The organism is uncultured Photobacterium sp., from assembly GCF_947039875.1.
In the GTDB taxonomy this organism is placed as follows: domain Bacteria; phylum Pseudomonadota; class Gammaproteobacteria; order Enterobacterales; family Vibrionaceae; genus Photobacterium.
This window is the reverse complement of sequence record NZ_CAMRAN010000031.1, coordinates 1-50,137: the sequence shown is the minus strand read 5'-3', so window position 1 is coordinate 50,137 and position 50,137 is coordinate 1. Positions and strand designations below refer to the sequence as shown.

Sequence of the window (50,137 nt, the reverse complement as noted above, 5' to 3'; positions counted from 1 at the left end):
AAATCTTTCGACTTAACTATTCAGTGAGTGCCCACACAGATTGCATGGTCAAATTATTAAAGAACGTTAGCACAATACATCGTATTGGCTGAGGCTGCGTATACTACTCCGCGCCAGTTTAAAGTCAATAAGTTTTTTAAATTAGATTTAACCAACCCTTTATTGACCTGTCCTGTGTTGAAAGTAAATTATATTTCCAACCATTCAAACAACATTTGAATCAAGACTGCAGTTTTCATAGCTTAATGTAAGACAAGAACCGTCAATTACCGCAATGATTTTTATAAACCGCTTATTGACAAGTTACACACAGGTTGTAAATAACTTACTAACCGCACGTATTCCGTGTCGTTGGGGTGCATTATAGAGATAACAGGAAGGATGGCAATTGTTTATTTGCTTTTTTAATACGAATGCTAGTAATACCAACCAAAAACCACAAAAGAGTCAATATTCATACAATAACGCTATTAAACAATAGTCGCTATTTAAAAATAGTGTTGAGTATTTAATCAATCCGTGACATTTAGTTGGTTGTATATAGTTAAGAGACAACAAAATAAGGATTTAATAGCGACTCTCGATCATAACGAAGGGGGAAACCATCCAGATCATTCACTGTAGCGCCTGCACTTTCAGCGATACATTGACCAGCAGCGGTATCCCACATCATAGTTGGTCCTAAACGCGGGTAATATTGAGCACGTCCTTCCGCCACTAAGCAAAACTTTAATGATGATCCCACCGCTATCCATTTATGTTCACCTAATCGTTGAAGATAAGCCTCCAACCCAACCGATGGATGTGAGCGGCTACCTACCACCGTCGGTATAGTAGAAGGTAGAAGACGAATCACTTCTTTACCTGCTTTAGTCACAAGCCAAGCTGTTTTTCCATCACCCAACCACGCTTTATTTAATGCTGGCGCATAGACCACCGCTAAAATAGGTTTCCCGTTTTCAATAAGTGCGATATTAACGGTGAACTCGCCATTCTTATTGATAAATTCTTTGGTGCCGTCAAGTGGGTCCACCAGCCAAAAAGATTGCCAATATTGACGCTGTTGCCAATCAGTATGTGGTGACTCTTCAGATAAAATAGGGATATCAGGCGTTAACTGTTGTAACTGACTAATGATAATTTCATTCGCGGTAAGATCCGCAATGGTCACGGGGCTATTATCGGCTTTATTTTTAATAATAATATTACTGTGATAATGCGTCATTATTGATTTACCCGCATCCAATGCGATGTTGTATATAGCATCAAGTAATGTTGTCACTTACGGTACTCCTGTTACCAGTTATCAAGCAATAATACCTCGACTCCGTAAAACGTTAATACATTGCTCAACTAACTCATTAATATTATGACTATCGGCTGCAAGATGAATTTCAGGCTGTAAGGGCGATTGGTACTCTGCATCAATACCTGTAAATTGCTTTATTTCTCCCGCACGTGCTTTTTTATATAATCCTTTAGGATCGCGCTTTTCGCATTCAGCTAAAGGGGTATCAACAAACACTTCAATAAACTCACCTTGTGGCAGTAAATCTCGAACAGATTGTCTTTCTTCGCGATGAGGAGAAATAAATGCACTTAATACTATTAATCCAGAATCTGCCATTAACACAGCGACTTCACCAATTCGACGGATATTTTCTCGTCGATCTTGAGCAGAGAAACCAAGATCTTTACACAAACCATGGCGAACATTATCACCATCTAATAAATAGGTATGATAACCTAATGCCAAGAGTCTATGTTCAAGAGCGCCAGCAACAGTCGACTTACCAGCACCACTTAATCCAGTAAACCATAACACACAAGGCTGCTGCTGCTTTTGCTGTCCTCGCTGATCTTTAGTCACACTATAACTATGCCAGACAATATTATTGTTATCGTCATGGGGCTTCGTTGTCGTATTCATAACATATTCCATTGTTAATTTAGTTAAAAGGGAAGACGACTGGGATCAAGATCAACACTACAGTGGAATACACAATTGAAAGCGGTAACCCCAGTTTTAAATAATCTCGAATTTTATAATTACCGACGCTGTAAACGAGTAAATTCGTTTGGTAACCATACGGCGAAATAAAACTCGCACTAGCGCCAAACAGTACCGCCATAATAAAGGGCATAGGATCGACACCATAGCCCAGCGCCAAGCTATAACTTATTGGGAACGCTAATGCAGCGGCAGCGTTATTGGTGATCAACTCAGTTAGTATTAATGTAAGTAAGTAAACTGCAATTAATCCGCCATACACTCCCCAACCATTAAATGCGGTAATAAGTGCTTGGCCCATTTGCTGTGATAAGCCACTGGTAATCATTAATTGTGCCAATGTTAATGCTGATCCAACAATCACTACAATATCAATCGGAAATCGACGTCGAAGCTCACCAAAGGAAATAATCCCCAATCCCACTAGCAGTAGCAAATAAACAGCTAATCCTTTAATCAATGACAGCCAATCAGCTAAAGCCAATACAATCACACTTAAAAAACCGACTAATACTATTGTGCTACGGTAATGGTCTAAACGTGCGCTTGAATCAAGACCATTCACTAGCACAAACTCACGTTCCAGCATGGCTTGTTTTTGGTTAAACAATTTCCCCGGTACAATAACTAACGTATCACCCGCGCGTAATTCAATATTACCCAAGCCACCAGCTAACCGTTCATGACCGCGACGGATGGCGACCACTACCGCATCAAAGTTTTCACGAAATTGAGTGCTCTTTAAGGTACGACCACAAATAGCAGCAGAATGACTGACCACAACCTCCATCATCGATTGACCATTAAGATGATGCTGACCAAATAAATGCAGTCCTTCTATTTCTTGTAAGGTAGTAACACTTTCAATATCACCACAAAACAATAATCGATCGCCTGCTTGTAATTTAGTCTCAGGGCAAACAGGGGCTATAGTCTTACCCTCACGGATAAGCTCAGCTAAAAATAAACGTCGTAATGCACGCAGTCCATTTTCAGTGACGCTCTTTCCTATTAACGGTGAATGACTTTTTACTCGCGCCTCTAAGAAATAAGGCAGCTGTTCTTCACTATCATCGTCGTTATTTGGTAAAAAATAACTCAGTGGAATTAAAATCATTAACCCAATAACTAACACCGCTAAGCCAATCATGGTGGGTGCAAAAAAGCCAAGGCTAGGTAAACCAATATCTTCTACAAAACTATTAATAATAAGGTTAGTTGATGTACCGATTAGCGTTAATGTGCCACCTAAAATAGCGGTATAAGATAACGGCAGTAATAATTTAGAGGGGGCATGGCGTTGATTACGCTTTATTGCCCCTATTAATGACACCACCACCGCAGTGTTATTGGTAAAGGAGGACAATAATGCGGTCGATAAGCCCAGCTTAGCCACAACAAAGCTATGACCACCTTGTGAAATTTGCCGCCCAACCCAACTAATTAAGCGGGTTTTTTCAAGAGCAATGGAGACCAATATTAATAACACTAAGGTTAATAATGATGAATTGGTAAAATTTGCGGCAATGACAGGTAATTCAATTAAGTTTGCTTGAAAACCAATAAACGCACTGCCGGCAAATAAATACGCAGGTTTAATCTTCGTAGTGAGCAAGCAGAGAATAATCACTACTAGCATTGCCAGCACAGTAGCTTGTTCCCAGCTCATTCACATTACTCCAGTAATTGACCGATATCTTTTGCATCCCAATGCGGGAAATGCTTACGGACCAGTGCATTAAATTCAACTTCAAACGCTGAATAACTACGACGGTTATCGATGGCTAATGATTCACGAATTAAGCCTGCACCAACAGTGACATTGGTTAATCGATCAATAATGATAAAGCCGCCAGTATCTTTACAGGTTTGATAGCTATCAACGGCAATCGCATCGTGTAGGTTGAACTCACATAAACCAATGCCATTAAGGGGTAACGTCTCGGTTGCAAAGGTATCAAGACTATTAATATCAACTTGATGACGTATCGCACTCACACTGCCTAGCGTTTTTTTACCTGCCACTTTAATATCATACTGACGTCCAGCCGTTAATGCGGTTTCCCCCATCCAGACAATATCTGCCAATACATTGTTACTTAGCGGCACTTCGTCTTCGGCTGCAATTAACGTATCACCACGACTAATGTCAATTTCATCCGCTAAGGTAACCGTAATGGCTTGACCTTTAGTTGCAAATGCTAAATCACCATCAAAAGTTACGATTCGCTCTACGGTTGATGTTTTTCCTGATGGTAATGCTGTTACTCGTTGCCCTACCTTTAGTTCGCCTGAAGCTAATGTGCCAGCAAAGCCACGAAAGTCGAGATTAGGACGGTTTACATATTGAACCGGAAAACGTAACACTGGTGAGTCATCATCAGTGAATAAATCAACTTGCTCTAATAATGTTAACAATGATTCGCCTTGATACCACGCCATCTTGGCACTTTGACTAACAACGTTATCGCCTTCTAAGGCTGATAATGGCAATAATTGAATATTGATATTAGGATTGAGCTTTTTTGAAAACTGAAGGTATTGCTGCTGAATTTCTTCAAACCGTGTTTGGTCAAAATCAACCAAATCCATTTTATTGACTGCCACTATAAATTGGCGAATACCAAGTAAACTAGCGATATAAGAATGACGACGGGTTTGATCTAATACCCCTTTACGAGCATCGATTAAAATAACCGCCACATCACAGGTTGAAGCACCAGTTGCCATATTACGGGTGTACTGCTCATGCCCTGGGGTATCAGCAATAATAAACTTACGCGCTTTGGTCGAGAAATAACGGTAAGCAACATCAATGGTGATCCCTTGTTCACGCTCAGCTTGCAAACCATCGACTAATAACGCTAAGTCTGGCTTATCGCCCGTAGTACCGACTTTTTGGCTGTCGGTATGAATTGCCGCTAATTGATCTTCATAAATTTGGTGAGAATCATGCAGCAAACGACCAATGAGGGTACTTTTACCGTCATCAACGGAGCCACAGGTTAAAAATCGTAGCAGTGACTTATTATGATGTTGATCGAGATAAGCTTCGATTCCAAGCTCTGCGACCTGTTGTTCTATCACACTATTCATTTATCTCTCCTTAGAAGTAACCTTGGCGTTTTTTCAATTCCATTGAGCCAGATTGATCGTGGTCGATAGCCCGCCCTTGACGTTCACTGGATGTCGCCACCAGCATTTCTTCAATGATCCCCGGTAACGTATCAGCCGTTGATTCCACCGCTCCCGTTAATGGATAACACCCTAAGGTTCTAAAACGGACACTTTTTTGTTGAATCGTTTCACCCGGCAATAATTCGAGTCGCTCATCATCAACCATGATTAACATTCCATCCCGTTCAACAACCGGTCGTACTTGGGATAAATACAGTGGCACAATTTCAATTTGCTCTAAGAATATATATTGCCAAATATCAAGTTCAGTCCAATTGGAGAGTGGAAACACGCGAATGCTTTCACCTTTATTAATTTGACCGTTATAGGTTTTCCATAATTCAGGACGTTGGTTTTTTGGATCCCAACTATGGTTTTTATCGCGGAATGAATATACTCGCTCTTTCGCACGTGATTTCTCTTCATCACGCCGAGCGCCACCAAACGCAGCATCAAACCCATATTTATCGAGAGCTTGTTTTAAGCCTTGGGTTTTCATAATGTCGGTATGCTTTGATGAACCATGAGTAAAAGGTCCAACACCCATCGCCACCCCTTCTGGGTTCTGATGGACTAATAAATCAAAACCGTATTTTTCAGCGGCACGGTCTCGAAATTCAATCATTTCACGAAATTTCCATGTGGTATCGACATGCAATAGTGGAAATGGAATTTTACCCGGATAAAAAGCCTTACGGGCTAAATGCAACATTACGGATGAATCTTTACCTATGGAATACATCATGACTGGGTTATCAAACTCAGCCGCAACTTCACGCAAAATATGAATACTTTCGGCTTCAAGCTGCTTGAGGTGGGTTAAACGTTTAGGGTCCATCACTCTCTCCATGTTATGCCAGTTTCACTGCCGCTTCAGGTTGCGGCTGTAACTGTTCCTTTGTTGTGAACCAAGCTAATTTATGTGATAGCTTTACTACTTCACCGACCACAATTAATGATGGTGATGCAGCATGTTGTGCTAGATCAGCAAGTTCATGTAATTGTCCGGTTAATACTTTTTGAGTGGCTTGTGTACCACGTTCAATAATCGCGATTGGGGTATTAGGGGCGCGGCCGTGTTGTAATAACTGCTGTTGAATATGACTAGATTTCATTAGCCCCATGTAGATAACTAAGGTTTGATTACCACGCGCTAATGTTAACCAATCAAGTTGTTTACCATCAGGCTTTAAGTGCCCAGTAATAAACATTGCTGTTTGAGCATAATCACGGTGGGTTAATGGAATACCTGCATAAGCGGTGGCACCGGCGGCAGCTGTAATGCCGGGAACAACTTGAAAATCAATCCCCGCCTCCACCAGCACTTCTAATTCTTCTGCACCACGACCAAATACAAACGGATCACCACCTTTAAGTCGCACCACACGTTTGCCTTGTTGGGCATATTCAACAATCAATTGGTTGGTTTGCTCTTGCGGCACACTGTGAAAACCGGCTTTTTTACCAACACAAACACGTTCTGCATCACGACGTACCAACGCCATCACTTCATCGGAAACAAGGTAGTCATACAACACCACATCCGCTTGCTGCATTAATTGCAAACCACGTAAAGTTAGTAACCCCGCATCACCAGGGCCGGCACCAATTAACGCAACTTGCCCAACAGGTGACGTGTGCTGTTGTAACTGTTGATGTAATGCTTGTTGGGCTTCACTATGACGACCGACAGCAACCAAATCTGCAAAGCGACCATTAAATGCTTGCTCCCAAAAGGCGCGACGGCTAGAAAAGATAGAAATCTTGGTGGCAAGATAGTCACGAAAACCGCCTGCAATAGTCGCCATTTTGCCTAAATGCTGTGGCAATGTTGCTTCTAGTTTTTGACGCAATAAACGCGCTAAAACGGGTGCTTTACCCGATGATGAAATAGCAACAATGATCGGTGAACGGTCAACAATAGAAGGCACAATAAAACTACAACGTTGAGTGTCATCAACAACATTCACTAACACTTGACGTTGATTGGCTGATTGGTAAACCAGAGCATTCAGCGCTTTATGTGGCGTTGCGGCAATGGCTAGAAAAATCCCATCAAGATTCGCGGGAGAAAATGTGTCACCAACAAAGCGGATCTGGTTAGCAGCAATCGCCGTGGTAAAATCAGCATTAAGCTTAGACGCGATAATTCCCACATCGGCACCCGCTTTTAATAACATTTGAGTTTTGCGCCATGCGCTATTACCACCACCGACAACCAAACAGGGTCGACGCTTTAAATCCGCAAATATTGGTAAATAATCCATTGTTAACTCTCCTTGGTGTTCTGTAACCACTATAGAGAGCTCGTGATATTACTTGAAATTCTAAAGTTTCATTTTTTATATCAAAAAGTTTGGTTATTAATTCAACAATCCTAATTTCATGATCGAATAGAATGATCAACCGCAAATAAATATAAAGCAGATATAAATAGCTAGCAGTAAGCAAAATGAAGAATATTCAAATATCACTTCGAACCTAAGTTATGCCTTTTCTTTCTTAATTTAATCAACACCATTTCGTTTTGAATCAAATATTACGATTCTTTCACCGCTTAATAATGGTTATGCATATAAAAAATGAGAGTTAAAGCACAATTATGTGACGGGTTCAGATAGTAACTGCATAAGATTTGTTATTTTAGGCACGCTTTCCTTACCTACCCTTTGGAGAAACACATGACACTATCTGTTAAGCCTTTATCAATCGCTGTTTTAGGCGGTTTGCTATTACTAGCAGGCCCCGCAAATGCAGAAACGATTAAATTACGTATTCTTGAAACAACAGATATTCATACAAATGTAATGGATTACGATTACTACAAAGATAAGCCGACAGATAAAACAGGGTTAGTCCGTACAGCGACCTTGGTTGAAAAAGCACGCGCTGAAGTCATTAATAGTGTGTTAGTCGATAACGGTGATTTGTTGCAAGGTAGCCCTATGGGTGACTACATGGCAGCAAAAGGTATTAAAAAAGGCGAAGTGCACCCTGTCTATAAAGTGATGAACCAACTCGGTTATGCGGTAGGTAATATTGGTAACCACGAATTTAACTATGGTCTTGATTTCCTAAACACCAGTATTGAAGGGGCAAATTTCCCTTATATCAATGCCAATGTTTATGATTTAAAAACCGGTAAAAATTTATTTACCCCTTACCTTATTCAGGATTACACCTTTAAAGATAACGATGGCAACAACCAAAAACTAAAAATTGGTTACATTGGCTTTGTTCCGCCACAAATTATGGTATGGGATAAAAACAATCTTGAAGGCAAAGTAGAAGCAAAAGACATTAAGCAAACTGCAGAGAAATTCATTCCTCAAATGAAAGCCGAAGGCGCTGATATTATTATCGCCATTCCACACTCTGGCGTTTCAGCAGACCCTTATAAAGTCGGCGCAGAAAACTCGGTCTACTTCCTAACCCAAGTAAAAGGGATTGATGCGATTGCATTTGGTCACTCGCATGCGGTATTCCCAAGTAAAGATTTTGCAAGCTTACCTGGCGCTGATATCAACAAAGGCACCATCAATGGTATTCCTGCGGTAATGCCCGGTCGTTGGGGTGATCATGTGGGTATTATGGATTTGGTGTTAGACAAAGAAGGTAATAGCTGGAAAGTGACCTCAGCCCAAACTGAAGCGCGTCCTATCTTTGATAAAGCCAACCAAAAATCATTAATCAAAGCCGATCCAAAATTAGTCGCGGCAGTAAAAATTGATCATAACGCTACCCGTGACTTTGTTAACCAGCCAATTGGTAAAGCCAGTGATGTAATGTACAGCTATTTAGCCTTGGTTCAAGACGACCCAACGGTACAAATTGTTAACTTAGCCCAAAAAGATTACGTTGAACACTTTATTCAAGGCGACCCCGACCTTGATGGTTTACCCGTATTATCAGCAGCTGCCCCATTTAAAGCTGGCGGTCGTGGTAATGACGCAGGCAACTACACCGAAGTAGAAGCAGGCCAACTAACATTCCGTAACGCGGCTGACTTATACTTGTACCCCAATACCCTTGTTGCGATGAAGGTAAAAGGTAAAGATGTTCAAGAATGGCTAGAATGCTCCGCGGCACAGTTTAATCAAATTGATGTTAACAGTGAGAAGCCACAAGGACTTATTAACTGGGATGGTTTCCGTACTTACAATTTTGATGTCATTGATGGCGTAAAATACAACATTGATATTTCACAACCAGCAAAATACGACGGTGAATGTAAACTGATTAATCCAACCGCGAATCGTATTAAAGATTTAAGCTTTAATGGCAAACCGATTGATTTAGAGCAAACGTTCTTAATCGCGACCAATAATTACCGCGCGTACAGTGGTAAGTTTGCTGGTACAGGTGAAGCGTTTGTTGCTTTTGCATCACCCGATGAAAACCGCACTGTATTATCAGATTACATCAGTCGCGTGAGCAAACAGAAAGGTCAAGTTGTTCCAAGTGCAGATAATAACTGGCACTTCACATCACTGAAAAGTGATAAGAAGTTAAAGATTCAATTTGAAACAGCGAACAGTGATAAAGCAGCGAAATTTATTAAAGATAAAGGCCAATACCCAATGCAACAAGTCAACACCACGCCGGGTGGGTTTGCTATTTATCAATTAGATCTTCAAACGCGTAAATAATTCCCCTCAATAAAATATCTATATACCGCAGCCTTGGTTGCGGTATTTTTTTGATACACTGCCACTATCATTCTTTTTATTCATTAACTCGCTTATGCCTTTCAATAACCATTCTGAATTAGCGGCTTTCTTAACTCAGCTAGGTGCAGATACCGCCACTATCAACGATGTCATTGCCGTTGCTGAACCACTAGATCTTCCGACTCGTCATATTTTATTACACCAAGGGCAAACCCCAACCCATTGCTACTTTTTATTAAACGGTTTGTGCCATGCGTGTTATTTAACCGAACAAGGTAAACAATTCAGTAAAGAGTTCTATTGGGATCAAGATGTTATTATTGGCTTTGAAAGCTTAATTAATGATGCGCCCTCAGCCTATTTATTAGAAACATTATCCGCCAGCCAATTAATCATGTTACCCATTACCCTATTTCAGCAATGGCGTCAGCAGCAGCACCCGTTGTATCAAACCTTATTAGAACGTCAATTACTGCATAAAGAGCACAAAGAACGCTTTATGCTCATGCATACTCCAGAACAACGATTACAACTGTTTAGTGATCATTTTCCCGAGTTAGTTGGGCGCATAACCGATTACCAATTAGCTTCTTATTTAGGTATTACTTCCATTAGTTTAAGTCGAATCAAAAAACGGCTCGCGAGCGGTGAAATTAATCCCAAAAATTAACCATTGTTAACTTCATTTTTGACGGAAATCGGTACACTAACGACATCATACCGAATTCAGGACGTTAACTATGACAACATGGCAGTGTTTACCCTTTGACGAATTAACAACCCACCAGCTTTATGACCTATTAAAACTACGTTCAGAGATATTTTGTGTGGAACAAAACTGTGTGTATCCCGATCTTGATGATCACGACCGCACTCCAAATGTGTTCCATCTGTTAGGTTACGTAAACAATGAACTCGTCGCATATTTACGTTTATTAGCCCCTGGCGTCACTTATGATAATGTCAGTATTGGGCGAGTAGTGGTAACACTAAGTCAGCGTAAACATGGTTTAGGTCATCAATTATTACGTCAAGGATTAGCCCATGCGGAAACAATTTGGCCACAACAGTTAATTGAAATTGGCGCTCAACAATATTTAGTAGCGTTCTATCAATCACATGGATTTACCCAAACTTCAGACATGTACCTTGAAGATGGCATTCCCCATGTTGATATGCAGTTATTACAAGATCCCACCTAATGCGCTGGTCTGCGGTTTCAATCGGTATTGCTATTTTAATTTGCGGTAATTTATCGTCGTCACTGTCTGATGTGGCGGTAAAATTATTAGATGGTAGCGTATCGGCATTTCAGTACATGTTTATTCGCCAATTATTGAGCGTGATCCTAATTGCGCCATTATGGTTACGATTAACCCCCGCTCAGCGTGATATTGGGCATTGGAAGGTGAATGCAATCCGTGCCCATCTTGTATTAGCGGGTAGTGGCATGCTGCTGATTGCCTTAACTTACCTTCCATTAGCCACCGCCAATGCCTTATTTTACGCCGCACCGTTACTCATGCTGCCATTATCAATGCTGGTATTAGGTGAGCGGCCAAATAAAGAAAAAGTATTAGCAACTGCAGTCGGGTTTATTGGCATCGTCATTGTGTTACGCCCCGATCAATTTCATTGGGCCGCATTTGCCGCATTAGGCACCGCCTCAACATTGGCGTTATACAATGTTTTAGTACGTAAGCTGCCCCCACAACAACCGATTATCAGTACCCTATTTTGGACAGGTATTTTATCGTTACCCATATCAAGCCTATTAGCCTATCAATATTGGCAGCCATTACAGCCCAAACAATGGTTATTGATTGCTGCCAGTGCGTTATTTACATTAGGTTATCAAGGCTGTTGTGTTGCGGCTTACCGTCAAAGTGAGACTTATAAGATTGGACTTGCGGAATATTCAGGGCTTATTTTTGTCGCGATATTTGGTTATTTATGGTTTGACGAGATTCCCGATCTGCTCACGGGGTTAGGTATTTTATTGATCATCATTCCAATGGCCCCATGGCCGAAAATCCGTCGCTCACCACAAAGCCTGAGCCATAACGCAGATTAAACATTTATCACTTAAAAATAATAAGCCACCTTATACTGGCGGCTTATTAATTTCATGTATCACCATTGCAAATTTATTGACGATAAAAACGGCCGCTAGCATTAACTGCATACGAAGCAGAAACACCATTACCTAGAACTTGTAAACCACTAATTTCACCACGGCTGTTTTGACGATAACGTAACGTCTGTCCAGCTTGAATACGGCTAATAGGTTTACCCGCCCCTTCAACTTTCGCAATCGCATAAAGATCCCCGAGTGGTAGTCCTTTATTACGGAAAACATTGGCTAAGGTATTTCCCGCTGGCACTTTATAGCTATACCATTGGTTTGCAACACCCGCTGGCTGCTGAGTCGCCTTTGGCGTTGATACTGGCGCTGTCTTTGCCGCAGCTTTTGCAGCGACCACGGGTTTATGAGTAGCGGTATCAATGGTGTAGACCTTACCACCATTAATCGGGTAGATTTTTGAGCTCATTGGTTTGCGCTCAGGAGCGGGGCCGCGATCTTCCATGCCCCCCGTCGCTTTCATGCCTGAGTCTTCTTTAATATCGGCGCTATCTAATACAACATCGGTACGTTTAACCGTACTGTGCTTACCATTGCTATCTGGATTATTTTCAGCTTGAACATTAGGCTCCGACGTTACCTGGCTTGCCACATCACTATTGCCTAAATTTAAGGCAATATCACGCCGCATCGGTACACCGCCAGATTGACCTTCTAATTCTTTGGTTGATGGCAACATTAGTGCACCAATAAATACTGGCACAACAACGGCTAACGCCCAACGATGAAAACGAGGAAAACGCTGCCATATCTGACATACACCAGATACACGCTCACTGCACTTTGCCTTTATCACGCCAATATTGAGTTTTACTGGCGGTTGCTGATTTCCGTTTTTTTTATTTGAACGGCGATTTACCTTTCCCATATACAGCACTCCAAAGCTTCATATGTCACGCAATTAGCGAATATTGGTTACAAACATTTACCCGATAGGGGCTAAACTGTTATCCTGCCTACTTTAATTCATTCTACATTAAGAGATGACAATAATGTCTGACGTTAAACTAGATACAATTGAGACTAAAGCAAGCTACGGTATTGGTCTACAAATGGGCCAACAACTAGCACAAAGCGGTCTTGAAGGCCTAAACGTAGCAGCAATTGCTCAAGGTATCGCAACTTCTCTAGCTGGCGAAATGCCAGAAATCGAAGTTGATGAAATCAACAATGCACTACGTGAACTTCACACAGCAGCAGACGCTGCACGTCAAGAGCAAGCTAAATTAGCTGCTGCTGATGGCGAAGCATTCCTAGCTGAAAATGCACAACGTCCAGAAGTTACAGTAACTGATTCTGGTCTTCAGTACGAAGTTCTTGTTGAAGGTAATGGCGAAATTCCAACTTCAGACAAACAAGTTCGTGTGCACTATCACGGTATGCTAACAGATGGCACTGTTTTTGACAGCTCTGTATCTCGTGGTCAACCTGCAGAATTCCCAGTAACTGGCGTTATCGCGGGTTGGGTTGAAGCTCTTCAAATGATGCCAGTAGGTTCTAAGTGGAAGCTGTCTATTCCACAAAACCTAGCTTACGGCGAGCGCGGCGCAGGTGCAGCAATCCCTCCGTATGCGGCACTAGTATTTGAAGTAGAGTTATTAGATATTCTATAAGATATCAAGCTTAAACAAATAAATAAACGGCGCCATGAGCGCCGCTTTTATACCTATACGCCATTCAAACAACAAAAAATGATTGCAACAAGATAAATCTTCACTAGGATTGACATACCCAAGTCAATTTCTGATTTAAAAGACTTCGGTATTAATCTTTACTAAGGAGTCTCCCAATGAAAAAACGTCGTATCGTCACAACGCTTGTAGCAGTTGCATTGTTATCATCAAGTACTATGAGTTACGCTTTTAGTCTATCTGATATTTTCGGTGGCGAAAGTGCTGATCAAGTGGTTAGCCAAGTAGCACAAAACCCACTAACAAAAACACTTATTTCTGAACTCGGTATTAAACCAGAGCAAGCAGCCGGTGGTGCAGGCGCATTACTGGGCATGGCCGCAAGTCAACTTTCAGGTCCTCAAGGTAGTGAACTAGCTAAATTAATCCCTGGTGCTGAAAAACTAACGGACTCATTACCAATGGGACTTGGTCAGCTACTTAGCAACCAAGCTAATATTGATAAAGTGTTCTCTGTTCTGGGTATGGATCCAGCGATGATTAATAAGTTTGTTCCGGTTATTACTCAATTCTTAGGCCAACAAGGTGCAAGTAACGCCCTTTTAGGCGCGCTAGATAAAGTATGGGCTCCAGCTGCGGCAACAAAATAATCTTATTCTCTGTCTGAATAACCCACAAGGCAGCGTCGATACGCTGCCTTGTTTTTTTATTGATAAACCCAACACAAAACGAAACTAAATCCCTGAACCTTGTGATTCAGTGTCATTGTCTTCATGCAAACCACATTCACGTTTCAAACCAAAAAAGCGCGTCTCTTGCTCTGTCATTCCAGGTTGCCATTTCACTGTAGTATGAACATCCCCGACAGATAAATAATCGTGTTGCTTTAACGGATGATAAGGTAACTGATGTTGCTGCAAATAGGCGTCAATATCGTCATTGGTCCAATCTATTACTGGTAAAAACTTAAACCTCCCATTTTGAATAGCCAATACAGGTAAAGTGGCGCGCGAATCAGCTTGCTCACGACGTAATCCAGAAAACCACGAGCTCACATTAAGCTCATTCAATGCTCGTTGCATCGGTTCTACTTTGTTTAACTGGTTATATAGCTTAATACCTTCAACACCTTGCTGCCATAACTGACCATAACGAGCTTCTTGCCATGCTGCGCTGTGTTGAGCGCGATAAATATATAAATTCAAATTAAGTTGTTTAGTTAAACTATCAATAAACTGATAAGTCTCTGCAAATAAATAGCCCGTATCAGTAAGCACCACCGCAATATCCGCTTTAGCTTCAGTGACTAAATGCAGCATCACTGCCGATTGAATCCCAAAGCTAGATGCTAATGCAAACTCGCCCTCAAGATTATCAAGCGCCCATTGCACTCGCTGTTGTGCGGTCATGGTTTCCAGCGTGGCATTAATTTCAGCCAGCTGAATAATTTGACTCACTTTTGGCAGTTCAAGTAACTCAGCCAGTTGAAATTTAGGCATAAAAATCCCTCATTGATATTTTTACTTCATCAATAATGCCAGCACGAATAGTGAAATCACCAAAGCCTTCATTTTCTTGACGCTCCGTCGACCACCGACCAACTAAGCTATCAATTTCATCCATGATCTGAGCGATGGTAATATTTTCACGGTACATTTTAGGTACTCGAGTACCATTTCGATTACCACCTAAATGAAGGTTATATCGCCCAGGCGCTTTACCCACTAAGCCTATTTCAGCCAACATCGCGCGCCCACAGCCATTAGGACACCCGGTTACCCGTAAAATAATATTCTCATCTTTGGCTAAATCATGTTTCGCTAATACCGCTTCAACATCAGTAACAAATTCAGGTAGGAAACGTTCGGCTTCCGCCATGGCTAACGGACAAGTTGGCAGAGACACACATGCCATTGAGTTCTTTCGCTGCTCACTGACACTGTCATCCATCAAACCATGATCACGCGCGATCTTCTCGATCTTAGCTTTGTCTTTTGCTAACACACCAGCAACAATCAGGTTTTGGTTGGCCGTCATTCTAAAATCACCACCATGGACCTTGGCTATTGCTGCCATACCGCTTTTAAGAGGTTTATTCGGTGTATCCAATAAACGGCCATTTTCAATAAATAACGCTAAATGGTGCTTACCATCAATGCCCGCAACCCAACCAATACGATCACCACGATCGGTAAACTCATACGGTCGACTGGCTTCAAAGGTAATCCCTGCTCGTGACTCAACTTCTGCTTTAAATACCTCTACGCCAACCCGATCAATAGTGTATTTAGTTTTGGCATTTTTACGGTTAGAGCGGTTTCCCCAATCACGTTGAGTAGTAACCACAGCAGTCGCGACATCAAGGGTTTTATCTAAAGGCACAAACCCGAAATCATCAGCACGGCGCGGATACGTGGCATGGTCACCATGGGTCATTGCTAAACCACCGCCAACTAACACATTAAAGCCCACCAACTGCCCATTATCTGCAATTGCAATAAAATTCAAATCATTAGCATGGACATCAACGTCATTTTGCGGCGGAATAACCACCGTCGTTTTAAACTTACGCGGTAAATAATTACTGCCTAAGATTGGTTCTTCATCGGTTGTTTCACACTTTTCACCGTCTAACCAAATTTCAGCATAAGCGCGAGTTTTCGGCAGTAGATGTTCACTGATCTTTTTTGCCCACTCATAGGCTTGTTGATGTAACTCAGATTCAACAGGGTTAGTGGTACACAATACGTTACGATTAACATCCCCTGCAGTTGCAATAGAATCAATACCAATACTATTTAATGTTTGGTGCATCAGTTTAATGTTAGGTTTTAACACCCCATGGAACTGAAATGTTTGACGGGTAGTTAAACGAATACTGCCGTAAGAAGTATGCTCATCAGCAAATTTATCAATTGCTAGCCATTGTTTAGGCCTGATCACGCCCCCCGGCATTCGTGCCCGTAACATCACATTCTGAAGCGGTTCTAATTTTTGTTTAGCACGCTCAGCGCGAATATCACGATCATCTTGCTGATACATGCCATGAAAGCGAATTAATTGAAAGTTATCAGCGCTAAATCCCCCGGTGATACGATCATCAAGATCTTGCTCTATGGTGCCACGAAGAAAATTGCTTTGACGTTTTAGACGTTCATTGTCTGATAATTTTTGCTCTGTCATTAGTACACATCCCTTTGATAGCGTTTATCTTTACGCAGCTCATTGAGATACTGCTCGGCTTGCTCGCGCGTTTTCTTTCCTTGTTGTTCAATAACGGTTAACAAGGCTTGATGAACATCTTTGGCCATGTCGGTTGCATCACCACAGACATAAACATGCGATCCTGCTTGTAACCACTGCCACACTTGTGGTGCTTGTTCTAAAATGCGCTGTTGAACATAGATTTTCTCGGCTTGATCTCGACTAAATGCGACATCTATTTGATCCACCACCCCGTCTTTTAGATATTTCTGCCATTCAACTTGGTAAAGAAAATCTTCAGTAAAAGTTCGATCACCAAAAAATAACCAGTTTTTACCTTGTGCTTCACGGTTATCACGCTCTTGCACAAAAGCACGGAACGGTGCAATACCCGTTCCCGGACCAATCATGATCACGGGCATATTATCATTAGTTGGTAACTTAAAATTATTATTAGTTTCAACAAACACCTTTACAGCATCGCCTTCTGCTAGACGTTGCGCTAAGAAACTTGATGCGCCACCTTGGCGTTGCTCATCGCCTTGGGAAAATTCAACCACACCGACCGTTAAATGCACTTCTTCGCCCACTTCTTGTTGGCTGGAAGCAATAGAATATAAACGGGGCGTTAAACGGCGTAATAAACCGATTAATTGCTCTGCAGTTAAAGCAGCTTTCTTCTCAGCGAGCACATCAATGATTTGAGTATTAGCAGAATACTTGCGCAGCTTTTCACGATCATCCACCAGCTTTTGTAATTTTTTACTGCCAGAGAGTTCAGCATATTGGGTCACAAACTGTGGATTTGATGCGGTAATTTCATAATGGCTAATCAACGCATCACGAATAGATAAGTTACTGCCATCAACATCCACCGAAGTTGCAGCATCTAAGTCAAGTTTCGCTAATATGGCATCAACCAATTGTGGATCATTGTCAAACCACACCCCCAGAGCATCCCCCGCTTGATAGCTTAAGCCTGAACCTTCTAAATCAATTTCAATATGGCGTACATCTTTATCTGAATGGCGACCAGTGATTTTCTGGCTTACTAATAAACTGGCGGTATAAGGATTTTGCTTAGTATAAGTCGCAACAGCTGTGGCCTTTTGTCCCACGGGTAACTGAACAACTTCTGCTTCACCGGTTGATAAGGTTTGTTTGGTTTTGGCTAATACTTGTGTACGCCACTCTGCGGCGGCCGCTTCATAGTCAACATCACAATCAAGGCGATCAAGCATCGGCTTCGCACCCATTTTTGCTAAGTAGCGATCAAAATCTTTGGCGGTTTGGCAGAAAAATTCATAACTAGAGTCGCCGAGCCCAATCACGCTGTAGTGTAAATTCGATAATTGGGGGGCTTTTTTTGACTGTAAAAACTGGTGCAGTTCGATCGCATCATCAGGGGCTTCACCTTCTCCATGTGTTGAAGCAATAATAATAACGTGAGTTTCTTTACTAAGATTTTTCCCCTTATAGTCCCCCGCAGACACAAGATTCACTGCAATATCTTGTGCGAGAGCTTGCTGTTGTAACGCTTGAGCGACACCTTTAGCATTGCCTGTTTGCGAGGCATAAATAATGGTTAGTTTACCCGCAGGTTTTGCAGCGGCCAGTACATTTGATGCAGGAACAGCTGCCGTTGTTGATGATTGAGATTGACTCAACCCCCAAAAATAGCCACTGATCCAAGCCAGTTGTTGTGGTGATGATTCTGCTGCGGCTAGCTTAAGCTGATCTATTTGTTGATCATTAAGTGGGCTAGCTAAAGCTGATAGTTGGTTGATTGACATAGCACGACGATCCCTATTCATTGCGTTATGTTAGAGTAGCCATTTAAACTAATAACAAGAAAGAATAGATAAGAATGTTTTATAACCATTTGTAAGGTTAATCGTACAAAAAAACCAAATCGCGATAACACTATTTGGTTTTAGAATGGGGAGATAAAGGCAGGATTTAGTATTCGTCAGCAATTCTAACTTGTTGAAAACCAACTTCAAATGCTTGCTGAGTGGCACTATCAACATCACCATAGCATTGTTCACTGCCACTAATATCCGTTAATGGTACAAAGCCACCACGACGATGGCGAAATTCAACAATATAACCACTATTAATTGAAGGCTCAATGAGTGCTTCAACAAGATCTTGGTCAGCGTATAGGTGTTTCAATTCAGTTAATGTCATCACTTACTTCTCCCTAATACTGATATTGTGCATCACACATATAATCAGCTTGCTTACCTTTAAAAATGGTACATAAACGGGATTAGCGCCAATAAAAAACCACGAAATCATCGTGGTTTTATAATTAGATCACAGAATGAAAGCTGAAGTTAATTAGAAATCAACTTCTACGCCAGCAAACCAACCATCTAGGTCAACATCACCAGATGTTGATTTTTTAAAGTCATAATCCATCATGCGGTAACCTGCACGAAGGTTAAGATCTGCTGCGATTAAATCAAATGTGAATTTCACACCCGCTTGGCCATCAAACAAACTTGTACCATCGTATTTCCCCGCATTCGCTTGAGCAAATACTGATAATGGTGTTGCTGGAATACCTAACTCAGCAGCAGCATAAACGGTTGGCTGCCAATCACTAAAGCTATTCTGGTGTTGAATTTGAACACCAGCAAACTTAGTCATTGTTAAACCTAAATCTAACGCAACTAAATCATTATCTAGAATTTCATAATAAGCCGTGAAATCACTTTGCTCAAAATTCACATTCCCAGTGTCAATATTATTGTAACGTACCATTACGTTTGGCACTAAAGGAATAAAGTGCTCAAAAGATGCATAGTAAGATGTTGATGTATCGTCACTTTTTTGACCAGCTACTTTTGCGTTTGTAAACCATGCATCCGCACCTACTTTAACACCTAGTAAAGTATCTGCTTGTGCTGGAAGGGTTGCTGCTAGCGTCATTGCTGCTGCAAGTGAAAGCACCACTTTTTTCATGCGAGTCTCCGCTCTTATTCATTTTATGTAATTAATCGCACAGAATTATATCAGAAGCAGTATGAAAACTCTGCAATCAATCGCAATCAATAGCGACGATAACGAGACATACGTTCTTGATGCTGCTTGTCAGCATTACGCTCACGGAAGAACCAAATACCTAATGCTATCAAAATGATCCACGGTAATAATTTAAAGACAAGCCCTAACATACCAACAACAGCCATTACCGCAAAACCTGCTGCAACCGCAATTAGAACACCAATTAAACTAACACCGGTAAATATCAATACCAGTGTAAAAGCAACCAAAAATAGGAACTCAAACATAGATTATCCTTTTTTATAACTGCGGTATCCACATGAAACCCCAGTGCTATATTCATTATTACTTAGCTATATTGCACAATTCACGCCAACTCTAAAGTAATTATTTTACTTTATTTTTCATGAAGATAAAAAAAGCCAACTCGGTAAAGAATTGGCGTTTACTATTTATTGGTTAATTTCACCTAATGCTAAGTAAAACTCACTACTAAAATAATTATCTCTGAACAAATAATTACACATCTAGCTCAGCAGGAATTTTTGCTAATGCCTGTTGTACCACTTCAATGCCAGCCCCTGGCTTGTGTGCATTTTCACTAATATAACGACGCCATTGACGCGCACCTGCCATATTTTGGAATAGACCTAGCATATGACGAGTAATATGACCTAAGTATGAACCGTTCGCTAATTGTTGCTCGATATATGGATACATGGCTTCAACCACTTCACGACGCTTCATTACTGGGCGATTACTACCAAATAAACGCTGATCCACTTCTGCCATCAAATAAGGACTTTGGTAAGCTTCACGACCCACCATTACACCATCCATATATTTTAGGTGTTGTTCCATTTCTTCAAAGGTTTTAATACCACCATTGATTGCCATGGTTAACTGTGGAAAGTCTTGCTTTAATTGGTAAACTCGTGGGTAATCCAGTTCTGGAATTTCACGGTTTTCTTTCGGGCTCAACCCTTTTAGCCATGCTTTACGGGCGTGAATGGTAAAATTATCACAACCGCCTTTTTCTGATACCGTTTGAATAAAATGAGTTAAGAACTCATACGAATCTTGATCATCAATACCAATACGGGTTTTAACGGTAACAGGAATATCAGCGACTTCACGCATTGCAGCAACACATTGTGCCACCAACTCAGCTTCACCCATCAAACAAGCACCAAACATGCCGTTTTGAACGCGATCAGACGGACAACCAACGTTTAAGTTGATTTCATCATAGCCACGCTCCGCTGCTAATTTGGCACAACGCGCAAGATCAACTGGATTTGAGCCACCCAGTTGTAATGCTAATGGATGCTCTTCTTCGTTATACGCCAAAAAATCACCTTTGCCGTGAATAATTGCGCCAGTCGTTACCATTTCGGTATACAACAGAGCTTCTTTACTCATTAAGCGATGGAAATAACGGCAATGACGATCAGTCCAATCCAGCATCGGGGCGACAGAAAAACGAGCAGATGGGTACATATTACAATATTCCTTACATATTAAGTGGTTATAGCAAATACCACTTGCGGGTATTGCAATATACTTCATCCGATGTCGACTTTTGTTAGCGATAAGGGACGGATGAGGGACAGTTTAGGAGGCATAAACTATCTCTAAAATATCTTTTGAGGCGCGGATTCTACCCTAAAATAACAACCTCCTCCATGATTACCTTATTAACTCAAATCATATCTACAACTCATAGCAAAACATTTAATCATAAAACTCATATAACAAAAAAGGCCTTGAACAATGTTCAAGGCCTTTTCTTAAATTCTTTTCACTGTCGGTCTATAGTTGACCTTAGTGCAAGTTGTTACTTATTCATATTACCGCTTTTGTACATTGTAGAGAATACAGGCGTGTAAAGAGCAACAATTTTAGTAATGATAACAGACATTTTTTCACCTTAAAGATTAAGCATTTTATGTATAACCATTGCCTAATCACGAATATTTAAGGCGTCGGTCACGTTTCGATGGGCGCCATTATAGATATTTTAAATCACTTGAGAAATGAAAAAAACGCAACCTTGGCATTAGTTTTTATAATGTATAGTCAACGTTGATGATCACGCCTTTGCAATGCATCCATTTTGTGACATTTTTTTTACTCTCCTTAATATAACGTGATCATTTACACGGAATCTTTGCTCTTATTACGGTTACTTGCTAAGTGTGAGTATGTTTTTAGACAGCTGTGATAAAATATAAACTCAATGACGTTTTTTTGAGGCTCTATGACGGTTCAAACTCAACTGCTAGCTAAAGCACAACACCTCTGTGAGCAACGAGGGGTAAGAATGACCCCGCAGCGATTAAAAGTACTGGCACTGATCATTAATCATCATAGTTCTATTAGTGCTTATGAGTTACTCGATTTACTCAAAGCATCAGAACCCCAAGCAAAACCACCGACGGTATATCGCGCCTTAGATTTTCTGCTAGCTCAAGGTTTTGTTCACAAAGTTGAATCAACCAATAGCTATATCGCTTGTTGTGTACTTGGCCATGCCGATCATTGTTCACAATTATTAATTTGCGATAAATGTGGGTTTGTTAAAGAAATCCATGATGATGAACTAGCAAAGCTTTTACGCCAAAAATCAGAACAATATAGCTTTATGATCAAGCATCACGTTGTTGAAAGCCATGGTGTTTGTCATAAATGTCAGCAAACTAAAAACGATTAATACATCTTTTGTGCTGTCACAGTTCGTGATGGCACCTTCTGATATTTTCTCACCCTCCTTTCAGCACCTTTCTCTTTAAAGTGAATTAACGTTAGCTAAGACATAAAAGCACAATAAAACACTACTCATTGTCATAAATTCGATCTAGACTGAATCAGTCATAAGCACCTAGTTACCTATAAGCTGTAACTACTACGATTAGTCTATAAGGGAAAGACGTACATGAGTAAACTGACTGGAACCGTAAAGTGGTTCAATGATGATAAAGGCTTTGGTTTTATTTCTGCTGCCGATGGTAAAGATGTGTTTGTTCACTTCAGTGCTATTCAAGCGCAAGGACGTAAAACATTACGTGAAGGCCAAAGTGTTGAATTTATCGTAACTGATGGTCAGAAAGGCCCGCAAGCTAGCGACGTTATCACGCTATAATTGAGCTAACGCCAAAAATAAAAAACGCCGCAATCATAACGACTGCGGCGTTTTATTTTATCGGTTAATTACATTAACCGATAATAAGCATTATGCACGCCATTGTTTAAAAGCATTAATTAAACCATTAGTTGAGCTATCGTGGCTTACAACACCTTCATTGCTGTTTAGCTCTGGTAAAATTTGGTTAGCCAATTGCTTACCAAGTTCTACACCCCATTGGTCAAAGCTGAAGATGTTCCAAATAACACCTTGGGTAAAGATTTTGTGCTCATACAATGCAATTAATGCACCTAATGTGTATGGCGTAATTTCTTTAAGCAGAATTGAGTTTGTTGGACGATTACCTTCAAACACTTTAAATTCAGCTAGCTCATCGATTTCTGCTTGTGATTTACCGGCAGCCATAAATTCAGCTTCGACTGTCTTACGGCTCTTACCAAATGCTAATGCTTCAGTTTGCGCGAAGAAGTTAGCCATTAGTTTTGGATGATGATCACCTAGTGGGTTGTGGCTAATAGCAGGTGCAATAAAGTCACATGGAATTAACTTCGTACCTTGGTGAATAAGTTGATAGAACGCATGTTGACCATTCGTTCCTGGCTCACCCCAAATGATAGGACCGGTTTGGTAATCCACAGGCTTGCCACCACGGTCGACATATTTACCGTTTGATTCCATGTTACCTTGTTGGAAGTAAGCAGGGAAACGGTGCATGTATTGATCATAAGGTAGAATTGCTTCAGTTTCTGCGCCGTGGAAGTTGTTATACCAAATACCAATTAACGCTAGAATTACAGGTAATTTTTGCTCTAGTGGTGCGGTTGCAAAATGATTATCCATTGCATGACCACCTTCTAATAACTTAACAAAGTTATCAAAACCTACCGCCAAGCTAATAGAAAGACCAATCGCTGACCATAATGAGTAACGACCACCAACCCAATCCCAGAACTCAAACATGTTATCAGTATCGATACCAAATTCAGCCACAGATTCTGCATTAGTAGAAAGCGCTGCAAAGTGTTTTGCAACGTGTGCTTTATCTTCTGCCATAGCTAAGAACCAATCACGCGCAGACAATGCATTAGTCATGGTTTCTTGGGTAGTAAAGGTTTTAGATGCAATTAAGAATAACGTTGTTTCAGGGTTTAAGTCTTTTAGCGTTTCAACAATGTGTGTTGCATCAACGTTAGAAACAAAATGCATGTTTAGGCGTGTTTTGTACGCAGCTAATGCTTCTGACACCATGTAAGGGCCAAGATCTGAACCACCAATACCGATATTAACAACATCGGTAATTTCTTTGCCGGTGTAACCTTTCCACTCACCACTTACAATGCGGTTAGTAAAACTTTCCATCTTTGCTAATACAGCATTAACGGCAGGCATAACATCTTCGCCATCAACAATAATTGGCGTATTGCTGCGGTTACGTAACGCAACATGGAGTACAGCACGATCTTCAGTACGGTTGATTTTCACACCGTTGAACATATCCGCAATGGCAGCATCAAGCTCAGTTTCTTTTGCTAATGCAAACAACTTAGTCAAAGTTTCTTCAGTGATCAGATTCTTAGAGTAATCTAATAAAATATCAGAACCAAACGAAGCAGAAAATTTGGCAAAACGCTCGCTATCATTAGCAAATAAATCGCTTAATTCAAAATCTTGAGCTTGTTCAAAATGGGCAGTCAGTGCTTGCCACGCTTTAGTTTGCGTTGGATTGATGTTGTTTAACATAGTAATGTTCCTGATTTTGTTATGTTCATCTGTCGAATCATACCGCCTTCGAAAGATCCTCGATCTATGCTATTGACCCTAAATAACAAGGTCTCTAATGATGCTATCTGTTACAACCAATTATGACGTTAACATCGTACGATCGTCATTGCGTCAGGTCACGAAAGTACGATGCATCATACCTGTATTTATCAGCAAGATGATAATGGTAATCGCTAATTAAATTAAAAGGTTTCACCAATAACTAAATAGTAAGGGGAGTATAAAAGACTTTATCAAAAGTTGGAGATTATCGAAATGGTACTGAACGATGACACATTATTATTGCTATTCAAGGTAAACAGTAACTTTAAACCAAAAAAAGCCGCAGGTTATACCCACGGCTAGTCTTTTTTATGAATAAGTCATCGCAACCCGAGGCGTCAACTTGGTCATTAACTCATAAGCAATTACACCAGTATATTGTGCCACCACTTCAGCGGGTAAGCCTTTACCCCATAAAATGGCTTCATCGCCCACTTTATCAGTTGCATCAGGCCCTAAATCTACCGTTAACATATCCATTGATACGCGCCCAGCAGTAGGTACGATACGGCCATTAACCACAACAGGCGTACCATTGGGTGCACAACGAGGATAACCATCCCCATAACCTATCGCAATAACACCCATTTTGGTATCGCGTTCACAGGTCCAAATGCCACCATAACCGACTTGTTCGCCTTTTTTAACATCACGCACAGCAATTAAGCTCGATGTTAACGTCATAACCGGTTGTAAGTTATAGTTTGATGCCGAACGTTCTAATTCATCAAATGGCGATACGCCATACATAATAATGCCAGGACGAATCCATTCAAAGTGACTATCAGGCCACGCTAAAATACCTGCCGATGCCGCTAACGAACGTTCACCTTGATAGGGCTTAATTAGCGCAGAAAAGCACGCAATTTGATTTACGGTAATATCGCTCTCTAGATTATCAGCATTACCAAAATGACTAATAAAGCGTAAGGGCTTGGCAACATTCTCGCAGTCATGTAAACGCTGCATAAAGTCTGGAACTTGTTCTGGACGTAATCCAAGACGATGCATGCCAGTATCTATTTTTACCCATACGCGTACGGGTGCATCTAACACCGCGTGTTCAAGTGCTTCCAGCTGTTCAATCGAATGCACCACAGTATGGATATTATTGGTCACCAATACAGGTAGATCTGTTGGCGCATAAAACCCTTCTAATAATAGAATCGGTTTTACCACACCACCAGCACGTAGCATTAACGCTTCCTCTATTCGTGCTACGCCATAAGCATCGACATCGGTAAGGCTTTTCGCCACATCTAACAACCCATGTCCGTATGCATTAGCTTTAACAACCGCTAAAATTTTACTGTTTGGTGCCTGCAGGCGGATTTGACTCAGATTATGTGCCAAAGCTTGGGTATCAATATGTGCAGTTGCAGCTTTCATCCAATATCCTAAATAATTTTTAAGGCTTACTCTTCATCAAAGGCAGGACCAGCATAGTTATCAAAGCGAGAGAACTGGCCTTGGAACGTTAAACGCACAGTACCAATTGGACCATTACGTTGTTTACCTAAGATGATTTCAGCGATCCCTTTAAGGGCACTGTCTTCGTGATAAACCTCATCACGGTATATAAACATGATTAAGTCAGCATCCTGCTCGATGGCGCCAGATTCACGCAAATCAGAGTTAACAGGACGCTTATCGGCCCGTTGCTCTAACGAACGGTTAAGCTGAGAGAGGGCAACAACGGGCACATTTAATTCTTTCGCTAATGCTTTAAGCGAGCGTGAAATTTCGGCAATCTCTAAAGTACGGTTTTCTTGTAGCCCTGGCACACGCATCAACTGAAGGTAGTCGATCATGATCATACTAAGGCCACCATTATCTCGCGCAATACGACGCGCGCGTGAACGTACTTCTGTCGGTGTTAAGCCAGAACTATCATCAATGAACATATTCTTTTTTTGCATCAGAATACCCATTGTTGATGATATACGCGCCCAATCTTCATCGTCCAATTGCCCGGTACGGATTTTAGTTTGGTCAACACGCGATAATGACGCCAACATACGCATCATGATCTGTTCTGCGGGCATCTCTAATGAGAAAATCAGCACTGGTTTTTCTTGATCCATAGCTGCATTTTCACATAAGTTCATCGCAAAGGTGGTTTTACCCATTGATGGACGCGCTGCAACAATAATTAAATCAGACCCCTGCAAACCTGCAGTTTTCTTATTTAAGTCAGTAAAGCCTGTTGATACACCCGTTACACCATCTTGTGGTGATTGATAAAGCAACTCGATACGTTCAAGCGTACGCTCTAAAATAGTATCGACGTTTTGTGGACCTTCTTTATCATTGGTACGTTGTTCGGCAATCGCAAAAACTTTACTTTCTGCCATATCCAGTAAGTCTTCACTAGTACGCCCTTGAGGATCATAACCCGCATCGGCTATTTCATTAGCCACACCAATCATGTCTCGAATCAAGGCCCGCTCACGAACAATATCAGCATACGCTAAAATATTCGCTGCAGAAGGGGTGTTTTTTGCCAGCTCAGCAAGGTAAGCAAAACCACCCACATCATCAAGTTTATCCGAGCGCTCAAGATGTTCAGACAAAGTGATCAAATCAAGGGGCTGTCCACCTTCCAATAAGGCTGCGGTTGCCTCAAAAATAATCCGATGAGGACGGCTATAAAAGTCTTTTGCAACCACTTTTTCAGCAACAGTATCCCAACGCTCATTATCCAACATCAAACCGCCAAGAACTGATTGCTCAGCTTCAAGCGAATGGGGTGGCATTTTAAGGGCGTCCATTTGATTATCTTTTAATTGTTTCGATTTACGATTATCTGTCATAACAACTGTGCATTTACCAAAACCAAGAACGGAGCTCGACAGTATAACCTATCCCCTGCTTCTGAGTAGCTATAAACCATTACGATTGATCACTTCCCATCTTAACAATTATCCTCCTTTTTAGTTTTACGAAAAGTATGGCGACGATTCCTAACCAAAAGCTGACAAATTTACGCTAGAATACGGCATCAATATTCCGATATTAAAATTACCCTGCCTGCGGAGGACTTTTGGCAAGATATATACTCACATTACTTTTGCTTGCCACTACCGCGGCTAATGCCAGTGAAAAATCAACGCCTGAAGCACCGAGTGAACCATCACCACTAACCAGTACTATCGGTTTAGGTTATCAATCACTATCTGGTAACTCTAATTCCCAAACATTAAATGGTAATATTGCACTAACTTACACCAAAGGCCGCTATCAAACTAACGGTGATGCTAAGTTCATTATGGCAAAAAAAGACGGTGAAGAAGATAAACGTAAGATGTCAGTGAGCTTAAAGTCAAAACGTATGATTCGTGATGGCTATTATTTTTATGGTAATGGAAGCTATATTGATGATCGTTATGGGCCTTATTATGCGGACTCAATTATTTCAACCGGTATCGGTTATCGATTATTTAGTTACGAAACATTTCAAACATTAATGGATATTGGCCCAGGTTTTCGCCACCAAGATCCTAATCTTGATGAGATAAAAAGTGGTAGCATTGTTAAGCAAGAAGTCGTCAATGAAATGGTATTACAAAGTACAATCGATATTCAATGGAAACCATTAAAAACCCTCACACTCAGCGCGAAATTTAATGTTATTTCGGGGCGTAGTAACACCACATTAGAAAGCACATTAAATGCTACCAATTCGATCACTGATAATATCGCCTTAAACTTAGGTTACACCCAAACGGCTTATTCTTGGGTACCTGACGGAATGAAGAACTCTGATAGCACAACTACAGTTTCGTTAATTTACACACTATAAAGCATTAAAAGCCAAATAACAGACATAAAAAAACCAGCCCGAAGGCTGGTTTTTTACTATTAAAGCTAAAAGCGATTACTCTGCAGCAACAACGTTTAGTTTAACAGTTGCGAATACGTCTGAGCTTAGCTGAACGCTAACTTCAAATTCGCCAGTCGTACGTAGTGCACCTTCAGGTAGACGTACTTCACTCTTAACAAGTGCAACGCCAGCTGCAGAAACTGCATCAGCGATGTCACGAGTACCGATTGAGCCGAATAGTTTACCTTCGTCACCAGCTTTAGATGCAATAACTACACCTTCAAGTACGTTAAGTGCTTCAGCACGTGCTACAGCTGCAGCATGTTGCTCAGCAACTTTAGCTTCTAGCTCTGCACGACGTGCGTCGAACATTTCAACGTTCGCTTTAGTCGCCATAACTGCCTTAGCTTGTGGGATAAGGAAGTTACGAGCATAGCCCGCTTTAACGTTAACCTGGTCGCCAAGGCCACCTAGGTTAGCGATTTTATCAAGTAGAATAACTTGCATTATCTTGTCCTCTATAAAGTTCTAAAAACGACTGCCGCTTACAGATGCTTATCTGTGTACGGTAGAAGTGCTAGGTAACGAGAACGCTTGATAGCGCGAGCTAGCTGACGCTGGTATTTAGCGCGAGTACCAGTGATACGGCTAGGTACAATCTTACCAGCTTCAGTGATGTAGTTTTTTAGAGTTGCTACGTCTTTGTAGTCAATCTCTTGTACGCCTTCTGCTGTAAAACGGCAGAATTTACGACGACGGAAGAAACGAGCCATGGGCTATCTCCTGATCTAAATTAAGTCAATGTGATCGGCATGCAAAACTAATTTCCCGATACCATTACGGCCGGTTTGGTAAGAGATAAATCCCTCCACCTTAATATTGCTTCCGACAACTAAATCTTGAGTGAGTACTTGTTGACCTTTACCACTGATTACCACGTTAATATAACAATATATTTGGCGTGGTAAATCAGCTTCCCGCTGCACAGAGCGATGCTCAAGCACAAAGTGACAATGAGGTATGCCTGCTGGGGATTGGCTTCGTTTGGGATGCTTAGCAATAGTGCCAGTCAACACCAGACGATTAGTCATTAAGACAAATTACTCAGCAGCTGCTTCGCCTTCAGATTGTGCTTCAGCACGATCTTCACGCTTAGTAAAACGCTCTTCTTTAGCCTTCATCATAGGAGATGGCTCAGTAACAGCGTGTTTAGTACGCATGATCATGTTACGGATCACTGCGTCGTTGAAGCGGAAGTTTGACTCAAGCTCGTCAACAACATCTTGCTTAGCTTCTACGTTCATAAGAACGTAATGTGCTTTGTGCAATTTGTTAATTGGGTAAGCCATTTGACGGCGACCCCAATCTTCTAGACGGTGAATTTGACCACCAGAATCTTTGATAGCAGCAGTGTAACGCTCGATCATGCCAGCAACTTGCTCGCTTTGATCAGGGTGCACCATGAATACGATTTCGTAATGACGCATAGGTTGCTCCTTACGGATTATTCAGCTTCCCTTGTCGGCTCGGTTATCCTGGGGAAGCAAGGAACTAAAAAAAAGAACCGAGAATTTGGATGACGGATAGTACAGAGAATGATCAATCTAGGCAAGCTTATTTTATCACCACTCGCCGTTTTTCAATGAAATGAACCCTAACCTCAGCAGATCACGTCTATTGCTTAGTAACAGCCTTGTTTAATGCTCATTTTTCATACCAACCCATAATAAAAAACCCATCCAGTAAGTGCTGGATGGGTTTAAATAATTATGCAGTTATTGGCGCTTAATCACGCATTATCCGCGTTGACGTACTGCTTCAAATAAACAGATACCTGTCGCTACAGATACGTTCAAACTCGATACTGATCCTGCCATTGGAATCTTAATCAAATCATCACAGGTTTCACGCGTTAAACGACGCATACCTTCACCTTCAGCACCCATCACAATCGCCAATGGCCCAGTAAGTTTACTGTGGTAAATATCATGAGTCGCTTCACCTGCTGTACCCACAATCCATACACCTTTATCTTGTAGCGCACGCATAGTACGAGCAAGGTTAGTGACACGTACTAACGGCATAATTTCAGCCGCACCACAAGCCACTTTACTTGCGGTCGCATTTAACTGTGCCGAGCGATCTTTGGGCACAATCACAGCCACAGCACCAGCAGCATCTGCGTTACGCAAACACGCACCAAGGTTATGCGGATCTGTCACACCATCTAAAATCAGCAGTAACGGATTTTCTTTGGTTGCTAATAAGTCTTCAAGGTTGTTTTCGTTATATTGCTTACCCGGACGTACACGCGCAATAATACCTTGATGAGAAGCACCATCAACTTTGTCGTCTAATGCTTTACGGCCAGCCTCTTGAATCGTAATACCTAAGTCTTGCAACTCAGTAATTAACGGCAGTAAACGATCATCTTCACGTCCTTTAAGTACGAATACTTCAATAAAACGTACCGGATCAGATGCAAGCACGGCTTTAACGGCATGGATGCCAAAAATCATATCATTACTCATGGATTAACTCTTCTTTGCTGCACGTTCAGATTTACCCGCACGTTGCTTTTTCTTCTTGCGAACTTTAGGTTTCTTTTTTGGATCAGTCAGCGGCTTTTCATCCGTTAACTTACGTGGTTTTTTATTTCTTGGCTTTTTCTTTTTAGCATCTTTAGCATCAGCAGCTGGAATCGCGCCTTCTTTTAACTTTTTGCGTACAGAAGAACGCTCACGTTTATTTTTAGAACGTGATTCATCGGCTACCGCTTCGCCATTTTCAACTTTAAATGCAGCCATTCCCTGACGTTTAAGGCCTTCAGCTTTGCGCATGCGTTGCTTTTTCTCACGCCCTTTGGCAGTTTTACCCGCACCACGTTGTTTACGCTCAGCGCCAACAATATCAAAATCTAATTGACGATCATTTAAGTTAATAGCCGCCACTTTGACCTGAACCGTATCACCTAAACGATAAATAACGCCTGAGCTATCGCCTACTAAACGTTGACCCACAGGATCAAACTGGTAGTAGTCGTTAGCTAGGTTTGAGATATGCACTAAGCCATCAATATTAAGTTCATTAAGACGGACAAAGAAACCAAACCCAGTAACATTAGCAATCACACCTTCAAACTCATCGCCAAGGTGATCTTGCATATACTCACACTTGAGCCAATCAGACACATCACGAGTAGCGTCATCAGCACGACGTTCAGTGGTAGAACACTGCTCACCAATCACATCAATTTCATCAAATGAATAATGATGACCACCGGTTGGCGTATCGTTGTTAGTATTGCCTGCTTGCTTAGCAATTAAGAATTTAATGGCACGGTGCAAGGTTAAGTCAGGATAACGACGAATCGGCGAAGTAAAGTGAGCATATTGGCTTAGGGCTAAACCAAAGTGACCAATATTATCTGCTTGATAGATCGCTTGTTTCATTGAACGTAATAGCATAGTTTGAATTAATTCACGATCATTACGATCTTGAATTAAATTCGCTAATGCTGCGTAATCTTTCGGGCTTGGCTCTAAACCACCGCCTAACTCTAGGCTTAGCTCGCCCAAGAAATCACGGAAACCTTGTAAACGTTCTTCACCTGGAGTGTCGTGAACACGGTATAGCGCAGGCTCTTTGGCACTTTCAACAAATTGTGCTGAAGCGATATTGGCTAAAATCATACATTCTTCGATGATTTTATGTGCTTCATTGCGCACTAGCGGTACGATGTTCTCGATCTTACGATCAGCATTGAAGACAAACTTAGTTTCAACGGTTTCAAATTCAATCGCACCACGCGCTTCACGCGCCACTTTCAGCGCTTTAAACATGCTGTAAAGTTCTTCAAGATACGGTACTAAAGGCGCGTAACGTTGACGTAATTCTTCGTCACCTTCCAGCATGTTACTTACTTTAGTGTAAGTTAAACGCGCATGTGAATTCATCACCGCTTCGTAGTGCTTATAGCCAGTAAGCTTACCGCCTTCAGAAACGGTCATCTCACACACCATACACAAGCGATCAACTTGCGGGTTAAGTGAACAGAGACCATTTGAGAGCACTTCTGGCAGCATTGGAATAACTTGAGCAGGGAAGTAAACCGAGTTACCACGTTTTAGGGCTTCGTTATCTAATGCTGATTTTGAACGCACGTAATAACTTACATCGGCAATAGCGACCCATAAACGCCAGCCACCGTCAGGATTACGCTGACAGTGCACCGCGTCATCAAAGTCACGTGCGTCTTCACCATCGATAGTTACCAAGGGTAATTGACGTAAATCGACACGACCAAGTTTCGCTTCTTCTGGCACTTCCTCAGTAAGATGCTTTATTTGGTTATCAACTTCTGATGGCCACACATGAGGAATATCATGAGTACGCAGGGCGATTTCGATCTCCATACCCGGTGCCATGTTCTCACCCAGTACTTCAACAATACGGCCGACCGCATTATGTTGACGAGTGGCACGCTGATTAATCTCAACCACCACCACATTACCCATACGGGCACCTTGGCGAACGTCTTGTGGAATAATGATATCTTGCGCAATACGAGAATCATCAGGTACGACATAGCCCATGCCATCTTCAAGGAAGAAACGGCCGACAATTTGGTTTGGTGATTCGGTTAATACTCGTACCACACGGCCTTCACGACGGCCACGTTTATCTTCACCTTCGGCTTGTGCCAAAATGTAATCACCGTGGATCACACTGCGCATTTGATGAGCAGGTAACAATAAATCAGTATCTTTACTGTAAGTACCTTCTGGACGTAAGAAGCCAAAACCATCACGGTGGCCAATAACGTACCCTTTAATTAAATCTAAACGTTCAGGCAATGCATAGCACTGACGACGCGTGAAAATTAATTGACCATCACGTTCCATCGCACGTAAGCGACGACGTAGGCCTTCATAGTGTTCATCACCTTCAAGTTTTAACGCAGTAAATAACTGGTCGCGACTAACGGGTGTACTAAAACCACGAATTACATCAAGTAGTAATTCACGGCTTGGAATAGGATTTTCGTAATTAGATGCTTCGCGTTCGCGAAAAGGATCAACCGGTAAATCGGTAGTACCTTTAGACATAAACAGTTCCTGTTGGCCAGCCATACTTTAAGTATACCCAGCTCTTAGGTGAACAGATGGGAACAGGCAATAAATACCTATTCCACTTAAATATATAGAGAGTAGTATGATGCTAGACCATTATCATTGGATGATCTTAGTGTTCTGTAGGCAATCCCAATAAGACACGCAATGGTGGATTATTATCTACCAAAGTCAATAATGTGTACTTATCTAGCTCATTTAAAAAAGCATTACGCGCATCAGCAAGGATCCCCTTTAGCTGACATGCCGGAGTAATATTACAAAAATCAGGTGCACAATTGACGATTTGTAACGGTTCAATCGCCCTTACTACATGCCCTAATACAATATTTCCCACAGGCATTCCTAACCGAATACCACCATTTTTTCCGCGTACGGTTTCTACATAACCTAATTGGCCCAATTTATTAATAATTTTGACCATATGGTTACGCGACACGCCATAAGTGTCGGTTACTTTTGTGATACTTGTTAACTCACCCTCAGGTAAGCTGGCAAGGTATATCAAGGCTCGTAGGCCATAATCGGTAAAACTGGTTAACTGCACATTCACTCCTCCTGTTGTTATTTTAATCTTGTTCTTGACTAAAAGATACAGATCAGATACAACTTATAACATATATTATAAATACAACTTACAAAAGAGAAAGTCATGCTCACTCAAAAAACCATTGATATCGTAAAATCGACCGCACCTGTGATTGCCGCTGCAGGTCCTGTTGTCACCCAACATTTTTATCAGCGTATGTTTCAACATAACCCTGAACTTAAAGATGTTTTTAATATGAGCCATCAACAAGGTCCAGATAAAAACACTCCATCAAGCCAACAGCAAGCATTATTTAACGCTATCTGTGCTTATGCTAATAATATTGATAACTTAGCAGTACTCTTACCTGCCGTCGAAAAAATCGCTCAAAAACATACCAGTTTTTTAATTACCGCCGATCAATATCAGATTGTAGGTCATCATCTATTAGCCACTATTGATGAATTATTAGCCCCCGGCCAAGAAGTATTAGACGCATGGGGAGAGGCTTACGGTGTATTAGCTAATGTATTTATTAACCGTGAACAAGAAATCTATCAAGAAAGCGATGATAAAGTTGGTGGCTGGCGTGGCACGCGTGAATTTGTAGTAACAAGTAAGCAACCTAACAGTAAGTTGATCACCAGCTTTACTTTTGCGCCCACAGATGGCGGTCAAGTCGCGACTTACAAGCCAGGACAATATCTTGGCATTTATATCAATGCACAAGAATTAGCAAACCAAGAAATTCGTCAATACAGCTTATCGTCAGCACCTAATAGCAATCATTACCGTATTTCAGTAAAACGCGAAGCACAAGGAACGGTTTCTAACTACCTTCACGATAAAATTAATGTTGGTGACAAAATTAACCTCGTGGCTCCCGCTGGTGATTTTTTCTTAAATGTTAATCCACAAACTCCCGTTAGTTTAATTTCTGCGGGTGTGGGCTTAACGCCAATGCTAGCCATGCTTGAAACACTGACCCAGCATCAAGCGGCGGTGAATTGGTTACATGCAACCGAAAATGGTCAACAACATGCTTATAAAGATCATGTAAAAGCGCTGGCTAATCAACATTCTCACATCGCGGCATTAACATGGTACAACGCGCCAACGAGTGACGATCGTCAAGCAGATGATTATGATTACCAAGGCTTGATCGAGCTTGATAAAATTGCTACTCAAATTTCAGATCCTGAAATGCATTTTTATTGCTGTGGCCCAGTTGGCTTTATGCAATTTATCGCTAAACAGTTAATTGAACTAGGTGTAACTAGCGATCGCATTCACTATGAATGTTTTGGGCCGCATAAAGTACTGTAATATTTTCAATTACCGTCCGCATAATTACAGCGCCTTAATTAAAAACAGCACCTAATAAGGTGCTGTTTTTATTGAAATCTATCCCCATGACTACCAGAAAGATGAACGTCGTTTAGCGCGCGCAATAATATTAGCGGGCATCTTTTGTTCTAGTTGGTGCCGTAATCGGCGTAATTGTTGATACTGGTATTTATCGGTGGTCACAGTTTGATATAACCATCGGTACGCATCTTCAAAATCTAACGGGCTGCCATTATCAGCAATCAATAATTGGGCTAATTGAATGCGGGCACGAATATTCCCAAGCGCAGCAGCTTCACGTAAATAAGGAATAGCGCGCTGTTTATCTTGTTGCAAAATAACACCTTGAGCGTAATAACGCCCTAATTGTTCTAACGCAACAGGCACGCCTTGTTGAGCAGCAGCACGCATATAATACACACCTTGTTCAACATCTTTTGGCACACACACGCCCCACGCTAACATATCGCCATAAAGAAATTGATAGGTCGGTGATTCCGTTTTTTCCGCACGGGCTTGAATGTCTTGCACTAACTGACAATCATCAGCCTTTACTTGGCGCAAATGCTGGTTGGTTGTAAACCATACGCTAAGTTGATCTTCAGTGTAAATCGGCACCGCATCACCCACGACAGCAAGGGCATAAGCCGGAGTTGCTAACCCAAGAGCAACCATCATCAGTAAGTGTTTCATTTCCATTCCTCACACGTCGAATAGTTCTCTATCGGCAAGGTAAAACGAAACTTTAATCATGACAGATAGCCACAGCCTCAGATTTTAGCGATAAAAAAACCAGCTCGAAGGCTGGTTTTTTTGCTTAAAGTCATCGCCAGTGATTATTCACCGTATGGATGTACTTTAACGATCGTTTCGTTACGATCAGGGCCAGTTGAAATAATATCAATTGGCACACCTGTTAGCTCTTCAATACGTGCGATGTAATCAAGTGCAGCTTGTGGAAGCGCATCCAGAGTCTTAGCACCAAATGTTGTTTCGCTCCAGCCAGGCATTGTTTCGTAGATTAGCTCTAGATCTTCGTACGCATCAGCCGCCATTGGAGAAACTTCTAGAAGTTCGCCAGACTTAGTTTTGTAACCAGTACAGATTTTCAGTTCTTCTAGACCATCTAGTACGTCTAATTTAGTTAGACAGAAACCAGAGATAGAGTTGATTTGTACCGCACGACGCATAGCGACAGCATCGAACCAACCAGTACGACGTAGGCGACCTGTTGTTGCACCAAACTCATGGCCAACAGTACCTAGGTGTTTACCGATAGGATCTTGCTTTTCTAGACCATCATATAGTTCAGTCGGGAAAGGACCTGCACCAACACGTGTACAGTATGCTTTCGCGATACCTAGGATGTAACCTAAGTGACGAGGACCAAAACCAGAACCTGCAGCAACACCACCAGCCGTTGTGTTAGAAGACGTTACGTATGGGTAAGTACCGTGATCGATATCAAGCAATGTACCTTGCGCACCTTCAAACATGATCTTGTCGCCACGTAGGCGCGCATCATCAAGTTCTTTAGTTACGTCGATAACCATTGATGTTAATAGATCAGCTTGAGAAAGTACTTTTTCTAAAACTTCTTCGTAACTTACAGGTTCAGCATGGTAGTAGTTCTCAAGCTGGAAGTTATGGTATGCCATTACTTCTTTTAGCTTTTCAGCAAAAGCCGCTTTATCGAATAAATCACCAACGCGAAGACCGCGACGAGCAACTTTATCTTCATAAGCAGGACCGATACCACGACCTGTTGTACCAATTGCTTTTTTTCCACGAGCCGCTTCGCGAGCTTGGTCAAGAGCAATATGATAAGGAAGAATTAGTGGACAAGCTTCTGACAGAAACAGACGCTCACGCACAGGAATACCACGTGCTTCTAGTGGGCCCATCTCATTCATTAGTGCATCAGGAGAAAGTACAACACCATTACCGATGATGCATTTAACATTGTCACGTAGGATACCTGATGGGATCAGGTGAAGAACAGTTTTCTCACCGTCAATAACTAGGGTGTGACCGGCATTATGTCCGCCTTGGTAGCGAACTACATATTTTGCATCTTCGGTCAGCAGGTCAACAATCTTACCTTTACCTTCGTCACCCCATTGGGTGCCAAGAACGACTACATTATTTGCCATCTTTCTTCATCTATCGTAGTTAAAAAAGGATTCTAGCACCTTAACCGCCCGCTTGCAGTCATTTTTGGCTTAATACATTTCATCTATGACGAGTTTTATCTCTTATTCATGGCTGTTTATCTACATTTTCAAATACATCATATAGGCAATAACACTACCAGCCACCACCAAACATCCACCTATGCGACGCAATGTATTATCGTCTTGTTGGCTTAATTGACTAACCATATTACGCCATCCTTGAGGAGCGAGTAATGGTCCTAACCCTTCAACAACTAACACTAAACCAATAGCTAACAGAACGGTATTCATCATATATTTCATCCAAAAAAAAAGACAAGGCGAAGGCCTTGTCTTTTATTATAACGATTGCGCTGTTATGAAAGCGAGCTTACTTTGCTGATAGCTCTGAATGGTTCATGTATTTAAAGAACTCATTATTCGGATCAACAACAAGAATGTCATTTTTCGAACTAAAGCTATTTTCATACGCCTTCAAAGAACGCCAGAAGCTGTAGAACTCAGGATCTTGATTATACGCTTTCGCATAAATCTCAGCTGCTTTTGCATCTGCGTCACCGCGTACAACTTGTGCTTTACGCTTTGCATCAGCCAAAACTGTTGCCACTTCAAGTTCTGAACGAGCACGAAGCTCTTCAGCACGTTGACGGCCTTGAGAACGGTAGCTACGTGCCACTGACTCACGCTCAGCACGCATACGGCGGTAGATAGACTCACTGATTTCATCAGGTAAGTTGATTTTCTTAATACGGAAATCAACTACTTCAATACCTAAGTCTTTCGCACTTTCACGCGTTTCTTCAAGTACATCAGCCATGATTTGATCACGTTGGCCTTCAACTTTCTTCACCGGAACCACACCTTCAATTACCGCTAGAGCAGCTTTCGCCGCTTTAGTTTGTGCAATATCAGACGGTATCGATGGTGTTGAAATGCTGTCTTCTCCAGACACGATTTGTTTGATCTCTTTCGCACCAATTTCGGCACGTAAGCTATCAACAACTTTACGCTTTAACAATGATTCCGCTGTTGATGTGTTACCACCGCCAGTTGCTAAGTAATATTTACCGTAATCTTTAATACGCCACTTTACGTAAGTATCAATGATAACGTCTTTTTTCTCAGCGGTTAGGAAACGATCGGCTTGGTCGTCCATGGTTTGAATACGTGCATCAAGATCATGCACACGGTCAAACACGGGTACTTTAAAGTGTAAACCTGGCTCGTAAATACGTGCAATTTCGGTATTGTTATCTTTTAGAATACGACCAAAACGCACCACGATACCACGCTCGCCCTCTTTCACAACAAACATAGACATCAATAATAGTGCAATAAAAATTACAACTACTGGGATGATTAACTTACGCATAATTAATATCTCCCTTGACGGCCAGTGTCAGCACGTGGTGCTGGGGCAACGGGCGTTGGTGTTTCCACTTTTTCCAATTCAATACCACTTAATCGGCCAGAATCTACTGGCTTTTTCGCTTGGTTACTTGATTGATCCATTAATTTCTCTAGCGGTAAATACATCACGTTATTACCACCAGACTTAGTATCAATTAACACCTTGCTGGTATTGCTGTATACACGTTCCATCGTATCAAGATACAAACGGTCACGGGTTACTTTCTTCGCCGCTTCATATTCTGGCAACAGCTTATCAAACTGTGCAACATCACCTAACGCACCATTAATAACACGTTCAGAGTAACCTTCAGCTTCATTCTTCAGACGCTCAGCTCGACCGGTTGCTTTTGGCAAAATGTCATTACTGTAAGCTTCTGCTTCACGAACATAACGTTCTTCATCTTCACGTGCCGCAATAGCATCATCAAAAGCATCTTTTACTGCTTCAGGTGGACGCGCACTTTGGAAGTTAACGTCCACAACACGGATACCCATGTCATATTTTGTAATAATTTTATCGATTGCTGTTTGAGTGTTCGCACGAATAGTCTGACGGCCTGTTGTTAACGCTTGATCCATGGTTGAATCACCGATAACCGCACGCAGTGCAGAATCTGTTGCTTGACGCAAACTATCATCAGCATTGGTAACACTAAATAAATATTTCTCAGCGTTATCAACACGGTATTGAACATCCATCTCAACTTTCAGTACATTTTCGTCTTTGGTTAGCATTAAGCCAGAAGCTCGTAGCGAACGAATTGCTTGTACATTAACTGGGATGACTTCATCAATAAAAGTCGGCTTCCAGTTCAAACCCGGCTTGACGATTTGATCAAACTTACCAAAGCGCAGCACAACACCTTGTTCTGCTTCACTTATAGTATAAAAGCCCGAAAATCCCCATACAGCCACAGCTAAAACTGCAACAGCACCCAAACCCACAGCGCTACCGCTGCCTGTTGGTCCTTTTTTACTACCAAACACACCACCAACCTTACGACTCAGTTTTGAGAAAACTTCATCCAGATCCGGTGGTCCTTGTTCACGTCCACCATGATTCTTATTACCCCAAGGGTCTTTATCATCACGGCCGCCGTTGTTACCAGGCTCATTCCACGCCATTATAGAACTCCATCAATGTGATATGACGACAGTTTTTATTACTCAGCAATCCATTAAGCAACGATGTAGTCATCTAACGAAGTACTTTCTCTTTTTTGTAACCGCGACCATTCTGCCATCGGTAAGCGAATATCAATCATTAAACAGCCATCTGATTCATACTCTTCTTGTACAATACATCCCATCTGATAAAACTTACTGCGTAATCGTCCAATCATCTCAGGCGGTAAACGCAAGCTGTGTTTTATCATCGTTCCTGCAAGGCGTTCTGTTAAGGCTTGGAATAACAAGTCAATGCCTTGCCCTTCCATGGCTGATACCCAAACTCGTCGAGGTAACCCCTCTTCGTCACGCTCAATTCGTGGCTGTGCATTATCCAAGTTATCAATTTTATTCATAACCAGTAAAACAGGAACGTCGCCGGCATCGATTTCATCAAGAACGGTATCTACCGCCTCAATGTTTTCACGAAAGCGATCATCACTGGCATCAACCACATGAAGCAATAAATCTGCTTCTTGCGTTTCTTTTAATGTTGCTTTAAACGCAGCCACTAAATCGTGGGGTAAATGTCGAATAAAACCAACAGTATCTGCAAGTATCGCTATACCGACATCTGCAACTTCAATCTTACGTAATGTTGGATCCAAGGTAGCAAACAGCTGATCGGCCGCATATACCCCAGCATCAGTAATACGATTGAATAATGTTGATTTACCCGCATTGGTATACCCAACTAATGACACCGTTGGGATTTCTGCTCGGTTTCTCGCTCGACGTCCCTGATCACGCTGTTTAGCGACTTTATCTAAACGACGCAAAATAGTTTTAATACGTTCACGTAATAAACGTCGATCGGTTTCTAACTGAGTTTCACCTGGCCCGCGAAGGCCAATACCACCTTTTTGTCGCTCAAGGTGAGTCCAACCACGAATTAATCGGGTTGATATATGACGTAATTGTGCCAATTCAACTTGCAACTTACCCTCATGGGTACGTGCTCGTTGAGCGAAGATATCGAGAATTAACCCGGTACGATCAATCACGCGACATTGACAAAGCAGCTCTAAGTTTCGTTCTTGTGCAGGTGACAATGCATGATTGAAAATAATAATATCTGCATCAACAGCACTTACGGCATCAGCTATTTCTTGTGCTTTACCTTCACCAACATAATATTTAGGAAGCGGCGTTTTACGACTGCCCGTAACCACGTGCAGTGCATTAACCCCGGCGGAAGACACTAGCATTTCAAATTCGCTAAGATCTTCCCATTCCTCATCTTGGGTGAAATTAATATGAACAAGAATAGCTTGTTCACCAGCTTCATAACGGTCAAACAAGTAATCAGCTCCTTATTTGAAAATAACTTTACTCTTCTGTTTTTTCTGGACGATCACCCGTGTGGTGATGATTCACCGGACGGGCAGGTACTACAGTAGAAATAGCATGCTTATAAACCATCTGGTTTACGGTGTTTTTAAGTAGAATGACAAATTGATCAAACGATTCGATTTGGCCTTGTAGTTTGATACCGTTTACCAGGTAAATAGAGACCGGAATTCTTTCACGACGCAGCGCATTCAAAAACGGGTCTTGCAGAGATTGCCCCTTAGCCATTATTTCTTTTCCTTATTTGTTTGTAGTTGTATTTAGCAACGAACAAAAACTAAAAATACGCAAAGCAGTTCAGAGTATACACGTTAATTAAACATCACATCTAACTGAGTTTGTGACGGTTTGTAACGCGCTATCAACATCACTACTATCCAACCAAGTCAAATCTTTCCAGCCACGAAGCCAAGTGATTTGACGCTTTGCCAATTGACGAGTAGCACAGATACCACGGAAAACCGCTTCATCTATGTCATGTTTCCCGTCCAAATATTCCCACATCTGTCGATAACCAACGCAGCGTATAGAAGGAAGTTCAAGGTGAAGATCACCACGGTCATATAATGCTCGTACTTCTTGCTCAAACCCTGCTTCGATCATTTTTTTGAACCGAAGCTCAATTCGATGATGCAGTACAGCCCTATCCGTGGGCGTAATTGCAAATTGGTGAACCTTATAAGGTAACGATTCACCTTGAGTTTTAGTTAACTCGGTAAGTGTCTTACCTGAGATTCGAAAAACTTCCAATGCACGAGATAATCGCTGCGGATCATTAGGATGGATCCGAGCACCGGCAACAGGATCAATTTGCACTAATTCATCATGCAGTGCTTGCCAACCTCGAGCTTCAGCATCTTGTTCTATACCAGCGCGAACAGCATTATCTGCCGCAGGTAATGGTGACAAACCTTCTAATAATGCCTTGTAGTACAACATAGTACCACCGACTAACAAAGGAATCCGCCCCGCAGACACTATATCAGCCATTTCTTTTAGTGCATCCGAACGAAAGTCTGCAGCGGAATAACTTTGCGCTGGATCACGAATATCTATTAAACGATGCGGTGCTAGAGCCAATTCATGCGCATCTGGTTTCGCAGTGCCAATATCCATTCCCTTATAAATAAGGGCAGAGTCGACACTTATCAACTCAACAGGGAGCTGTTCTCGTAACCGAATCGCTAAATCTGTTTTGCCTGACGCTGTCGGGCCCATCAAAAAAATCGCTTGAGGTTGTGGCTTAGTCATAACTTGTAGCTTAGTCATAAATTACTTAAATGCTTCTATCGCTGCTTGCATATCAACAGGTCGAACAAGTTGTGCATTAAATGTCATTAATTGATCTCCCCATAGCTGCTCTAATTCTGTAATTAACTGAATCGCTTGTGCCAAAGTGTAGTTTGTTACTGCCATATAACATTGCTTAGCGAGCCAGAATAAAAGGTTATCCCATCCTTGAGCATCAGGATCATCACTCGCGGCATGAAGATAGGTTAACAAATTTGGGATTAACTGTTGTAAGTTTTGTTGCCTTAGAGGCATACAAACCGACAAAATAATGATGCTATCACGCCCTTTGGCCTTTAGTTGGATCCCTAATTGTTTAAGTAGTTGTCCATGTAGCTCTGCATACTGCATTAATTCAGGCTCGACAGGTACCGCTAATGGAATGAGTAATGGCTGGGGTTTTAAACCTTCCGTTTTTGCTAATTGCAACTGGCCAACATAACGCAAGTGCTCTGCAACCGGTAATTTTAATAACACTATCTGATGGTGCTGGCTTAACAATAGAAATTGCTCATCAACTACCGCTAATGCTTTTCCCAGTCCGGCCTCATTAGTATGAGAACGCTTACTTGGCTTTATTGCCATAGGTTGACTCGGTGTTATCCATTCACGTCGCGGTTCAGCTATTTGAGTCGATGCTTCACATTCTGCACCTCGCGTCGATATTAACGGCGTAGCATCTGAATTATCCGGTGTTATCAACCGTTGATAAGCGTTAACTTCTGCCGCCGTTGGCCCTGGCCCACCATAATGACGAGAAGGAGCATGATCAGACGTACCCTGTTGACGCTTAGCGGTGGTTGATGGTGGTGATAATGTTGAACTACTCTTTTGACTATAGCTTTGTTGAGTATCTTTACTAACTGAATTTTCTAATAAAGTTTTTTTAGGCGCAGAAATAGGCGCTACATTAGTATCAATATCGGACGTTGATAGCGATGCCGTAGTCGTTGAAGGTTGAGTCGTCAACCAACTGTCAGAGCCCGCTTTGTTGGGATAATCAGGCATTGCAGCAATGGTTTGAGAAACGCGATCAATCGGTATTGAGGTTACGTCAGGATGCGCATGCGCACTGGCTCTTACAGGAGCCTGATACTGATGAATATCATCAACATCTACGGCTTGCTGTAATGCACTTTGTAAGGTTTGATAAATAAAATCATGCACTAAGCGCGCTTGATGGAAACGTACTTCATGTTTAGCTGGATGAACATTAACATCAACTTGATGCGGATCAACTTCAATATACAACACATAAGCAGCATATTGCTCCGATCGTAAACTCGACTCATACGCTTGTCGAATTGCATGATTGATTAATTTATCTTTCATCATGCGACCATTAACGTAGCAATATTGAATATCATTTTGGCTGCGCGCGCCTTGCGGACTACAAACCCAACCTGATAGCTTCAAATCGCCATGTGCCAATTCAACCACTAATGCATGTTGTAAAAAAGCCGGTCCACAGGCAACAGCCAAGCGACGTTCTTGCTGTAATATATTATCAGCAATACGATATTGACGTACCAATTTACCGTTATGGCGCAATGTAATGGCGACATCAAAGCGGCTTAAAGCAATACGTTTAATCAGCTCATCAATATGAGTAAATTCTGTTTTTTCTGTCCGTAAAAACTTACGTCGCGCTGGCGTATTAAAAAATAGATCTAATACTTCCAATGTTGTACCAACGGGATGAGCCGCTGGTTTTAATTGAACCTCCATATCACGACCTTCAGCATAGGCTGACCATGCTTCAGTTTGATCTTCGGTACGGGAAGTTAAGGTTAAGCGTGATACTGAGCTGATACTGGCAAGTGCTTCACCACGAAAACCTAAACTTACAATGGCTTCAAGATCATCCAGTGAGGATATTTTTGAGGTGGCGTGACGGCTTAGAGCTAAGCCAAGTTCATCTTTAACAATGCCTTTGCCATTATCACGAATACGAATTAACCGGCTACCACCTTTTTCGATATCAATATCAATTCGAGTGGCGCCGGCATCTATACTATTTTCAACAAGCTCTTTGACTACAGATGCGGGGCGTTCAACAACTTCACCCGCAGCAATCTGGTTAGCCAGCCGAGCGGGTAAAATCTGAATCGGCATAATTAACTTCTTGGAATGATTAGTGTCTGTCCTACTGCTAGTTTATCAGAACGTAGCTTATTCGCATTACGAATAGTGCCAACTGATACCCCATATCTTTCTGCAATTTTACTTAAAAACTCACCACGAGCAACACGGTGACGAACTGTTTTAGTCGCTGGCACCGCTATCTTTAGTTTCTGGCCTCGCATCACATTGTCAGATTTTAAGTGATTAAGCTTACGAATACTGCCCATTGTCGTACCATAATGAGTAGCAATCTGACCTAAATATTCACCTCGATTTACCGTATGCCAGATCACCCGCGTTGATGATATATTTTTAACCGTATTTTTTTTTACAGTTGTCGCAGTCTTGATGCCACGTCCTGGAATGAGCAATATTTGACCGACATTAACAGAATTTGATTTCAGATGATTAGCTGATCTAATCGCTGCCATCGATGAACCATATTTAGTCGCAATACCACTCAATGTTTGCCCCGATGTCACTGTATGCTTCATGCCACCTGCATTTAAGCGCGAAGCAAATAAAGTACCTTCCGGTGGATGTGCAGTGAAGTATTGTAAAATACCTTTATAAACCGCAGTCGCCAGTTGATTTTGATGAGTATTAGACGTTAGTTGGCGTTCTTCAATTGGGTTAGTAATAAAACCAGTTTCAACCAATAATGATGGAATATCTGGTGATTTTAGTACTGCCAGACTTGCATATTGCGGTACTGTTTTATGTAAACGTGCAATATGACGTAAATTCGACAATACACGCTTAGCAACATCGTAGCCTTCTTTCTGCGAATAACTAAATTGCAGATCAAGCACCGCACGACCTAAATATTTATCTTTTGGGTTACTGGATAACACATCACCACCACCCAGTAGCTCTGATTGCTTCTCACTTTGCTCTAACCAGCGACCAATCTCAGTATTTGCACGACGGGTATTTAATACCCACACCGATGCACCACGAGGCTTAGGTGAACTAAAGCCATCTGCGTGGATAGAAACTAACAGTAACGCTTTATTTTTACGAGCTATCTCTGAACGTTTACCTAATCCAACATAATAATCACCACGACGGGTCATGACTGCGCGCATCCCCGTTGTCGCATTAATTTTTGCCGCTAATTTTTTCGCTACAGCTAAAGTAACATTTTTCTCATATTTATGCGTCGGACCAACAGAACCAGGGTCATCACCGCCATGACCAGCATCAACCGCTACCACAATATCAGCCGTACCTGATGGCAACTTAGCCAAGTTATTTTTTGTGGCCTTTTCTTCCGCTCGCTCTTCTTTATCTGCAGCACCTGCACCTGAACCATTCGGTAAATCCATCACTAATCGATAACCATAACTACCATCGGGCGTTGGTGAAAGTGAGAAAATTTTAGGTTTAGTGGTACGTTTAAGCTCAAACACTAATCGTGTAACGCCTTTTTCTGGCGCATTACTGCTGCGAACTGTCTTTAAAATTTCACTCTTAGCAACAGTTATAGGTAACTTTGTTTTCAGTGATGTCTTATTTAAATCAATCACTAATCGTGATGGGTTCGATAGCATAAACTGCGAATAATCCGCTTTGCTTTGCATATCTAATACCACACGTGTTTCATCCGGAGCAGGCCACACGCGTACTCCTTTTAGTTCATTTGCAAACGCGGTAGAACTAACTAATCCCACTCCCAAAATTAGAAGATTTGCATACGTCCGTAACGCCATTCTAATTAGCCTAATTTTAAGTGGTTGATTAACGTTGAACCATAATCCGTATTCGACGTCACTAATACTGTTCTTTGTTCGCCGTGATAGCGTAATTGTAACTCTAGGTCAGCATCTGGTAGCATTCCAACTCCTTTTTCTGGCCATTCCACTAAACAAATAGCATCTTTAGTAAAATAATCACGGATCCCCATAAATTCTAATTCTTCAGGATCAGCAAGACGATATAAGTCAAAATGATAAACCTGCCAAGGCGCAAGATCATATGGTTCAACCAATGTATAAGTCGGACTTTTCACATTACCATGATGGCCCAACGCACGAATAAAACCACGACTAAATGTCGTTTTACCTGCACCTAAATCACCATGAAGGTATATTGTTGTTTGTTGCGTGCAGGCTTTAGCCAATTTAAGGCCAAAATCTACCGTTGCCTGCTCATCAGCAAGAGAAGTTTCAAATGTTTGCATTATATTTTATCTTGGATTGACTAATTGACGAATAAACGGAAAAAGATCAGTAGCCAGCATACCACGCTCGCTGCTTTGCGCACATAAATCTGCTGCTTTACGATAAATCAAAACCTCGATATATCGAGAGATATAGTGCACGAGATTATGATCTGCCTCGAAAAATGACTATTTTAATTTTACCGCAATAAAGTAACAGCATTCAATTTGTGTCATCCACATATTCAGCAGTGGTGCAGCTTTATATTCTGTCATTATTATCTCAGCTATTATTCCAGCCATTGACAACAGCATGTCAGCTTGTGACTGAGCTAACCATAGCAACTACGGAGTTATCCCTATCATTATTGCTACTAATGGCTATTCTAAAATAATAATGTGCTAGAATCCGTTCCCTGATTTTTACTGGCTATAAGACTGACGCTATGAGTATCGATTATCAACAACTCGCACTGCAAATTAAAATTTGGGGGCAAGAACTTGGCTTTCAGGCAGTCGGGATCTGTGATATCGATTTAACACAGCACGAAGCACAGCTACAGCGATGGCTTGATGCTGGTTACCATGGTGATATGGATTGGATGGCGCGCCACGGAATGATGCGAGCTCGTCCTCAAGAATTACTTCCAGGAACGGTATGTGTCATCAGTGTTCGTATGAATTACTTACCACCACAAGCAGGGTTTGCTCAAACCTTAAAACAACCAACAAAAGCCTATATTAGTCGTTATTCGCTTGGGCGTGATTATCATAAATTAATTCGAAATCGCCTCAAACAATTAGGCCAACGTATTGAAAGTGTTGTGGGTGAATTTGGCTGTCGACCATTTGTTGATTCGGCTCCAGTATTGGAACGCCCACTTGCTGAAAAATCGGGATTAGGCTGGACGGGGAAACACTCACTCATTCTTAACGACCAATCAGGCTCATGGTTCTTTTTAGGAGAGCTGTTAATTGATCTCCCCTTACCCATAGATGAGCCAGTAAGCAATCAATGTGGTAAATGTGTGGCTTGTATGACTAGTTGCCCAACAGGTGCCATTATTGAGGCTGGCGTCGTTGATGCACGACGTTGTATTTCTTATCTCACAATTGAATTTGAAGGTATTATTCCAGAGCAATATCGAGCAGCAATGGGTAATAGAATTTATGGTTGTGATGACTGTCAATTAGTCTGCCCTTTTAGCCGTAACGGTGAAATAACAACAGAAACGGACTATCACTGCCGTGATGTATTATTTCAGCAAGATCTCGTCACACTCTATCAATGGAATGAAGCAACGTTCTTAAAAAATACAGAAGGCTCAGCCATTCGCCGTATTGGCCATACTCAGTGGTTACGAAATATTACCATTGCATTAGGTAACGCGCCGTATCAAGCCGAGATCATCGATGCATTAATCGCCCGTCAAGGAGAGCATCCACTGGTTGATGTTCATATTGGATGGGCTTTAGAACAGCAACAACAAAAACGTCAACAGAGGGTTATTGAGGTTCTACCTAATGCCACTAAGCGTTTAGTACGAATTATAGAAAAAGGCTTACCTCGAGACGCATAACACTCTAGGTACTCTGGGTATATGTGGAAAACTTTTTAAATGACGTCAAAATAGGTAGTAAAAAGAAAGATTAAACACAGGGAGTGGATAACATAATCAAGATGGTTATCCCGCCAAAGGAAGGATTAAATGAACTGTGTACAAATTGTATATAAATGAGAAATTAAAAATAAAAAACAAAGAGTTACCCTGTTAGTTATTCTTACTTAATAAAGCGTATAATTTCACGAAGATCACTCTTCCTAAAGTTATTCACACCTACCTATCACATCTAATCAACCAACTTACCCACAGATATTGTTATGTGGATAACTCTGTTAATTTAACTGTGATCTAACGGTGCAATAAATTTAAAAAACTTACTAAAATAATAACTTATCACATCTTCTGTTTCGGAAAAAACACAAAATAAACCATAATGTGTATGGCGGTAAGTACAATTTAATCAGTGCTAAGAAAAGAGCGTTTGTCATATATGACGATATTGATATTACAAACATCTTTGCAAATAGCTAAGATGAAAAAACAACCGTTAGGTTGCATGATCAATAACAGATGATGTAATCGAAGCTGATTGCCTCTAAGTGGGCTTCATAGCTAAACTAGAAACACTTGAAGCAGTACACTGATGATATCGGTAATCGAATACCTCAGGAATACCACATTAAGACTAATACTTCACAGTAGTAGTTCACCGATAAGTCCGATGATAACTAAATTGGAGCGACACACGAGGTTCCCGATCTTCAAGGAACTAGGCGTGACCTCAACCTTGGCAATATTGCGCACAACCAGCTGAACTAGTGTACATTGCGAAGATTTAAATTGGAGCGACACACGAGGTTCGAACTCGTGACCTCAACCTTGGCAAGGTTGCGCTCTACCAGCTGAGCTAGTGTCGCATCACATCTCTTTAAAAAGAGAATTGGTTGCGGGGGCCGGATTTGAACCAACGACCTTCGGGTTATGAGCCCGACGAGCTACCAAGCTGCTCCACCCCGCGTCCGATTTTTTCACCATTAAAGTTTGGTGACAACTATTTTTACTCACCGCCGTAGCCATGAATATCAATTTGGAGCGACACACGAGGTTCCCGATCTTCAAGGAACTAGGCGTGACCTCAACCTTGGCAATATTACGCATAACCAGCTGAACTAGTGTACATTGCACAGATTTAAATTGGAGCGACACACGAGGTTCCCGATCTTCAAGGAACTAGGCGTGACCTCA

Annotated in this window: 46 protein-coding genes and 2 tRNA genes; 11 read left to right on the top strand and 37 right to left on the bottom strand. The window is 41.6% G+C overall.

The genetic code is table 11. The annotated features are described in order from the left end of the window. Positions 1–544 precede the first annotated feature (544 nt). Genes cysQ through cysG form a run of 6 tightly spaced genes read right to left on the bottom strand, consistent with a single transcriptional unit; the run spans position 545 to position 7,455 of the window. Complete coding sequence (gene cysQ / locus Q0V26_RS11960; protein WP_297481881.1) at positions 545–1,282, bottom strand: 3'(2'),5'-bisphosphate nucleotidase CysQ; 738 nt, start codon at positions 1,280–1,282, stop codon at positions 545–547. A gap of 24 nt (positions 1,283–1,306) precedes the next feature. Beyond that, on the bottom strand, positions 1,307–1,930 hold the full coding sequence (cysC, locus tag Q0V26_RS11955) for an adenylyl-sulfate kinase (protein ID WP_297481880.1): 624 nt from the start codon (positions 1,928–1,930) through the stop codon (positions 1,307–1,309). A 19-nt stretch (positions 1,931–1,949) separates the two neighbouring features. After that, a complete protein-coding gene (locus tag Q0V26_RS11950; RefSeq protein ID WP_297481879.1) occupies positions 1,950–3,680 on the bottom strand; it encodes an SLC13 family permease in 1,731 nt (576 codons plus the stop codon). A gap of 5 nt (positions 3,681–3,685) precedes the next feature. Then, positions 3,686–5,107, bottom strand: coding sequence for a sulfate adenylyltransferase subunit CysN (gene cysN / locus Q0V26_RS11945; protein WP_297481878.1), 1,422 nt, complete (start codon positions 5,105–5,107; stop codon positions 3,686–3,688). Positions 5,108–5,117: 10 nt separating this feature from the next. Beyond that, positions 5,118–6,026 carry a sulfate adenylyltransferase subunit CysD gene (gene cysD / locus Q0V26_RS11940; protein ID WP_080158633.1) on the bottom strand — a complete coding sequence of 303 codons (909 nt, stop codon included), beginning with the start codon at positions 6,024–6,026 and terminating at the stop codon, positions 5,118–5,120. Positions 6,027–6,039: 13 nt separating this feature from the next. Further along, complete coding sequence (gene cysG, locus Q0V26_RS11935; RefSeq protein ID WP_297481877.1) at positions 6,040–7,455, bottom strand: siroheme synthase CysG; 1,416 nt, start codon at positions 7,453–7,455, stop codon at positions 6,040–6,042. A gap of 414 nt (positions 7,456–7,869) precedes the next feature. On the opposite strand from cysG, the gene Q0V26_RS11930 reads away from it, so the two are divergent. The 4 genes from Q0V26_RS11930 (at position 7,870) to Q0V26_RS11915 (ending at position 11,932) form a co-directional block, all read left to right on the top strand. Next, positions 7,870–9,837 carry a bifunctional 2',3'-cyclic-nucleotide 2'-phosphodiesterase/3'-nucleotidase gene (locus tag Q0V26_RS11930; RefSeq protein ID WP_297481876.1) on the top strand — a complete coding sequence of 656 codons (1,968 nt, stop codon included), beginning with the start codon at positions 7,870–7,872 and terminating at the stop codon, positions 9,835–9,837. 94 nt (positions 9,838–9,931) lie between these two features. Beyond that, positions 9,932–10,528 (top strand): Crp/Fnr family transcriptional regulator, encoded by a 597-nt coding sequence (locus Q0V26_RS11925; protein WP_297481875.1) that lies wholly within the window; start codon positions 9,932–9,934, stop codon positions 10,526–10,528. Between the two features lie 70 nt (positions 10,529–10,598). Continuing rightward, the gene (locus Q0V26_RS11920) at positions 10,599–11,060 is read left to right on the top strand and encodes a GNAT family N-acetyltransferase (RefSeq protein WP_297481874.1); all 462 of its coding nucleotides are present in this window, start codon (positions 10,599–10,601) and stop codon (positions 11,058–11,060) included. Further along, positions 11,060–11,932, top strand: coding sequence for a DMT family transporter (locus tag Q0V26_RS11915; RefSeq protein ID WP_297481873.1), 873 nt, complete (start codon positions 11,060–11,062; stop codon positions 11,930–11,932). The genes Q0V26_RS11920 and Q0V26_RS11915 overlap by 1 nt, the downstream gene beginning before the upstream one ends. A gap of 73 nt (positions 11,933–12,005) precedes the next feature. On the opposite strand, the gene Q0V26_RS11910 is transcribed toward Q0V26_RS11915, so the two are convergent. After that, positions 12,006–12,869 carry a LysM-like peptidoglycan-binding domain-containing protein gene (locus Q0V26_RS11910; RefSeq protein WP_297481872.1) on the bottom strand — a complete coding sequence of 288 codons (864 nt, stop codon included), beginning with the start codon at positions 12,867–12,869 and terminating at the stop codon, positions 12,006–12,008. Positions 12,870–12,993: 124 nt separating this feature from the next. On the opposite strand from Q0V26_RS11910, the gene Q0V26_RS11905 reads away from it, so the two are divergent. Both Q0V26_RS11905 and Q0V26_RS11900 read left to right on the top strand, forming a co-directional pair. After that, complete coding sequence (locus Q0V26_RS11905; protein ID WP_297481871.1) at positions 12,994–13,614, top strand: FKBP-type peptidyl-prolyl cis-trans isomerase; 621 nt, start codon at positions 12,994–12,996, stop codon at positions 13,612–13,614. A gap of 176 nt (positions 13,615–13,790) precedes the next feature. Continuing rightward, complete coding sequence (locus tag Q0V26_RS11900) at positions 13,791–14,282, top strand: DUF2780 domain-containing protein (protein ID WP_297481870.1); 492 nt, start codon at positions 13,791–13,793, stop codon at positions 14,280–14,282. 84 nt (positions 14,283–14,366) lie between these two features. On the opposite strand, the gene Q0V26_RS11895 is transcribed toward Q0V26_RS11900, so the two are convergent. The 7 genes from Q0V26_RS11895 to dusA form a co-directional block, all read right to left on the bottom strand. Continuing rightward, positions 14,367–15,131, bottom strand: coding sequence for a phosphoadenylyl-sulfate reductase (locus Q0V26_RS11895; RefSeq protein WP_297481869.1), 765 nt, complete (start codon positions 15,129–15,131; stop codon positions 14,367–14,369). Beyond that, complete coding sequence (gene cysI, locus Q0V26_RS11890) at positions 15,124–16,815, bottom strand: assimilatory sulfite reductase (NADPH) hemoprotein subunit (protein WP_297481868.1); 1,692 nt, start codon at positions 16,813–16,815, stop codon at positions 15,124–15,126. Before cysI ends, Q0V26_RS11895 begins: the two co-directional genes overlap by 8 nt. Further along, positions 16,815–18,629, bottom strand: coding sequence for an assimilatory sulfite reductase (NADPH) flavoprotein subunit (locus Q0V26_RS11885; RefSeq protein WP_297481867.1), 1,815 nt, complete (start codon positions 18,627–18,629; stop codon positions 16,815–16,817). Before Q0V26_RS11885 ends, cysI begins: the two co-directional genes overlap by 1 nt. A gap of 166 nt (positions 18,630–18,795) precedes the next feature. Then, positions 18,796–19,026: a thymidylate kinase gene (locus Q0V26_RS11880; protein WP_297481883.1), complete on the bottom strand. Its 231-nt coding sequence runs from the start codon at positions 19,024–19,026 to the stop codon at positions 18,796–18,798. A gap of 153 nt (positions 19,027–19,179) precedes the next feature. Continuing rightward, a complete protein-coding gene (locus tag Q0V26_RS11875) occupies positions 19,180–19,806 on the bottom strand; it encodes a TIGR04219 family outer membrane beta-barrel protein (RefSeq protein ID WP_297481866.1) in 627 nt (208 codons plus the stop codon). 86 nt (positions 19,807–19,892) lie between these two features. Further along, positions 19,893–20,135 (bottom strand): envelope stress response protein PspG, encoded by a 243-nt coding sequence (gene pspG, locus Q0V26_RS11870; RefSeq protein WP_297481865.1) that lies wholly within the window; start codon positions 20,133–20,135, stop codon positions 19,893–19,895. A 232-nt stretch (positions 20,136–20,367) separates the two neighbouring features. Then, on the bottom strand, positions 20,368–21,348 hold the full coding sequence (gene dusA / locus Q0V26_RS11865) for a tRNA dihydrouridine(20/20a) synthase DusA (protein ID WP_297481864.1): 981 nt from the start codon (positions 21,346–21,348) through the stop codon (positions 20,368–20,370). Between the two features lie 760 nt (positions 21,349–22,108). Here dusA and zur point away from each other — a divergent pair. Both zur and Q0V26_RS11855 read left to right on the top strand, forming a co-directional pair. Further along, the gene (gene zur / locus Q0V26_RS11860) at positions 22,109–22,561 is read left to right on the top strand and encodes a zinc uptake transcriptional repressor Zur (RefSeq protein WP_297481863.1); all 453 of its coding nucleotides are present in this window, start codon (positions 22,109–22,111) and stop codon (positions 22,559–22,561) included. Between the two features lie 222 nt (positions 22,562–22,783). Beyond that, on the top strand, positions 22,784–22,990 hold the full coding sequence (locus Q0V26_RS11855; protein WP_080158651.1) for a cold-shock protein: 207 nt from the start codon (positions 22,784–22,786) through the stop codon (positions 22,988–22,990). A 90-nt stretch (positions 22,991–23,080) separates the two neighbouring features. On the opposite strand, the gene pgi is transcribed toward Q0V26_RS11855, so the two are convergent. The 3 genes from pgi to Q0V26_RS11840 all read right to left on the bottom strand — a co-directional run bounded on the left by pgi (position 23,081) and on the right by Q0V26_RS11840 (position 27,630). Further along, entirely contained in the window at positions 23,081–24,733 is a 1,653-nt protein-coding gene (gene pgi / locus Q0V26_RS11850) for a glucose-6-phosphate isomerase (RefSeq protein ID WP_297481862.1), read from the bottom strand. Positions 24,734–25,126: 393 nt separating this feature from the next. Continuing rightward, the gene (alr, locus tag Q0V26_RS11845) at positions 25,127–26,206 is read right to left on the bottom strand and encodes an alanine racemase (RefSeq protein WP_297481861.1); all 1,080 of its coding nucleotides are present in this window, start codon (positions 26,204–26,206) and stop codon (positions 25,127–25,129) included. 26 nt (positions 26,207–26,232) lie between these two features. Beyond that, positions 26,233–27,630 (bottom strand): replicative DNA helicase, encoded by a 1,398-nt coding sequence (locus Q0V26_RS11840; RefSeq protein WP_080158655.1) that lies wholly within the window; start codon positions 27,628–27,630, stop codon positions 26,233–26,235. A 230-nt stretch (positions 27,631–27,860) separates the two neighbouring features. On the opposite strand from Q0V26_RS11840, the gene Q0V26_RS11835 reads away from it, so the two are divergent. After that, on the top strand, positions 27,861–28,619 hold the full coding sequence (locus tag Q0V26_RS11835; RefSeq protein ID WP_297481860.1) for a DUF481 domain-containing protein: 759 nt from the start codon (positions 27,861–27,863) through the stop codon (positions 28,617–28,619). Positions 28,620–28,694: 75 nt separating this feature from the next. Here Q0V26_RS11835 and rplI read toward each other — a convergent pair whose 3' ends face one another. The 7 genes from rplI to nsrR form a co-directional block, all read right to left on the bottom strand. Beyond that, positions 28,695–29,147: a 50S ribosomal protein L9 gene (rplI, locus tag Q0V26_RS11830; protein ID WP_297481859.1), complete on the bottom strand. Its 453-nt coding sequence runs from the start codon at positions 29,145–29,147 to the stop codon at positions 28,695–28,697. A gap of 38 nt (positions 29,148–29,185) precedes the next feature. Next, positions 29,186–29,413 (bottom strand): 30S ribosomal protein S18, encoded by a 228-nt coding sequence (gene rpsR, locus Q0V26_RS11825; RefSeq protein ID WP_005421136.1) that lies wholly within the window; start codon positions 29,411–29,413, stop codon positions 29,186–29,188. A gap of 15 nt (positions 29,414–29,428) precedes the next feature. After that, entirely contained in the window at positions 29,429–29,731 is a 303-nt protein-coding gene (gene priB / locus Q0V26_RS11820; RefSeq protein WP_036788812.1) for a primosomal replication protein N, read from the bottom strand. Positions 29,732–29,740: 9 nt separating this feature from the next. After that, entirely contained in the window at positions 29,741–30,127 is a 387-nt protein-coding gene (rpsF, locus tag Q0V26_RS11815) for a 30S ribosomal protein S6 (protein ID WP_045038396.1), read from the bottom strand. Between the two features lie 309 nt (positions 30,128–30,436). Beyond that, positions 30,437–31,171: a 23S rRNA (guanosine(2251)-2'-O)-methyltransferase RlmB gene (gene rlmB, locus Q0V26_RS11810; RefSeq protein WP_080158658.1), complete on the bottom strand. Its 735-nt coding sequence runs from the start codon at positions 31,169–31,171 to the stop codon at positions 30,437–30,439. 3 nt (positions 31,172–31,174) lie between these two features. Next, positions 31,175–33,748: a ribonuclease R gene (gene rnr, locus Q0V26_RS11805; protein WP_297481858.1), complete on the bottom strand. Its 2,574-nt coding sequence runs from the start codon at positions 33,746–33,748 to the stop codon at positions 31,175–31,177. A 136-nt stretch (positions 33,749–33,884) separates the two neighbouring features. Beyond that, positions 33,885–34,319 (bottom strand): nitric oxide-sensing transcriptional repressor NsrR, encoded by a 435-nt coding sequence (nsrR, locus tag Q0V26_RS11800; RefSeq protein ID WP_297481857.1) that lies wholly within the window; start codon positions 34,317–34,319, stop codon positions 33,885–33,887. A 105-nt stretch (positions 34,320–34,424) separates the two neighbouring features. On the opposite strand from nsrR, the gene hmpA reads away from it, so the two are divergent. After that, positions 34,425–35,627: an NO-inducible flavohemoprotein gene (gene hmpA / locus Q0V26_RS11795; RefSeq protein ID WP_297481856.1), complete on the top strand. Its 1,203-nt coding sequence runs from the start codon at positions 34,425–34,427 to the stop codon at positions 35,625–35,627. 90 nt (positions 35,628–35,717) lie between these two features. On the opposite strand, the gene Q0V26_RS11790 is transcribed toward hmpA, so the two are convergent. From Q0V26_RS11790 to tsaE, 11 genes are all read right to left on the bottom strand, one after another. Then, positions 35,718–36,347, bottom strand: coding sequence for a flagellar protein MotX (locus Q0V26_RS11790; RefSeq protein ID WP_297481855.1), 630 nt, complete (start codon positions 36,345–36,347; stop codon positions 35,718–35,720). A gap of 137 nt (positions 36,348–36,484) precedes the next feature. Next, the gene (locus Q0V26_RS11785; protein WP_080158663.1) at positions 36,485–37,801 is read right to left on the bottom strand and encodes an adenylosuccinate synthase; all 1,317 of its coding nucleotides are present in this window, start codon (positions 37,799–37,801) and stop codon (positions 36,485–36,487) included. 120 nt (positions 37,802–37,921) lie between these two features. Further along, on the bottom strand, positions 37,922–38,116 hold the full coding sequence (locus tag Q0V26_RS11780; RefSeq protein WP_297481854.1) for a DUF2065 domain-containing protein: 195 nt from the start codon (positions 38,114–38,116) through the stop codon (positions 37,922–37,924). Positions 38,117–38,192: 76 nt separating this feature from the next. Beyond that, positions 38,193–39,194, bottom strand: a complete 1,002-nt coding sequence (gene hflC / locus Q0V26_RS11775; RefSeq protein ID WP_297481853.1) for a protease modulator HflC — start codon at positions 39,192–39,194, stop codon at positions 38,193–38,195. Positions 39,195–39,196: 2 nt separating this feature from the next. Next, the gene (hflK, locus tag Q0V26_RS11770; RefSeq protein ID WP_297481852.1) at positions 39,197–40,360 is read right to left on the bottom strand and encodes an FtsH protease activity modulator HflK; all 1,164 of its coding nucleotides are present in this window, start codon (positions 40,358–40,360) and stop codon (positions 39,197–39,199) included. Positions 40,361–40,413: 53 nt separating this feature from the next. Beyond that, entirely contained in the window at positions 40,414–41,703 is a 1,290-nt protein-coding gene (gene hflX / locus Q0V26_RS11765) for a ribosome rescue GTPase HflX (RefSeq protein WP_297481851.1), read from the bottom strand. A 28-nt stretch (positions 41,704–41,731) separates the two neighbouring features. Beyond that, positions 41,732–41,980 (bottom strand): RNA chaperone Hfq, encoded by a 249-nt coding sequence (hfq, locus tag Q0V26_RS11760; RefSeq protein WP_297481850.1) that lies wholly within the window; start codon positions 41,978–41,980, stop codon positions 41,732–41,734. Between the two features lie 87 nt (positions 41,981–42,067). Continuing rightward, the gene (miaA, locus tag Q0V26_RS11755) at positions 42,068–43,003 is read right to left on the bottom strand and encodes a tRNA (adenosine(37)-N6)-dimethylallyltransferase MiaA (protein WP_297481882.1); all 936 of its coding nucleotides are present in this window, start codon (positions 43,001–43,003) and stop codon (positions 42,068–42,070) included. Between the two features lie 21 nt (positions 43,004–43,024). Next, positions 43,025–45,157, bottom strand: a complete 2,133-nt coding sequence (gene mutL, locus Q0V26_RS11750) for a DNA mismatch repair endonuclease MutL (RefSeq protein ID WP_297481849.1) — start codon at positions 45,155–45,157, stop codon at positions 43,025–43,027. A gap of 2 nt (positions 45,158–45,159) precedes the next feature. Continuing rightward, the gene (locus Q0V26_RS11745) at positions 45,160–46,878 is read right to left on the bottom strand and encodes an N-acetylmuramoyl-L-alanine amidase (protein ID WP_297481848.1); all 1,719 of its coding nucleotides are present in this window, start codon (positions 46,876–46,878) and stop codon (positions 45,160–45,162) included. A 5-nt stretch (positions 46,879–46,883) separates the two neighbouring features. Further along, entirely contained in the window at positions 46,884–47,348 is a 465-nt protein-coding gene (gene tsaE / locus Q0V26_RS11740; RefSeq protein ID WP_297481847.1) for a tRNA (adenosine(37)-N6)-threonylcarbamoyltransferase complex ATPase subunit type 1 TsaE, read from the bottom strand. A 425-nt stretch (positions 47,349–47,773) separates the two neighbouring features. On the opposite strand from tsaE, the gene queG reads away from it, so the two are divergent. Beyond that, positions 47,774–48,907, top strand: a complete 1,134-nt coding sequence (gene queG, locus Q0V26_RS11735) for a tRNA epoxyqueuosine(34) reductase QueG (protein WP_297481846.1) — start codon at positions 47,774–47,776, stop codon at positions 48,905–48,907. Between the two features lie 826 nt (positions 48,908–49,733). Here the strand turns inward: queG and Q0V26_RS11730 are convergent. Together Q0V26_RS11730 and Q0V26_RS11725 are read right to left on the bottom strand one after the other, a co-directional pair. Beyond that, positions 49,734–49,809 (bottom strand) — tRNA-Gly (locus Q0V26_RS11730). Positions 49,810–49,833: 24 nt separating this feature from the next. Continuing rightward, a tRNA-Met gene (locus Q0V26_RS11725) sits at positions 49,834–49,910 on the bottom strand. Positions 49,911–50,137 lie beyond the last annotated feature (227 nt).

Bases quoted from the DNA above. Each gene is read 5' to 3' on its own strand.
- Q0V26_RS11900 (WP_297481870.1), top strand. From the start codon at position 13,791: ATGAAAAAACGTCGTATCGTCACAACGCTTGTAGCAGTTGCATTGTTA.
- Q0V26_RS11910 (WP_297481872.1), bottom strand. From the start codon at position 12,869: ATGGGAAAGGTAAATCGCCGTTCAAATAAAAAAAACGGAAATCAGCAA.
- cysI (WP_297481868.1), bottom strand. From the start codon at position 16,815: ATGACAGAGCAAAAATTATCAGACAATGAACGTCTAAAACGTCAAAGC.
- miaA (WP_297481882.1), bottom strand. From the start codon at position 43,003: ATGACTAAGCCACAACCTCAAGCGATTTTTTTGATGGGCCCGACAGCG.
- rlmB (WP_080158658.1), bottom strand. From the start codon at position 31,171: ATGAGTAATGATATGATTTTTGGCATCCATGCCGTTAAAGCCGTGCTT.
- Q0V26_RS11925 (WP_297481875.1), top strand. From the start codon at position 9,932: ATGCCTTTCAATAACCATTCTGAATTAGCGGCTTTCTTAACTCAGCTA.
- Q0V26_RS11880 (WP_297481883.1), bottom strand. From the start codon at position 19,026: ATGACATTAACTGAATTGAAACACCTATACGCTGACCAAGATCTTGTT.
- dusA (WP_297481864.1), bottom strand. From the start codon at position 21,348: ATGTACCCATCTGCTCGTTTTTCTGTCGCCCCGATGCTGGATTGGACT.
- rpsF (WP_045038396.1), bottom strand. From the start codon at position 30,127: ATGCGTCATTACGAAATCGTATTCATGGTGCACCCTGATCAAAGCGAG.
- Q0V26_RS11780 (WP_297481854.1), bottom strand. From the start codon at position 38,116: ATGATGAATACCGTTCTGTTAGCTATTGGTTTAGTGTTAGTTGTTGAA.
- rnr (WP_297481858.1), bottom strand. From the start codon at position 33,748: ATGTCTAAAGGTACTACCGATTTACCGGTTGATCCTTTTCGCGAACGC.
- hflK (WP_297481852.1), bottom strand. From the start codon at position 40,360: ATGGCGTGGAATGAGCCTGGTAACAACGGCGGCCGTGATGATAAAGAC.
- pspG (WP_297481865.1), bottom strand. From the start codon at position 20,135: ATGTTTGAGTTCCTATTTTTGGTTGCTTTTACACTGGTATTGATATTT.
- Q0V26_RS11885 (WP_297481867.1), bottom strand. From the start codon at position 18,629: ATGTCAATCAACCAACTATCAGCTTTAGCTAGCCCACTTAATGATCAA.
- rpsR (WP_005421136.1), bottom strand. From the start codon at position 29,413: ATGGCTCGTTTCTTCCGTCGTCGTAAATTCTGCCGTTTTACAGCAGAA.
- priB (WP_036788812.1), bottom strand. From the start codon at position 29,731: ATGACTAATCGTCTGGTGTTGACTGGCACTATTGCTAAGCATCCCAAA.
- Q0V26_RS11930 (WP_297481876.1), top strand. From the start codon at position 7,870: ATGACACTATCTGTTAAGCCTTTATCAATCGCTGTTTTAGGCGGTTTG.
- Q0V26_RS11790 (WP_297481855.1), bottom strand. From the start codon at position 36,347: ATGGAAATGAAACACTTACTGATGATGGTTGCTCTTGGGTTAGCAACT.
- rplI (WP_297481859.1), bottom strand. From the start codon at position 29,147: ATGCAAGTTATTCTACTTGATAAAATCGCTAACCTAGGTGGCCTTGGC.
- Q0V26_RS11915 (WP_297481873.1), top strand. From the start codon at position 11,060: ATGCGCTGGTCTGCGGTTTCAATCGGTATTGCTATTTTAATTTGCGGT.
- tsaE (WP_297481847.1), bottom strand. From the start codon at position 47,348: ATGCAAACATTTGAAACTTCTCTTGCTGATGAGCAGGCAACGGTAGAT.
- hflC (WP_297481853.1), bottom strand. From the start codon at position 39,194: ATGCGTAAGTTAATCATCCCAGTAGTTGTAATTTTTATTGCACTATTA.
- Q0V26_RS11875 (WP_297481866.1), bottom strand. From the start codon at position 19,806: ATGAAAAAAGTGGTGCTTTCACTTGCAGCAGCAATGACGCTAGCAGCA.
- zur (WP_297481863.1), top strand. From the start codon at position 22,109: ATGACGGTTCAAACTCAACTGCTAGCTAAAGCACAACACCTCTGTGAG.
- queG (WP_297481846.1), top strand. From the start codon at position 47,774: ATGAGTATCGATTATCAACAACTCGCACTGCAAATTAAAATTTGGGGG.
- hfq (WP_297481850.1), bottom strand. From the start codon at position 41,980: ATGGCTAAGGGGCAATCTCTGCAAGACCCGTTTTTGAATGCGCTGCGT.
- Q0V26_RS11895 (WP_297481869.1), bottom strand. From the start codon at position 15,131: ATGCCTAAATTTCAACTGGCTGAGTTACTTGAACTGCCAAAAGTGAGT.
- Q0V26_RS11855 (WP_080158651.1), top strand. From the start codon at position 22,784: ATGAGTAAACTGACTGGAACCGTAAAGTGGTTCAATGATGATAAAGGC.
- mutL (WP_297481849.1), bottom strand. From the start codon at position 45,157: ATGCCGATTCAGATTTTACCCGCTCGGCTGGCTAACCAGATTGCTGCG.
- Q0V26_RS11950 (WP_297481879.1), bottom strand. From the start codon at position 3,680: ATGAGCTGGGAACAAGCTACTGTGCTGGCAATGCTAGTAGTGATTATT.
- Q0V26_RS11920 (WP_297481874.1), top strand. From the start codon at position 10,599: ATGACAACATGGCAGTGTTTACCCTTTGACGAATTAACAACCCACCAG.
- cysG (WP_297481877.1), bottom strand. From the start codon at position 7,455: ATGGATTATTTACCAATATTTGCGGATTTAAAGCGTCGACCCTGTTTG.
- cysD (WP_080158633.1), bottom strand. From the start codon at position 6,026: ATGGACCCTAAACGTTTAACCCACCTCAAGCAGCTTGAAGCCGAAAGT.
- Q0V26_RS11840 (WP_080158655.1), bottom strand. From the start codon at position 27,630: ATGACAGATAATCGTAAATCGAAACAATTAAAAGATAATCAAATGGAC.
- alr (WP_297481861.1), bottom strand. From the start codon at position 26,206: ATGAAAGCTGCAACTGCACATATTGATACCCAAGCTTTGGCACATAAT.
- cysN (WP_297481878.1), bottom strand. From the start codon at position 5,107: ATGAATAGTGTGATAGAACAACAGGTCGCAGAGCTTGGAATCGAAGCT.
- Q0V26_RS11745 (WP_297481848.1), bottom strand. From the start codon at position 46,878: ATGGCGTTACGGACGTATGCAAATCTTCTAATTTTGGGAGTGGGATTA.
- hmpA (WP_297481856.1), top strand. From the start codon at position 34,425: ATGCTCACTCAAAAAACCATTGATATCGTAAAATCGACCGCACCTGTG.
- Q0V26_RS11905 (WP_297481871.1), top strand. From the start codon at position 12,994: ATGTCTGACGTTAAACTAGATACAATTGAGACTAAAGCAAGCTACGGT.
- pgi (WP_297481862.1), bottom strand. From the start codon at position 24,733: ATGTTAAACAACATCAATCCAACGCAAACTAAAGCGTGGCAAGCACTG.
- cysC (WP_297481880.1), bottom strand. From the start codon at position 1,930: ATGAATACGACAACGAAGCCCCATGACGATAACAATAATATTGTCTGG.
- Q0V26_RS11785 (WP_080158663.1), bottom strand. From the start codon at position 37,801: ATGGCAAATAATGTAGTCGTTCTTGGCACCCAATGGGGTGACGAAGGT.